Annotated in this window: 68 protein-coding genes, 2 tRNA genes and 7 pseudogenes (2 of these 77 running past the window's edge); 39 read left to right on the forward strand and 38 right to left on the reverse strand. The window is 36.2% G+C overall.

Annotated elements, in window-relative coordinates; all coding sequences use genetic code 11:
* The 11 genes from Bandiella_RS02390 to lpxD all read right to left on the reverse strand — a co-directional run.
* Positions 1-347: the 5' portion of a YqgE/AlgH family protein gene (locus tag Bandiella_RS02390; RefSeq protein WP_323733227.1), read on the reverse strand. It extends 226 nt beyond the left edge of the window; the window shows 347 of its 573 coding nt (coding positions 1-347); it begins with the start codon at positions 345-347; its stop codon lies off the left edge, out of view.
* A 17-nt stretch (positions 348-364) separates the two neighbouring features.
* On the reverse strand, positions 365-1198 hold the full coding sequence (gene hemF / locus Bandiella_RS02395; RefSeq protein WP_323733228.1) for an oxygen-dependent coproporphyrinogen oxidase: 834 nt from the start codon (positions 1196-1198) through the stop codon (positions 365-367).
* Positions 1199-1202: 4 nt separating this feature from the next.
* A complete protein-coding gene (gene trxB / locus Bandiella_RS02400; RefSeq protein WP_323733229.1) occupies positions 1203-2141 on the reverse strand; it encodes a thioredoxin-disulfide reductase in 939 nt (312 codons plus the stop codon).
* A 7-nt stretch (positions 2142-2148) separates the two neighbouring features.
* Positions 2149-2751: a peroxiredoxin gene (locus Bandiella_RS02405; protein WP_323733230.1), complete on the reverse strand. Its 603-nt coding sequence runs from the start codon at positions 2749-2751 to the stop codon at positions 2149-2151.
* A 451-nt stretch (positions 2752-3202) separates the two neighbouring features.
* Entirely contained in the window at positions 3203-4906 is a 1704-nt protein-coding gene (locus Bandiella_RS02410) for a 30S ribosomal protein S1 (RefSeq protein WP_323733231.1), read from the reverse strand.
* A gap of 19 nt (positions 4907-4925) precedes the next feature.
* Entirely contained in the window at positions 4926-5570 is a 645-nt protein-coding gene (cmk, locus tag Bandiella_RS02415; RefSeq protein ID WP_323733232.1) for a (d)CMP kinase, read from the reverse strand.
* The gene (gene ribB / locus Bandiella_RS02420) at positions 5567-6181 is read right to left on the reverse strand and encodes a 3,4-dihydroxy-2-butanone-4-phosphate synthase (protein WP_323733233.1); all 615 of its coding nucleotides are present in this window, start codon (positions 6179-6181) and stop codon (positions 5567-5569) included. Before ribB ends, cmk begins: the two co-directional genes overlap by 4 nt.
* Before the next feature lie 3 nt (positions 6182-6184).
* On the reverse strand, positions 6185-7000 hold the full coding sequence (locus Bandiella_RS02425) for an LpxI family protein (protein WP_323733234.1): 816 nt from the start codon (positions 6998-7000) through the stop codon (positions 6185-6187).
* Complete coding sequence (gene lpxA, locus Bandiella_RS02430; protein WP_323733235.1) at positions 7000-7803, reverse strand: acyl-ACP--UDP-N-acetylglucosamine O-acyltransferase; 804 nt, start codon at positions 7801-7803, stop codon at positions 7000-7002. The genes Bandiella_RS02425 and lpxA overlap by 1 nt, the downstream gene beginning before the upstream one ends.
* Before the next feature lie 23 nt (positions 7804-7826).
* Entirely contained in the window at positions 7827-8264 is a 438-nt protein-coding gene (gene fabZ, locus Bandiella_RS02435) for a 3-hydroxyacyl-ACP dehydratase FabZ (RefSeq protein ID WP_323733236.1), read from the reverse strand.
* Complete coding sequence (gene lpxD, locus Bandiella_RS02440) at positions 8264-9277, reverse strand: UDP-3-O-(3-hydroxymyristoyl)glucosamine N-acyltransferase (RefSeq protein WP_323733237.1); 1014 nt, start codon at positions 9275-9277, stop codon at positions 8264-8266. Before lpxD ends, fabZ begins: the two co-directional genes overlap by 1 nt.
* A 117-nt stretch (positions 9278-9394) precedes the next feature.
* On the opposite strand from lpxD, the gene Bandiella_RS02445 reads away from it, so the two are divergent.
* The 7 genes and pseudogenes from Bandiella_RS02445 (at position 9395) to Bandiella_RS02475 (ending at position 12635) form a co-directional block, all read left to right on the forward strand.
* Positions 9395-9871: a hypothetical protein gene (locus tag Bandiella_RS02445; RefSeq protein WP_323733238.1), complete on the forward strand. Its 477-nt coding sequence runs from the start codon at positions 9395-9397 to the stop codon at positions 9869-9871.
* 36 nt (positions 9872-9907) lie between these two features.
* The gene (locus Bandiella_RS02450; protein ID WP_323733239.1) at positions 9908-10243 is read left to right on the forward strand and encodes a hypothetical protein; all 336 of its coding nucleotides are present in this window, start codon (positions 9908-9910) and stop codon (positions 10241-10243) included.
* Positions 10244-10288: 45 nt separating this feature from the next.
* On the forward strand, positions 10289-10561 hold the full coding sequence (locus Bandiella_RS02455; protein ID WP_323733240.1) for a hypothetical protein: 273 nt from the start codon (positions 10289-10291) through the stop codon (positions 10559-10561).
* Between the two features lie 80 nt (positions 10562-10641).
* Positions 10642-10899 carry a hypothetical protein gene (locus Bandiella_RS02460; RefSeq protein WP_323733241.1) on the forward strand — a complete coding sequence of 86 codons (258 nt, stop codon included), beginning with the start codon at positions 10642-10644 and terminating at the stop codon, positions 10897-10899.
* Positions 10900-11101: 202 nt separating this feature from the next.
* Complete coding sequence (locus tag Bandiella_RS02465; protein ID WP_323733242.1) at positions 11102-11575, forward strand: IS1/IS1595 family N-terminal zinc-binding domain-containing protein; 474 nt, start codon at positions 11102-11104, stop codon at positions 11573-11575.
* Positions 11479-11841, forward strand: a complete 363-nt coding sequence (locus Bandiella_RS02470; protein WP_323733383.1) for an IS1 family transposase — start codon at positions 11479-11481, stop codon at positions 11839-11841. Before Bandiella_RS02465 ends, Bandiella_RS02470 begins: the two co-directional genes overlap by 97 nt.
* A 30-nt stretch (positions 11842-11871) precedes the next feature.
* Positions 11872-12635, forward strand: a pseudogene (locus tag Bandiella_RS02475) (IS5 family transposase).
* A 187-nt stretch (positions 12636-12822) separates the two neighbouring features.
* Here Bandiella_RS02475 and Bandiella_RS02480 read toward each other — a convergent pair.
* Positions 12823-13586 (reverse strand): annotated as a pseudogene (locus Bandiella_RS02480) (IS5 family transposase).
* Between the two features lie 305 nt (positions 13587-13891).
* Here Bandiella_RS02480 and ruvA point away from each other — a divergent pair.
* Both ruvA and Bandiella_RS02490 read left to right on the forward strand, forming a co-directional pair.
* A complete protein-coding gene (gene ruvA / locus Bandiella_RS02485; RefSeq protein WP_323733243.1) occupies positions 13892-14503 on the forward strand; it encodes a Holliday junction branch migration protein RuvA in 612 nt (203 codons plus the stop codon).
* 327 nt (positions 14504-14830) lie between these two features.
* Entirely contained in the window at positions 14831-15385 is a 555-nt protein-coding gene (locus Bandiella_RS02490; RefSeq protein WP_323733244.1) for an adenylyltransferase/cytidyltransferase family protein, read from the forward strand.
* Between the two features lie 38 nt (positions 15386-15423).
* Here the strand turns inward: Bandiella_RS02490 and Bandiella_RS02495 are convergent, their stop codons facing one another.
* The 5 genes from Bandiella_RS02495 to Bandiella_RS02515 all read right to left on the reverse strand — a co-directional run bounded on the left by Bandiella_RS02495 (position 15424) and on the right by Bandiella_RS02515 (position 18731).
* On the reverse strand, positions 15424-16167 hold the full coding sequence (locus Bandiella_RS02495) for an aldo/keto reductase (protein ID WP_323733384.1): 744 nt from the start codon (positions 16165-16167) through the stop codon (positions 15424-15426).
* Positions 16168-16191: 24 nt separating this feature from the next.
* Positions 16192-16954 (reverse strand): IS5 family transposase gene (locus tag Bandiella_RS02500; protein WP_323733245.1). Its coding sequence is split into 2 segments (ribosomal slippage): positions 16192-16588 and positions 16587-16954, totalling 765 coding nucleotides; the frame shifts between segments, so codons are not numbered across the junction.
* 30 nt (positions 16955-16984) lie between these two features.
* Entirely contained in the window at positions 16985-17596 is a 612-nt protein-coding gene (locus Bandiella_RS02505; RefSeq protein WP_323733246.1) for a TIGR04076 family protein, read from the reverse strand.
* A complete protein-coding gene (locus tag Bandiella_RS02510) occupies positions 17589-18413 on the reverse strand; it encodes an MFS transporter (protein ID WP_323733247.1) in 825 nt (274 codons plus the stop codon). Before Bandiella_RS02510 ends, Bandiella_RS02505 begins: the two co-directional genes overlap by 8 nt.
* A 9-nt stretch (positions 18414-18422) precedes the next feature.
* Positions 18423-18731, reverse strand: a complete 309-nt coding sequence (locus Bandiella_RS02515) for an IS1 family transposase (protein ID WP_323733248.1) — start codon at positions 18729-18731, stop codon at positions 18423-18425.
* Positions 18732-18777: 46 nt separating this feature from the next.
* Between Bandiella_RS02515 and Bandiella_RS02520 the strand changes: the two are divergent.
* Positions 18778-19392, forward strand: a pseudogene (locus Bandiella_RS02520) (IS5 family transposase); the annotation flags it as partial.
* Here the strand turns inward: Bandiella_RS02520 and Bandiella_RS02525 are convergent.
* The gene (locus tag Bandiella_RS02525) at positions 19279-19773 is read right to left on the reverse strand and encodes an IS1 family transposase (protein ID WP_323733385.1); all 495 of its coding nucleotides are present in this window, start codon (positions 19771-19773) and stop codon (positions 19279-19281) included. The pseudogene Bandiella_RS02520 and the gene Bandiella_RS02525 sit on opposite strands and share 114 nt — an antisense overlap.
* The gene (locus Bandiella_RS02530; protein WP_323732992.1) at positions 19677-20150 is read right to left on the reverse strand and encodes an IS1/IS1595 family N-terminal zinc-binding domain-containing protein; all 474 of its coding nucleotides are present in this window, start codon (positions 20148-20150) and stop codon (positions 19677-19679) included. The genes Bandiella_RS02525 and Bandiella_RS02530 overlap by 97 nt, the downstream gene beginning before the upstream one ends.
* A gap of 34 nt (positions 20151-20184) precedes the next feature.
* On the opposite strand from Bandiella_RS02530, the pseudogene Bandiella_RS02535 reads away from it, so the two are divergent.
* From Bandiella_RS02535 to Bandiella_RS07465, 4 genes and pseudogenes are all read left to right on the forward strand, one after another.
* A pseudogene (locus Bandiella_RS02535) lies at positions 20185-20337 on the forward strand (IS5/IS1182 family transposase); the annotation flags it as partial.
* A 248-nt stretch (positions 20338-20585) separates the two neighbouring features.
* Positions 20586-20798: a transposase-like zinc-binding domain-containing protein gene (locus Bandiella_RS02540; protein ID WP_323733023.1), complete on the forward strand. Its 213-nt coding sequence runs from the start codon at positions 20586-20588 to the stop codon at positions 20796-20798.
* 129 nt (positions 20799-20927) lie between these two features.
* Positions 20928-21059 carry a hypothetical protein gene (locus tag Bandiella_RS02545; RefSeq protein WP_323732528.1) on the forward strand — a complete coding sequence of 44 codons (132 nt, stop codon included), beginning with the start codon at positions 20928-20930 and terminating at the stop codon, positions 21057-21059.
* Positions 21008-21619, forward strand: a complete 612-nt coding sequence (locus Bandiella_RS07465) for an IS1 family transposase (protein WP_407651260.1) — start codon at positions 21008-21010, stop codon at positions 21617-21619. Before Bandiella_RS02545 ends, Bandiella_RS07465 begins: the two co-directional genes overlap by 52 nt.
* On the opposite strand, the gene Bandiella_RS07470 is transcribed toward Bandiella_RS07465, so the two are convergent.
* Genes Bandiella_RS07470 through Bandiella_RS02570 form a run of 4 tightly spaced genes read right to left on the reverse strand, consistent with a single transcriptional unit; the run spans position 21500 to position 24170 of the window.
* Positions 21500-21928 carry an RDD family protein gene (locus tag Bandiella_RS07470; RefSeq protein WP_407651261.1) on the reverse strand — a complete coding sequence of 143 codons (429 nt, stop codon included), beginning with the start codon at positions 21926-21928 and terminating at the stop codon, positions 21500-21502. The genes Bandiella_RS07465 and Bandiella_RS07470 overlap by 120 nt on opposite strands.
* Positions 21925-23202 carry a serine--tRNA ligase gene (serS, locus tag Bandiella_RS02560; RefSeq protein WP_323733249.1) on the reverse strand — a complete coding sequence of 426 codons (1278 nt, stop codon included), beginning with the start codon at positions 23200-23202 and terminating at the stop codon, positions 21925-21927. The genes Bandiella_RS07470 and serS overlap by 4 nt, the downstream gene beginning before the upstream one ends.
* Positions 23203-23209: 7 nt before the next feature.
* On the reverse strand, positions 23210-23974 hold the full coding sequence (gene tatC / locus Bandiella_RS02565) for a twin-arginine translocase subunit TatC (protein ID WP_323733250.1): 765 nt from the start codon (positions 23972-23974) through the stop codon (positions 23210-23212).
* Entirely contained in the window at positions 23943-24170 is a 228-nt protein-coding gene (locus Bandiella_RS02570; protein WP_323733251.1) for a Sec-independent protein translocase subunit TatA/TatB, read from the reverse strand. The genes tatC and Bandiella_RS02570 overlap by 32 nt, the downstream gene beginning before the upstream one ends.
* An 88-nt stretch (positions 24171-24258) precedes the next feature.
* On the opposite strand from Bandiella_RS02570, the gene Bandiella_RS02575 reads away from it, so the two are divergent.
* Both Bandiella_RS02575 and zapA read left to right on the forward strand, forming a co-directional pair.
* Entirely contained in the window at positions 24259-24606 is a 348-nt protein-coding gene (locus tag Bandiella_RS02575; protein ID WP_323733252.1) for a hypothetical protein, read from the forward strand.
* 7 nt (positions 24607-24613) lie between these two features.
* Positions 24614-24931 (forward strand): cell division protein ZapA, encoded by a 318-nt coding sequence (zapA, locus tag Bandiella_RS02580; RefSeq protein ID WP_323733253.1) that lies wholly within the window; start codon positions 24614-24616, stop codon positions 24929-24931.
* A 41-nt stretch (positions 24932-24972) separates the two neighbouring features.
* Here the strand turns inward: zapA and Bandiella_RS02585 are convergent, their stop codons facing one another.
* The 3 genes from Bandiella_RS02585 to Bandiella_RS02595 form a co-directional block, all read right to left on the reverse strand.
* Positions 24973-25914 carry a biotin--[acetyl-CoA-carboxylase] ligase gene (locus tag Bandiella_RS02585; RefSeq protein WP_323733254.1) on the reverse strand — a complete coding sequence of 314 codons (942 nt, stop codon included), beginning with the start codon at positions 25912-25914 and terminating at the stop codon, positions 24973-24975.
* Complete coding sequence (gene ispG, locus Bandiella_RS02590; protein WP_323733255.1) at positions 25911-27140, reverse strand: flavodoxin-dependent (E)-4-hydroxy-3-methylbut-2-enyl-diphosphate synthase; 1230 nt, start codon at positions 27138-27140, stop codon at positions 25911-25913. The genes Bandiella_RS02585 and ispG overlap by 4 nt, the downstream gene beginning before the upstream one ends.
* 102 nt (positions 27141-27242) lie before the next feature.
* Complete coding sequence (locus tag Bandiella_RS02595) at positions 27243-27578, reverse strand: hypothetical protein (RefSeq protein ID WP_323733256.1); 336 nt, start codon at positions 27576-27578, stop codon at positions 27243-27245.
* Between the two features lie 332 nt (positions 27579-27910).
* Between Bandiella_RS02595 and recA the strand changes: the two genes are divergently transcribed.
* The 5 genes from recA (at position 27911) to era (ending at position 34015) form a co-directional block, all read left to right on the forward strand.
* Positions 27911-28939 (forward strand): recombinase RecA, encoded by a 1029-nt coding sequence (gene recA / locus Bandiella_RS02600; RefSeq protein ID WP_323733257.1) that lies wholly within the window; start codon positions 27911-27913, stop codon positions 28937-28939.
* Positions 28932-31625, forward strand: a complete 2694-nt coding sequence (gene ppdK, locus Bandiella_RS02605; protein WP_323733258.1) for a pyruvate, phosphate dikinase — start codon at positions 28932-28934, stop codon at positions 31623-31625. Before recA ends, ppdK begins: the two co-directional genes overlap by 8 nt.
* Positions 31626-31748: 123 nt before the next feature.
* On the forward strand, positions 31749-32483 hold the full coding sequence (gene lepB / locus Bandiella_RS02610) for a signal peptidase I (protein WP_323733259.1): 735 nt from the start codon (positions 31749-31751) through the stop codon (positions 32481-32483).
* Positions 32484-32496: 13 nt separating this feature from the next.
* Positions 32497-33162, forward strand: a complete 666-nt coding sequence (gene rnc / locus Bandiella_RS02615; protein ID WP_323733260.1) for a ribonuclease III — start codon at positions 32497-32499, stop codon at positions 33160-33162.
* The gene (gene era, locus Bandiella_RS02620; protein WP_323733261.1) at positions 33155-34015 is read left to right on the forward strand and encodes a GTPase Era; all 861 of its coding nucleotides are present in this window, start codon (positions 33155-33157) and stop codon (positions 34013-34015) included. Before rnc ends, era begins: the two co-directional genes overlap by 8 nt.
* A 219-nt stretch (positions 34016-34234) precedes the next feature.
* Here the strand turns inward: era and Bandiella_RS02625 are convergent, their stop codons facing one another.
* Entirely contained in the window at positions 34235-35473 is a 1239-nt protein-coding gene (locus Bandiella_RS02625; protein ID WP_323733262.1) for a bifunctional folylpolyglutamate synthase/dihydrofolate synthase, read from the reverse strand.
* A gap of 134 nt (positions 35474-35607) precedes the next feature.
* On the opposite strand from Bandiella_RS02625, the gene kdsA reads away from it, so the two are divergent.
* The 6 genes from kdsA to Bandiella_RS02655 all read left to right on the forward strand — a co-directional run bounded on the left by kdsA (position 35608) and on the right by Bandiella_RS02655 (position 41313).
* Entirely contained in the window at positions 35608-36444 is an 837-nt protein-coding gene (gene kdsA, locus Bandiella_RS02630) for a 3-deoxy-8-phosphooctulonate synthase (RefSeq protein WP_323733263.1), read from the forward strand.
* Between the two features lie 5 nt (positions 36445-36449).
* Complete coding sequence (gene smpB / locus Bandiella_RS02635) at positions 36450-36920, forward strand: SsrA-binding protein SmpB (RefSeq protein WP_323733264.1); 471 nt, start codon at positions 36450-36452, stop codon at positions 36918-36920.
* 282 nt (positions 36921-37202) lie between these two features.
* Positions 37203-37907, forward strand: a complete 705-nt coding sequence (locus Bandiella_RS02640) for an IS6 family transposase (protein ID WP_323732571.1) — start codon at positions 37203-37205, stop codon at positions 37905-37907.
* Positions 37908-38177: 270 nt separating this feature from the next.
* Positions 38178-39743 carry a DNA polymerase III subunit gamma/tau gene (gene dnaX / locus Bandiella_RS02645; protein ID WP_323733265.1) on the forward strand — a complete coding sequence of 522 codons (1566 nt, stop codon included), beginning with the start codon at positions 38178-38180 and terminating at the stop codon, positions 39741-39743.
* A 20-nt stretch (positions 39744-39763) separates the two neighbouring features.
* Positions 39764-40075 (forward strand): YbaB/EbfC family nucleoid-associated protein, encoded by a 312-nt coding sequence (locus Bandiella_RS02650; protein ID WP_323733266.1) that lies wholly within the window; start codon positions 39764-39766, stop codon positions 40073-40075.
* Positions 40076-40326: 251 nt separating this feature from the next.
* Positions 40327-41313 (forward strand): magnesium transporter CorA family protein, encoded by a 987-nt coding sequence (locus Bandiella_RS02655; RefSeq protein WP_323733267.1) that lies wholly within the window; start codon positions 40327-40329, stop codon positions 41311-41313.
* A 320-nt stretch (positions 41314-41633) separates the two neighbouring features.
* Here the strand turns inward: Bandiella_RS02655 and Bandiella_RS02660 are convergent.
* Together Bandiella_RS02660 and Bandiella_RS02665 are read right to left on the reverse strand one after the other, a co-directional pair.
* Positions 41634-41709, reverse strand: a tRNA-Ala gene (locus Bandiella_RS02660).
* Between the two features lie 4 nt (positions 41710-41713).
* A tRNA-Gly gene (locus Bandiella_RS02665) sits at positions 41714-41788 on the reverse strand.
* 112 nt (positions 41789-41900) lie between these two features.
* On the opposite strand from Bandiella_RS02665, the gene Bandiella_RS02670 reads away from it, so the two are divergent.
* Positions 41901-42026 carry a hypothetical protein gene (locus tag Bandiella_RS02670; RefSeq protein WP_323733268.1) on the forward strand — a complete coding sequence of 42 codons (126 nt, stop codon included), beginning with the start codon at positions 41901-41903 and terminating at the stop codon, positions 42024-42026.
* Here Bandiella_RS02670 and Bandiella_RS02675 read toward each other — a convergent pair.
* Positions 42015-42719 carry an IS6 family transposase gene (locus Bandiella_RS02675; RefSeq protein WP_323732571.1) on the reverse strand — a complete coding sequence of 235 codons (705 nt, stop codon included), beginning with the start codon at positions 42717-42719 and terminating at the stop codon, positions 42015-42017. The genes Bandiella_RS02670 and Bandiella_RS02675 overlap by 12 nt on opposite strands.
* Positions 42720-42790: 71 nt before the next feature.
* On the opposite strand from Bandiella_RS02675, the gene Bandiella_RS02680 reads away from it, so the two are divergent.
* Entirely contained in the window at positions 42791-43114 is a 324-nt protein-coding gene (locus tag Bandiella_RS02680) for an IS1 family transposase (RefSeq protein WP_323733269.1), read from the forward strand.
* A gap of 30 nt (positions 43115-43144) precedes the next feature.
* Here the strand turns inward: Bandiella_RS02680 and Bandiella_RS02685 are convergent, their stop codons facing one another.
* Together Bandiella_RS02685 and nrdR are read right to left on the reverse strand one after the other, a co-directional pair.
* A complete protein-coding gene (locus Bandiella_RS02685; protein WP_323733270.1) occupies positions 43145-44257 on the reverse strand; it encodes a UDP-N-acetylglucosamine--N-acetylmuramyl-(pentapeptide) pyrophosphoryl-undecaprenol N-acetylglucosamine transferase in 1113 nt (370 codons plus the stop codon).
* Positions 44250-44714 (reverse strand): transcriptional regulator NrdR, encoded by a 465-nt coding sequence (gene nrdR, locus Bandiella_RS02690; RefSeq protein WP_323733271.1) that lies wholly within the window; start codon positions 44712-44714, stop codon positions 44250-44252. The genes Bandiella_RS02685 and nrdR overlap by 8 nt, the downstream gene beginning before the upstream one ends.
* A 211-nt stretch (positions 44715-44925) precedes the next feature.
* On the opposite strand from nrdR, the pseudogene Bandiella_RS02695 reads away from it, so the two are divergent.
* The 7 genes and pseudogenes from Bandiella_RS02695 to Bandiella_RS02725 form a co-directional block, all read left to right on the forward strand.
* Positions 44926-45093, forward strand: a pseudogene (locus Bandiella_RS02695) (transposase); the annotation flags it as partial.
* Positions 45094-45269: 176 nt separating this feature from the next.
* Positions 45270-45668: an IS1 family transposase gene (locus Bandiella_RS02700; RefSeq protein ID WP_323733272.1), complete on the forward strand. Its 399-nt coding sequence runs from the start codon at positions 45270-45272 to the stop codon at positions 45666-45668.
* A 30-nt stretch (positions 45669-45698) separates the two neighbouring features.
* Positions 45699-46126 (forward strand): annotated as a pseudogene (locus Bandiella_RS02705) (IS5 family transposase); the annotation flags it as partial.
* A 33-nt stretch (positions 46127-46159) separates the two neighbouring features.
* The gene (locus Bandiella_RS02710; protein ID WP_323732418.1) at positions 46160-46633 is read left to right on the forward strand and encodes an IS1/IS1595 family N-terminal zinc-binding domain-containing protein; all 474 of its coding nucleotides are present in this window, start codon (positions 46160-46162) and stop codon (positions 46631-46633) included.
* Positions 46537-46905: an IS1 family transposase gene (locus Bandiella_RS02715; RefSeq protein ID WP_323733386.1), complete on the forward strand. Its 369-nt coding sequence runs from the start codon at positions 46537-46539 to the stop codon at positions 46903-46905. Before Bandiella_RS02710 ends, Bandiella_RS02715 begins: the two co-directional genes overlap by 97 nt.
* 4 nt (positions 46906-46909) lie before the next feature.
* Positions 46910-47257 (forward strand): annotated as a pseudogene (locus tag Bandiella_RS02720) (transposase); the annotation flags it as partial.
* Positions 47258-47338: 81 nt separating this feature from the next.
* Entirely contained in the window at positions 47339-48043 is a 705-nt protein-coding gene (locus Bandiella_RS02725) for an IS6 family transposase (protein ID WP_323732571.1), read from the forward strand.
* Between the two features lie 64 nt (positions 48044-48107).
* Here the strand turns inward: Bandiella_RS02725 and Bandiella_RS02730 are convergent, their stop codons facing one another.
* A complete protein-coding gene (locus Bandiella_RS02730; protein WP_323733273.1) occupies positions 48108-48908 on the reverse strand; it encodes an NAD kinase in 801 nt (266 codons plus the stop codon).
* 53 nt (positions 48909-48961) lie between these two features.
* On the opposite strand from Bandiella_RS02730, the gene Bandiella_RS02735 reads away from it, so the two are divergent.
* A complete protein-coding gene (locus Bandiella_RS02735; protein WP_323733274.1) occupies positions 48962-49489 on the forward strand; it encodes a Smr/MutS family protein in 528 nt (175 codons plus the stop codon).
* A gap of 191 nt (positions 49490-49680) precedes the next feature.
* Positions 49681-50811, forward strand: coding sequence for a DsbA family protein (locus Bandiella_RS02740; RefSeq protein ID WP_323733275.1), 1131 nt, complete (start codon positions 49681-49683; stop codon positions 50809-50811).
* Between the two features lie 39 nt (positions 50812-50850).
* Here the strand turns inward: Bandiella_RS02740 and Bandiella_RS02745 are convergent, their stop codons facing one another.
* The 5 genes from Bandiella_RS02745 to Bandiella_RS02765 all read right to left on the reverse strand — a co-directional run bounded on the left by Bandiella_RS02745 (position 50851) and on the right by Bandiella_RS02765 (position 53411).
* Complete coding sequence (locus Bandiella_RS02745) at positions 50851-51510, reverse strand: 7-carboxy-7-deazaguanine synthase QueE (protein ID WP_323733276.1); 660 nt, start codon at positions 51508-51510, stop codon at positions 50851-50853.
* Positions 51511-51519: 9 nt separating this feature from the next.
* Positions 51520-51972: a dUTP diphosphatase gene (gene dut, locus Bandiella_RS02750; protein WP_407651272.1), complete on the reverse strand. Its 453-nt coding sequence runs from the start codon at positions 51970-51972 to the stop codon at positions 51520-51522.
* A 39-nt stretch (positions 51973-52011) separates the two neighbouring features.
* On the reverse strand, positions 52012-52248 hold the full coding sequence (locus Bandiella_RS02755) for a TlpA family protein disulfide reductase (RefSeq protein WP_323733278.1): 237 nt from the start codon (positions 52246-52248) through the stop codon (positions 52012-52014).
* Positions 52245-53008 (reverse strand): IS5 family transposase gene (locus Bandiella_RS02760; RefSeq protein WP_323732779.1). Its coding sequence is split into 2 segments (ribosomal slippage): positions 52245-52636 and positions 52636-53008, totalling 765 coding nucleotides; the frame shifts between segments, so codons are not numbered across the junction. Before Bandiella_RS02760 ends, Bandiella_RS02755 begins: the two co-directional genes overlap by 4 nt.
* 55 nt (positions 53009-53063) lie before the next feature.
* The gene (locus Bandiella_RS02765; protein WP_323733279.1) at positions 53064-53411 is read right to left on the reverse strand and encodes a TlpA family protein disulfide reductase; all 348 of its coding nucleotides are present in this window, start codon (positions 53409-53411) and stop codon (positions 53064-53066) included.
* 94 nt (positions 53412-53505) lie between these two features.
* Here Bandiella_RS02765 and recG point away from each other — a divergent pair, with 94 nt between their 5' ends.
* Positions 53506-55573, forward strand: the 5' portion of a protein-coding gene (gene recG / locus Bandiella_RS02770; protein WP_323733280.1) for an ATP-dependent DNA helicase RecG. It continues 71 nt past the right edge of the window; the window shows 2068 of its 2139 coding nt (coding positions 1-2068); its start codon is at positions 53506-53508; its stop codon lies off the right edge, out of view.

The raw sequence follows: 55573 nt of genomic DNA on the forward strand, positions 1-55573 counted from the left end.
TCTTTAACAAAATTTTGAATATCCGTATGCAGCGTTACAGATTGCATATCAGCAAAATTTTTCTCTTGTTCTTTGTTGATGCTAAGAGCTAGCATCCTTTCTGTATTAACTGGCCCGCCAAACACTATTGGCAACTTCTTGGTTCTTACCTTGTCCGTATCTTTGTCGAGTAATTTTAGCAATTCATGGTTGGAAACTGAGCCAATTGTGTGATTGAGTATCACACCTAAAGCACCGCTTTGATCATGCATGAATATGTATATCAATGATTTTTCAAAAAATCGATCCTCTAATTTAGGAGAGGCAACCAGTATTTTTCCTTCTAATGAATTAAATTTATTTTCCATATCTCTCTATCTATAGGTTACCAGGCGGCGTGTGGTGGCATTGACATCAGTATTGCCTCAGTGTTGCCATTTGTCATCAACCCAAACTTAGTTCCTCTATCGTAAAGCAAGTTGAATTCCACATAACGCCCTCTTTTCTGTAATTGCTTGACTCTTTCTTCCTCGTTCCATTTTTTCATAACATTTCGCTTAATAATTTCCAAGAAGCCATTCTTAAACTCTACACCAACTTGCATAGTAAATTCAAAATCTTTTTGCCAGTCATTTGTATTAAGATAGTCGTAAAAAATTCCTCCCACACCCCTGGGCTCATTTCTATGTGGTAAATAAAAATATTCATCACAATTTTTTTTAAATTTAGGGTAATAATCTGGGTCAAACTTGTCACAAGCAGCTTTAAAACGTGAATGAAATATTCTGGTGTCTTCATCATCTGGAAAAACTGGCGTTAAATCTCCACCGCCGCCAAACCACTGCTTAGTGGTAACAATCATTCTGGTGTTAAAATGTGCGGCCGGAACATGTGGCGACCTCATATGTGCAACCAAAGAAATACCACTTGCCCAAAATTGTCTATCCCCATTTTCGCATCCTGGAATTTCCTTTGCAAAGTTTTCAGAAAACTCCCCATATACGGTTGAAATATTAACCCCCACTTTCTCGAAAACCTCTCCATGCATAATAGACATTTCTCCACCGCCGCCGCCATCTTCTTTTTTCCAATCTATTTGTTTAAATTTTGACGATGTGCCATAAAGCTCTTCTATTTTTTCAAACTCTTGGCGTATTGAATTTCTTAGGTTTGCAAACCACGCGATTGCGAGTTGCTTTTGGTTTTCTAAGGTTTCCATTTTATTAAGATTCTAAAAATTTTGTGGCCTCAAGAGCTGCCATGCATCCAGTCCCAGCAGCAGTTACTGCCTGTCTGTAAATTTTATCCTGCACATCACCCGCAGCATAGATGCCCGGAATACTAGTGGCTGTACTATCTGGCGCAGTAATTATATAACCTTCTGCATCCATTTTAATTTTATCACGGAATAAATCGGTATTTGGCGCATGTCCAATTGCGATAAAAATCCCGTGCACCCTGACCTCACTGATTTTTCCGGTTTGGATATTTTTAATCCTTGCTCCCTCAACAGATAATGGGTTATCCGAACCTATAACTTCTTCCAATACGCTATCCCACATTATGCTAATTTTTGGATTTCCAAATAACCTTTCTTGTAGTATTTTTTCTGCCTTCAATTTGTCTCTACGATGAATTAAAGTAACTTTTGATGCATGATTGGTAAGATACAAAGCCTCTTCTACAGCTGTGTTACCACCACCTACCACTAGGACTTCTTTGTTTCTATAGAAAAAGCCATCACATGTTGCACATCCCGAAACACCAAAACCCATAAACTTTTTTTCTGAGTCGATACCAAGCCATTTAGCTTGCGCGCCGGTTGAAATAATTATTGTGTTTGCGATATACTTAACTCCATTTTCTCCAGTAGCAACAAATGGCGTTGTAAGATTATTTATATCAACTATCGTATCATTGAAGATTTTAGTGCCAAAATTTTCAGCCTGTTGCCTCATTTCCTCCATAAGCCATGGCCCCTGAATTGTTTTGGCGAAACCAGGATAATTTTCAACATCTGTGGTGATGGTGAGCTGCCCGCCCACTTGATATCCTGAAACTAGGACTGGTTCAAGAGAAGCTCTTGCTGCATATATAGCAGCACTATAACCTGCGGGCCCTGACCCCATAATTAAAACTTTTGTTCTGATTTCTTTTTGCATCTTTGTTTTAAATTTCGCTAGAGCTTTTGCTCAGATATTCTTTGATTCCAGAAGTGCTGGCCTTTATTGCCGTTTTCCCAGGTTTCCAATTGGCAGGACATACTTCGCCATGCTTTTGATGAAATGCCAAAGCATCAACCATTCGAATTGCTTCTTCAACGTTTCTTCCAAGTGGCAGATCGTTTACAAGCTGGTGTCTGATTACAAAATTCTCATCAATTAAAAATGTGCCCCTAAGAGCTATAGATTGGTTGATTAAAACATCGTAACTTCGTGCGATTTCTTTCGTTATATCAGAAACCAATGGGTATTTTATATGGCCAATTCCACCATTTTCCAAACTTGTATTTTTATATGCCAGGTGTGAGAAATGTGAGTCCACGCTTATTCCTATTACTTCCGTATTCCTGCTTTTGAATTCATCTATTTTTTTATCAAACGCTATTATCTCCGACGGGCACACAAAGGTGAAATCTAAAGGATAAAAAAACAAAATACCTTTTTTACCAGCTAAATATTTGCTTAACGTGAAAGTATCGTTTATTGAATTATCGCCCATTACTGTAACTGCTGTGAAATCTGGAGCTTTTTTGCCAATTAAAAAAGACATAACAATACCTCTAACTAAAAATTATATGTTCAGATTCAATATATTGTAGCCAATATAAAAATTCAAGTTAATGATGATAATATTCGTATATTTGATAGGTAAGGACATGGGGGTGAGATGTTTTGCTAACCACACGCAAGTTAGTAAAATTTAATTGATATAAGTGGTTAAAGTTTTGAAGGTTCTTTGCTGGCATTTACCATCAAATCCATAAGGTTTTCCACTAAGATTACTATTTTCTTACCGATTTCTTTCTCTTCTTAATTACCCTATTGCCTGTATTTTACTAATTTTGACGAGAGTACCTTCAAAAGAGTCATAAATATGAGCAATGAGCACACAAGAGTACTCAGAAGTTATGCAAAATGACTACACTAATTTTTTAACTTAACGGAGCACATGCAGCATACGAAATACTCTTCCCGCTCACTTTTAAAATGTTTCCTTCCTTCTATTTCCCTTTATTTTGTTGCTCTAAAGCTGCTCCTAATATATCACCTAGGCTAGCTCCGCTGTCCACAGAACCGTATTCAGCAATAGCTTTTTTCTCTTCATCTATTTCCAACGCTTTAACTGAAAGATTGAGCATTTTTTTGCTCTTGTCATAAGAAACAACCTTAGCATCAATCCTATCGTCAACTGTAAACCTTTCAGGTTTTTGTTGATCTTTATGTCTAGAGAGATCAAATCTTTTAACAAAACCCTTAACTCCCTCAGCTTCAACCACCAAACCATCTTTCGTAACTTCAAGCACTTTACATGTTATGATTTTCGATTTGACCAATTGGTCAACAACTTTTTGATGATCACCTTCTTGCAACTGCTTTATACTCACAGTAATACGCTCACGCTCCAGGTCAGAACTGAGAATAACACCCTTGATTGTATCACCAATTTTGTAATCCTTTAACGCATTTCTTGGGTTATCATCAAAGCTTATTTCAACTGCAGGCACAAGAATGTCCAGCTCACTTTCCTTATCTCCGTCGATCACATGAACAAATAAGCCAAAATCTGCAATTTTTTTAACCTTAGCCTCTACTACAGTTCCAATTGGATACTGAGTGGCAAACTGCTTCCAAGGGTTGTCCGTACATTGTTTTATGCTCAAACTAATCCTGTGTTTTTCTATGTCTATATCCAAAACAACTGTTTCAACTTCATCATTCACCTGAAGAAGCTTTGTCGGATGCGTATTTTTGGTATTCCAATCTATCTCGTTCAAATAAACCAGCCCTTCCACATCCTTTTGTAATTCGATGAACACACCATAGTCCAGAACGCTGGAAACCTTACCTTTGTGTTTTGTTCCAACAGCATATTTTTGCTCCAGACCTTTCCAAGGATTGTCAGATAATTGTTTTAACCCTAAAGACACTCTTTTTGTCTCTGCATTATATTTTGTAACAATAACTTTGATCTCTTGCCCCAAAGTTATTTTTTCAGAAGGATGTGTAATTTTGTTCCACGATATATCAGTAATGTGCAACAATCCATCAATATCACCCAAATCAACAAAAGCTCCATAAGCGGTTATATTTTTAACGGTACCATCAAAAATCATACCTTCCTTAATCCCTGCTAAAATTTCATCTTTAGCTTCTTTTCTTGACTCCTCTAGGATAGCACGCCTAGACACAACAACATTCCCTTGCTCTCTATCTATCTTTAGAACTTTAAAAGGTTGTTCGATGTCTATCAAAACAGAAATGTCTTTGACTGATCTTATATCAAGCTGACTACCTGGTAAAAAAGCCAGTATCCCTTCTATTTCCACCGCAAAACCACCTTTACTTACCTTGCCGATGATTTTTCCATTTACATTGTCGCCTTTGGCATAAATCTCTTCTAGCTTATTCCAAACTCTTTCTCTCTCTACTTTTTCCTTACTAAGTTGTGTACAACCATTTCTGCCTTCTACTCTTTCTATATAAACATCAACCTCATCACCAACCTTCACACCCTGACCAGCAAACTCATTAATAGAAATTCTTCCTTCACTTTTTAAGCCAACATCCACAAAAACTACATCTCCTAAGATCATAACAACCTTGCCTCTTACAATTGAAGACTCTTTTGGTTGATATTGTAACTTTTCTTCCAACAATTGAGCGAAGCTTTCTTTTGAGAAATTTGTTATACTTTCTATGTTCATATCTGTTTTATAAGTTCTATTAATTTGTTTGTTTTACTTTTTTGAGCACGATATCAAAAACTTCTTGCACACTTAGGTCTGTGGTATCTATTTCAAAAGAGTCATGCGCCTTCTTTAAAGGAGCAATACAACGCTCCTTATCTCGTTGATCTCTTGTTTTTAATTGCTCAAGCACTTGGGAGAATATAGCGTCTTTCTCCTTCTTTTGCAACTGATTATATCTTCTATTCGTTCTTTGTTCAAGTGAAGCGTCGAAAAAAAACTTAAAATCTGCTTTTGGGAACACCACTGTGCCAATGTCGCGCCCATCAACAACCACCCCTTTTTTGCCATTTGCAAAATTTCTTTGTACCATTAGTAGATGCTCCCTAACCTGTTTTTGTACAGCTATTTTAGAAGCAGCATCGCTTATTTCATTTGCATACAGTTCTTGTTCTCCAACATTTTTGTTAAAATCAATTGTATCAATTAACATGCATATTTTTTGTTCATCGTCAAAAGAGATGTTATGTTTTAGGCAATAATATGCCACTTTTCTGAACATTAACCCTGTATCTAAATAATCATACCCCAACTCCTTTGCAATTAACTTTGCAATGGTTCCTTTCCCTGAAGCAGCTGTACCATCAAACGCAATAATTACAGTCTTAGGAAAATTGTTCATTGCGATGGCTGAGCTTTTATGTATTGAACCAGTTTTTCCACACTGGAGATTTTTATATTATGGGTCTTGGCAAACTTAAAAAGGTCATCCCTTCTCGCCATTGTTCCATCGTCGTTGATGATTTCACAGATGACCATTACAGGTTTAAGCTTGGCAAGGTTAGCTATGTCTACAGCAGCTTCAGTGTGCCCTCTCCTTTCCAGAACCCCTTTTGGTTTTGCAACCACAGGATAAACATGTCCTGGCACTTTAAAGTCATCAACCGTGGAATTTTGTTCAACCAATTTCAAGATTGTATTGACTTTGTCTGCCGCTGACATACCAGTTGACCCACCTTTTTTGGCGTCAATTGAATAAGTAAATGCGGTTTCAAGTTCATCCACATTTCTTCTTGGATGAAGCTTCAGATCAAACTTATCCGCGGTTTTTTGATCAATCGCAACACATATCAAACCCCTGGCAAACATTATCATTAATTTTATTACTTCAACGCTTACGTACTCTGCAGGGATAATTATATCCCCTTCATTTTCTCTATCTTCATCATCTATAAGAATAAAAGGCTTGCCTAATTGAGCTTCTTTTATTATTTCCTCTATTGAATTAAACATAATTCACACTCCATAAATAAAAATTTTATTATCATCAGCAAGCTTTATGGTCTTTGCACTTGAGAGCATTATAGACTTTTTAGCTTCGACCACTATACCCTTATAGCCGTATTTTGCAATGTTTTTTATTGTATCTGGCCCAATACAAGGCAAATCCAACCTTTTATCTTGATGAGGTTTGCATAACTTTATCAAAACCCCACCTTCTTGCTCTTCCCTTAGTTCAGCGCACCTTTTTATCAAATTATTAGTACCTTCAGCAGCTTCCACCCCAAGCACCAAACCATTATTGATGATTAGTGCCTGCCCTATATCATGTCCCATTATCCCTCTTAGAATTTCCCCCCCTTTGTTTATATCCATACTGGCTTGTTCTGTAATTTCAACATTATTGATCAACCCGCTTTTTGATATCAGATTTTGGGCAATTATTTCTGGAGAGATCAAATTAAACCCCTCGTTTTCTATTGTTTTGATAATGGTTGAATAAATGCTACTATCATTAAAACCATGGCTTGCTATATGTTTTAAAATTGCCCTCCCAAATTTATCAAAGACCAATTTTGATAAATGTCTTCTATTTACTTTGCCTGCTATTACTATGTCATAAATACCTTCTTCCTTAAGATATTCAAAAATCATGCTAATTGCATAGGGGTGAAACAGATGGCATTTAACATCTGTAAAAATATCTTCATTCACTTCATCTTTCAAACCAATCACACAGCATTTAATATTTTGTGCAACACACTCATCATAAACTATTCTTGGCAGTATGCCCTGCCCTGCTATTATTGCTATACTATCGATTTTTTTCATTATTCATCAATACCATTTTGATGATTCGGCATGCAAACTGATCTCTTTTGGTTGGATTCCAAAAACATTATCACATCTTGTGATTCTTTTTCTTTAAAGCTGTTTTTAGCAAACTCTATTCTTTCATTAAAGCTTTTATCTTGATTATAAAAGATTTCCTTAAAGACATCTCTGATTGCAGAAATAGACTCTTTAGAAAAGTTATTCCTCCTCATCCCCACAACATTAATGCCTATAATCCTAGCTCTATCGCCAGCAACACTTGCAAACGGTGCAACATCATTCACAACTGCACTTACCCCGCCAATTATAGCAAATTTTCCAATCCTCACATGTTGATGAACCGCAGCAAGACCACCTATAATAACATTATCTCCTAACACAACATGTCCGCCAAGAGTTGCATTATTTGCCAATATCACGTTATTGCCAACTATACAATCATGCGCAATATGTGACCCTATCATAAACAGACAATTATCACCAACAACAGTCTCCATATTACCCAACAGCGTTCCAGTATTTATAGTGGTATACTCACGTATCACATTGTTTTTGCCAATAATAACGCGTGATTTCTCACCTTTATACTTCAAATCTTGTGGTGCACTACCAATCGATGCAAATGGGAAAATCTCTGTATTTTGTCCTATATGCGTTATACCGTCGATAACAACATGGGGATGCAGCTTTACACCCTCCCCCAGTTTAACATTCTTACCAACTATACAGTATGGACCAATCTCAACATTGGCATTGATATCAGCTCCATCTTCTATAATGGCAGTTTTATGTATTGTCATAAATAAAAATCTCCACTTAAATTTTATGCTAGCATTGCAGAAAACAGTGCATCAGCCACTCTTATACCATCTACTTTGGCTTCCCCACTCATTTTCCAGACATTTCTTCTGGCTTGCACCTGTTCCACATGAAGATACAAACTATCACCAGGTACAACAGGCTTTCTGAAATGCGCGTTTTCAATTGACATAAAGTATATAATTTTATCACCAATATCACCATCCACACTTTTAGCAGCAAAAACAGCAGCGGCCTGAGCCATAGCTTCTATAATCAAAACTCCAGGCATCACTGGTTTTTCTGGAAAATGACCGTTAAAAAAATTTTCATTAATGGTTACATTTTTTAAGGCAATTATTTTTTTAGCAGGTTCCAATTCCGTTATTTTATCCAACAACAAAAAAGGATACCTGTGTGGGATAATTTTTTTTATATCCAAAATATCTAACACATTCTTCATTAAACCTCCGATTTTTTAATTTGTTTTTTTAAAAATATATTTTGCCTATGCCAATCGTTAATCTTAATTGCGGGATATCCTGCAACCACACCACCCGCTTCTATATCATTAATTATCCCAGATTTCCCTGCAGCCATGGCTTTGTCTCCAACTTTTAAATGTCCTGCAATCCCAGTTTGCCCGCCAAGCATCACATTTTCACCAATTTTTGTACTGCCTGAAATCCCAGTCTGGGCAGCTATAATAGTGCCCCTGCCTATCTCAACATTATGTCCAATTTGCACCAGGTTGTCTATTTTACAATTATCCTTTATTACTGTATTTTCCAATGTCCCCTTATCTATACAAGTGTTAGCACCAATTTCTACGTTATTTCCTATTTCAACTATTCCAACATGCCTTATCTTTGGTCCACCTGGAATAAAGCCAAAGCCATCTTGTCCAATCCTAACACCGCTATATATATGGCATCCAGAGCCTATCATCGCGTATACAACCGTAACATTTGTGTCTATCCTTGTGTTATCACCAATCCTAACACCATCACCTATAACAGTGTTGCAGCCGATAAAAACACCATCGCCAATAATAGAATTTTTACCAATAATCACCCCTTCTAATATCACGCAATTACTTCCTACTCTTGCAGATGGCTTAACAACTGCCAATTCAGAAATATAGCTTTCACTTTTTCGTTGTGGATAAAATTTTTCTATCAAAAGCGCATATAAAAGCCGCGGGTTTTGCATGACTACTAAAGTAATATTTTTAGGAGCATACTCTTTATGTTCCTCTTTTAGGATACATACTCCGGCTTTTGTGGACCTTAAATCTTCTGTATATTTCACATTATAAAAGAAAGCGACTTCGCTTTTTTTAGCAGCAATAAGAGTTGACACACCACTTACCATTAGGCTGCTATCTCCTAAAATTTCAGCATCTATATTGATTTCTTCAATTAATTGCCCAAGTTGAAAAGGGCCTGACTTCTCATAAAAAAAGTCCTTTTGCATCGTTTGAATCACTTAAATTACTGGCATAATATCATTTATTATAACGATACTGGCAATTTGTCTATAAAAAAGCTCACCACCTTGTCCGGTAGGGAGTGTTGCCATAAGATAGATAAGATGGTTGATATTATGCACATCAGTGAAAAAGAATGGAATACATTGGCTTGTATCCCAGAAGATGAATTGGATAGAAAGGGGCTTGATATTACAGACACTCCGAGGAAAATCCCAGTCAACCATATGGTGGCGCTTAAAGATTGTTTTTTCTTGCGCCCAGCACTTAAGGACAAGGAATATTGCGATCATTGGCATGCTGATGATTGTTTGACTTTGGCAATACAGGATTATGTTTTAGAGCGCAAGGATATATTTGATAAAATAATCGCAATCTTAGAAAGACCTTGTGAATATATTCCAACCACGGAAAGCTTGGTAGAAAAAGGGGCAAAAAAATCTGATAATGGTATATGGGATAGAGCCAGGAAAAAGATGCATTGTGAAGACAAGCATAAAAAGCCATATACTATAGCTCTGCATGTAATGAATAAACATTGGGAAAGACGTTTCGCCATATTAATAAAAAGAAAGGATTAGATTATTGGGACTTTCAGTATTGGACAATTCAAAGACGTGAAGCTGACGGTTGGGGAGTTGTTCGTGAAGCACATCTACGACTCAGACAAAGGGTGGACTTTAGGGGCGAGTGTTAACTTCGCAAAAGGGGACAAAGCCGTGGGGATGAACAAATACAGGGCGGTGTTTGCAGGAAGAAGCGGCGGTGGGTATACATTCAGCACCATCGGTAAAGATGATGTTCATTGTACGGAAGATGGGAAGGTATGTGAAGTGACGAAGTCTAATCTGGATGCCAGCAAGCCTGGCAGCTTTGACTATGCGTACAACATTAAGGAGATCAGGGCGAAATTCAGCCAGATTGATGAGGGGACGAAGCAGAAAGCTGCATAGAACCTAAAGAGTGGGGACTTTATTGGTAATACGGTTGATGGCATGATGGATGCTCTTGGGGATGTGAAGGACGCGTTCAAATCCATCACCCCAGACTTCCTCTGGCCAAAGGATTCCGTAGTTGTTGAAGAACCACAAGTACCTCAGTCAGAGGAGCAACAGGAGGAAGAAGAGGAGCCGGAAGAAAAAGCTGCTGCAAAAAAGAAGCAAAGGTCAGCAGGCAAAAAATCTTCACAAAATGATAATGAAAATGATGAAGAGCTTAAGAAGACGCAAGAGGAGCCCATGCTATACCAAAAAAAGCAGCTGATGAGATAGATGCGCTGAATGACCAAGTAGATAGTAGTAATGACATATCTGGTGCTGAAAAGAGTGCGTTTAGGCTATATATGGCAGGTATGAAAGCAGATATAGCAGAGATAGTGGATGATGCTGCAGAAGGGGGGATTAGGAATGCTGCAGTGGTATATAACAAAGCCAAGGTAGAGTATCTGGCTTTTGCAGCAGAGTATCCAAATTTGACAGAGTATGGAATGTCTGTTTTGATGATTGGTGTAAAAACCATAGCAACATTTGGAACCGGGTTGTTGCCCGCAATTGCTACAGAAACAAGTGGGCACTTAAGTGCGGCGGCGATTAATGAATTGTTTGGGTAGGATATCCATAAAGGATTTGTTGCGGCAAGGCAAAAAAGTGGGGAGAAGCTGAGGGAGAAGTATCCAAACTTGTCTGTTGCCGAGAGCGAGGATTTTGCTGAAATGGGTTTGATGTGTGCAGTGCTTGCTGTAGGCGCCAAATCGATGATCAAGGATTAAAGAAAATTTGGGAGTGTTGCCATAAGATAGATAAGATGCTAAAATGAATATAGCGAGCAACAAAGAAAATAGAGATATGAATACAGAGTGTAAAAAATGCAGTAGCAGTAAATACGTTAAGAATGGTAATATTAGGGGTATGCAAAGGTATAAATGCAAAGAGTGTGGATGTAATTTTACAAGCACTAAATTAAGAGGCTGTTCGCCAGAGATGAAGGCTCTGGCAGTGTTATTGTACAGCATGGGGAAAAGTAGCTTTAGATGGCTAGGGAAATTATTTAAAGTAGCTCATACTAGCGTATATAAGTGGATAATACTGTATGCTAAAAAGATACCAAGACCAACAGTGCCGGAAGAATTGAGAGAAGTTGAAACAGATGAGATGTGGCATTTTGTAGATTCAAAAAAAACAAATTATGGATATGGAAAGCCTATAGTAGGGAGCTCAAGAGAGTTGTTGCCTGGGTGGTTGGTAAGCGTAACGTTACAACCTTTAGAAAATTGTGGAAAATCATAAGTAGAGATAATTGCACTTATTACACAGACGATTGGTCTGTTTATTCAGAGGTTATACCTCGCCATCAACATGTTGTTGGCAAACAACATACACTCTCAATTGAGTCCAATAACTCAAACACAAGGCACAGAATTGCAAGAATGACCAGAAAAACAAAGGTAGTTTCAAAATCTGAAGAAGTTGTCGATCTTACGATTAAGCTCTGGGTACATTTTGAGGATAACAATAATTTCCTAGATAGTGTCGTCATGAGATTTGTGGTATAATATGAAAGAAAAGATAAATCAGGAGTAAAAATGGATTTAGGGCTACATAGGCATGATATAACAGATAATATGTGGGATTTGATAAAGGATCATTTGCCAGGAAGGGAAGGTACGTGGGGAGGTTTGGCACATAATAACAGAAGATTCATTAACGCAGTATTTTGGATATTAAGAACAGGTTCTCCCTGGAGAGATTTGCCTTCAGAATATGGAGGATGGAAAAATACACATAAAAGATTTTGCAGATGGAGAGACAAAAGGATATGGGAGGCTTTATTGGAGATATTTGTGAAAGAACCTGATATGGAATGATTAATGATAGACGCAAGTCATAGTAAAGTGCATCCACATGCTTCAGGTGCAAAAGGCGGCAATCAAGATATGAGTCGTACAAAAGGGGGCTCAATACAAAGATTCACCTTGCCGTGGATTCACATGGTATGCCACTCAAAGTTATTGTCACAAAAGGCTCAGAAGCTGATTGCAAGCAGGCTGTTAATCTTATTGAAGAGATGAAAGCTGAGTACTTACTAGCCGACAGAGGGTACGATGCTAATTACATAATTGACCATGCCCAAGAATTGGGCATGAGAGTTGTTATTCCTCCTAAAAAGAACAGAATCACCCAGAGAAAATACAATAAAGATTTATATAAAATAAGGCATATTGTAGAAAACACCTTTCTTCATCTTAAAAGATGGAGGGGAATTGCAACCAGATATGCTAAAAATTCAGCTTCTTTCCTTGCCGCAATTCAGATTAGATGCTTATCTCTTTGGCTTAAAATCTCATGACGACATTATCTAAGTGAGCAGGGCAATTTTATATCTATCTTTGGCTAACACTCTGGAAAATTTATACAGCTCCCTCAGAACAAGTGGCAGCCCTAGAATTGCAAGACTTTGCCGAAAAATGGGATAAAAAATATCCTGTTATTTCCGATATTTGGAAAAGAAATTGGTCGGGAATTAGATAATGTCGTCATGAGATTTTAAGCCAAAGAGATAAGCATCTAATCTGAATTGCGGCAAGAAAAGAAGCTGAATTTTTAGCATATCTGGTTGCAATTCCCCTCCATCTTTTAAGATGAAGAAAGGTGTTTTCTACAATATGCCTTATTTTGTATAAATCTTTATTGTATTTTCTCTGGGTGATTCTGTTCTTTTTAGGAGGAATAACAACTCTCATGCCCAATTCTTGGGCATGGTCAATTATGTAATTAGCATCGTACCCTCTGTCGGCTAGTAAGTACTCAGCTTTCATCTCTTCAATAAGATTAACAGCCTGCTTGCAATCAGCTTCTGAGCCTTTTGTGACAATAACTTTGAGTGGCATACCATGTGAATCCACGGCAAGGTGAATCTTTGTATTGAGCCCCCTTTTGTACGACTCATATCTTGATTGCCGCCTTTTGCACCTGAAGCATGTGGATGCACTTTACTATGACTTGCGTCTATCATTAATCATTCCATATCAGGTTCTTTCACAAATATCTCCAATAAAGCCTCCCATATCCTTTTGTCTCTCCATCTGCAAAATCTTTTATGTGTATTTTTCCATCCTCCATATTCTGAAGGCAAATCTCTCCAGGGAGAACCTGTTCTTAATATCCAAAATACTGCGTTAATGAATCTTCTGTTATTATGTGCCAAACCTCCCCACGTACCTTCCCTTCCTGGCAAATGATCCTTTATCAAATCCCACATATTATCTGTTATATCATGCCTATGTAGCCCTAAATCCATTTTTACTCCTGATTTGTCTTTTCTTTCATATTATATCACAAATCTCATGACGACACTATCTAGGAAATTATTCGCCTTCCCTGATGAAATTAGAAAAGTGATCTATACGACAAACAATATTAAATCAGCAAATCGGTAAATTAGAAAAACAGATAGAATTTTCAATTGGGTATGACTTTTGGGGTTACTTCACTCTCATTTATTTATAGCCATACATTTCAGCTATATCTTTAATTTATTAGAGGTATATGGGAAGTTTTTGTGCTACAATCAACACATGTTCGGTAAGTATATAGTGGTTTTTTATGATTGGTAGACTTTCAGGGAAAGTTAGTGAGCTGGGATCTGATTATGTTGTCGTTGATGTTGGTGGAGTGGGATATATTGTATTTTGTTCCAGTAAGATAATTTGCAAGTATAATGTGAATGACGAAATTGAACTAATCACTCAAACAATTGTTAAAGAGAACGATATTAGTATTTTCGGCTTTGCAACCAACATAGATAAAGAATTTTTCAACCATCTCTTAACCATTCAAGGTGTGGGAGCAAAACTTGCCCAGACTGTGATAGGTGGTCTTACTATTGACGAAATTATAGAAGCAGTTCAAACAGAGGATGACAGTAAGTTTACTAGAATTAATGGTGTTGGACCTAAGCTTGCAGCAAGGCTTGTTAATGAGTTAAAAAGCAAAAAATTCATAAGCAAACTGCAAATGATCAAATCTAAAACTGATATAGAAAAAATAGTTGGAGTTGAGCCTATGCCTAAAATCTTGGACGCTAAATCGGTGCTTGTAAATTTAGGTTACAATAATATTAAGATAAACCACGTAATTCACGAGATCATATCAATGCACGGTGATATAGATTTAGAAGAACTAATAAAATTAGGAATTAAAAAACTTTCTGCTTAACACACACCTCAAACAAATTAAGAATTGGAAAATGTATAAGCGACATATATACTCCGATAACTTGAAAAATTGGCGTCAAAATACTTCGGACTTCGCATTTCGTCACGTACTTTTATACGCTCCTCATGCTCATCACTCGTATTCCTCGCTTTTTCCCAAGTTCTCTGTCGTCTATAAATTTCATCAACTCTTGATTTACGAGAGGTATATCTTGAAAAAAGCTAGGCCATGAGCGATGAGCATCAGGATTGTACAAGAGTACGTGATGAAATGCCTCAGTCCGATATATGACTACGCTAACTTTTTAGGTTATCAGAGTAGATATTTATGAAATACGATTATTTAGTTTTTATAGGTAGGTTTCAACCTTTTCATAATGGCCACAAGCATGTCATTAAAGAGGGGCTTAAAATTGCAAAAAAAATTATAGTGTTTTGTGGGTCTGCCAATCAACCCAAAAGCGCTAAGAATCCTTGGAGTTATAAAGAAAGACGTTATTTTATTTTAAAAAGCTTTGATGAAACAACATTGAGACGGTTGTGTGTCAAGCCATCAAACGACTATCCAAATGATAAGACATGGGTAGAAGAAGTTGAAAAGAAAGTTGGAAAAATAGTAAAAAAAGGTACCACGAATGCTAGCATCGCGTTAATTGGATGCGACAAAGATCAAAGTTCGTACTATTTAAAGTTATTTACAAAATGGAAATTAATAGAAATCCAACATTTTAAAAAAATCAACGCAACTCATATCAGAGATATATATTGCGCCATAAAAGATAATGAACAAGTAATCAGTGCAATCAAAAACTTGGTACCCAAAGAAGTTCTTATGTTTTTAATTAGACCGAAAGTTAGAGACCGGATAAAAATGGTAAGGTAAATCTAACTTTTTGGAAGTATCCTTAGCTAGGTTCAGAGTTAGTCCAGTATACTACTATTTAGATTATATCGCATTATGGATGCATGTTTTGTATCAAAATCACGTTCTAAATCATATACATCCCCTGATAAATAAGCTGTGCTATATTGTTTGATCATACCCAACTCTTCGTTCGATAACGTAAACCCCTCCAGGGAATGTAATATATTATGATGAAAACCAGCGCTAATGCCAAGAATCAATGAATCTGCTTCAGTATATCGCAACATATAAAGCGTTATCAGTTCTATCGTGGATAATTGATATTTATCAGCAATCCTAACGATAACTGAAAGTAATTGTTGAAATTTTTCCCATCCACCAAATTCATCAATAATTAATTGATATTTAACCAAGGATCTGTTTTCTAAGGTGTTAGGTTGATCTTTCCCAAGCCATTTTTTAGTCAAAAAACCACCAGCCAGCGTGCCATAACAAAAAACCTTGATTTTATGGGTTTTAGCGTATTTTATCAGACCATTCTCTGGTCTTTTATCTAAAAGAGAATATTGTACTTGAATTGATTCTATCTCTATGCGGCCTTCTTCCACAATCCTGCTTAAGTGTTGCGTGTTAAAGTTGGTTAAACCAATTTTTTGAATCAATCCCTGCTGTTTGAGTGCTTGTAAAATTTTTAGAGCTTCTAAGTAGTCACCAACATTATAGTCCCACCAATGAAACTGGACTAAATCTAATGAATCCACCTGTAACCGTTCACAAGAACGTTTAATAATATTTATAATTTGTGCTTCATCTAGATAATGTCGTCATGAGATTTTAAGCCAAAGAGATAAGCATCTAATCTGAATTGCGGCAAGGAAAGAAGCTGAATTTTTAGCATATCTGGTTGCAATTCCCCTCCATCTTTTAAGATGAAGAAAGGTGTTTTCTACAATATGCCTTATTTTGTATAAATCTTTATCGTATTTTCTCTGGGTGATTCTGTTCTTTTTAGGAGGAATAACAACTCTCATGCCCAATTCTTGGGCATGGTCAATTATGTAATTAGCATCGTACCCTCTGTCGGCTAGTAAGTACTCAGCTTTCATCTCTTCAATAAGATTAACAGCCTGCTTGCAATCAGCTTCTGAGCCTTTTGTGATAATAACTTTGAGTGGCATACCATGTGAATCCACGGCAAGGTGAATCTTTGTATTGAGCCCCCTTTGTACGACTCATATCTTGATTGCCGCCTTTTGCACCTGAAGCATGTGGATGCACTTTACTATGACTTGCGTCTATCATTAACCATTCCATATCAGGTTCTTTCACAAATATCTCCAATAAAGCCTCCCATATCCTTTTGTCTCTCCATCTGCAAAATCTTTTATGTGTATTTTTCCATCCTCCATATTCTGAAGGCAAATCTCTCCAGGGAGAACCTGTTCTTAATATCCAAAATACTGCGTTAATGAATCTTCTGTTATTATGTGCCAAACCTCCCCACGTACCCTCCCTTCCTGGCAAATGATCCTTTATCAAATCCCACATATTATCTGTTATATCATGCCTATGTAGCCCTAAATCCATTTTTACTCCTGATTTATCTTTTCTTTCATATTATACCACAAATCTCATGACGACACTATCTAAGTTTGCCAAGCTATTTAAATCCGGGACAAATTTAGTATGTATACGAATCTCATGTCCATTTTCTTTTGCCAATTTTTTAAAATTTCCCATACGTTCTTCAACGCCAGTATAAATATCGGCACAATCAAAAGTATTAAGCCCTGCATTTACATACCTTAGCAACAAATTGTCATCATATTTTTTAGGGTTTTTTCCATGTTCTAATGATAACTGCCAACATCCATTAATAATCTTAGGCACTTTGTGAACAAGTTCTACTTTTGTGACTTCATGATGCATAAAAGTACGTTTCTTTGGTAACCTAACTATTTTGAACAACCCTCCACAATGTGGGTCTGGACACGCAACATAATGATCTGTGCTCATCCAATCATATTCCTCTGTTTCACGTTGTTTAGCTGGTAATATTGGTATCAATGCTGCTAAGCTATATATCGGAAACGTTATTCCCTCTGGAAAAATTATATTCTCTCCAGAAAGAATAAAGTAACTTCCTTTTGGATGATTGCAAACCATAGGCTTGCCTTTTTGCTGATGTACTTCGATCTTAAGATCATATAATTGAAAAGATTTAACCATTATCACGTATACCAATAGTAGAAACAAACCCTAAAGTTGCAAACACTGCAATTAAACCAGTTGTTCCATATATGCTAAAATTATTATAGAAAAAATCATTGAGTATTGGCATAAATGCAGCAGTAATAGATACTCCTATGCCATAGCTAAATGATACATGCGTATTACGTACATTGATTGTAAAAAAACTACATATCATTTTCGGTGTGGGCATACAGAATATAATATGAGTTAATGTGACCAGCAGCTGTGCAATCATAAAGATTTTTATATTTTCACTATGATAGCCGAAAATTAGTGCCGGAATACCTATGCAAATTGTAGCTATGGAGCCAGTACGCATTATTCTAACGATAGGTATAGAATAACGATCACTTATGATACCTACAATAGGTAGGAATATTACCCACACAAGATGTAATACTAAATTAATAAAAAATACTGTTTGCATATCAATCGCGAACTTTTGTATTATAATTTTATTACAGTAGATCATAATGGTGAAGAATATAAATATCAAACATGAACTCGCAGCTATTACATTTAAATAACTGCATACCGTAGAATTACTACTATTATATTTACTAAAAATCATGTTTTTCGATTCTTTCTGCACATAAGTTTCTGTCAACATTGCGCGTCCCTTAAGTGAAAGCAATCCTATAAGCCCGGCAAGCATAAATATATGTTGAAATTTGTTACTACTTAAATAGGCGCAAATACAAGCAACTGCTCCTCCAAAATGAGTTGCTGCAATAAGTAATGATCCATAGAATAAGCGTCTGTTTTGACCTACTATTTCAAAAATATAAGTCATTGCAGAGTGTTAGCCAAAGATAGATATAAAATTGCCCTGCTCACTTAGGAAATTATTGTTATCCTCAAAATGTAGCCAGAGCTTAATCGTAAGATCGACAACTTCTTCAGATTTTGAAACTACCTTTGTTTTTCTGGTCATTCTTGCAATTCTGTGCCTTGTGTTTGAGTTATTGGACTCAATTGAGAGTGTATGTTGTTTGCCAACAACATGTTGATGGCGAGGTATAACCTCTGAATAAACAGACCAATCGTCTGTGTAATAAGTGCAATTATCTCTACTTATGATTTTCCACAATTTTCTAGATAGTGTCGTCATGAGATTTGTGGTATAATATGAAAGAAAAGATAAATCAGGAGTAAAAATGGATTTAGGGCTACATAGGCATGATATAACAGATAATATGTGGGATTTGATAAAGGATCATTTGCCAGGAAGGGAAGGTACGTGGGGAGGTTTGGCACATAATAACAGAAGATTCATTAACGCAGTATTTTGGATATTAAGAACAGGTTCTCCCTGGAGAGATTTGCCTTCAGAATATGGAGGATGGAAAAATACACATAAAAGATTTTGCAGATGGAGAGACAAAAGGATATGGGAGGCTTTATTGGAGATATTTGTGAAAGAACCTGATATGGAATGGTTAATGATAGACGCAAGTCATAGTAAAGTGCATCCACATGCTTCAGGTGCAAAAGGCGGCAATCAAGATATGAGTCGTACAAAAGGGGGGCTCAATACAAAGATTCACCTTGCCGTGGATTCACATGGTATGCCACTCAAAGTTATTGTCACAAAAGGCTCAGAAGCTGATTGCAAGCAGGCTGTTAATCTTATTGAAGAGATGAAAGCTGAGTACTTACTAGCCGACAGAGGGTACGATGCTAATTACATAATTGACCATGCCCAAGAATTGGGCATGAGCGTTGTTATTCCTCCTAAAAAGAACAGAATCACCCAGAGAAAATACAATAAAGATTTCAGAGTGTTGCCATAAGATAGATATAAAATTGCCCTGCTCACTTAGGAAATTATTGTTATCCTCAAAATGTACCCAGAGCTTAATCGTAAGATCGACAACTTCTTCAGATTTTGAAACTACCTTTGTTTTTCTGGTCATTCTTGCAATTCTGTGCCTTGTGTTTGAGTTATTGGACTCAATTGAGAGTGTATGTTGTTTGCCAACAACATGTTGATGGCGAGGTATAACCTCTGAATAAACAGACCAATCGTCTGTGTAATAAGTGCAATTATCTCTACTTATGATTTTCCACAATTTTCTAAAGGTTGTAACGTTACGCTTACCAACCACCCAGGCAACAACTCTCTTGAGCTCCCTACTATAGGCTTTCCATATCCATAATTTGTTTTTTTTGAATCTACAAAATGCCACATCTCATCTATTTCAACTTCTCTCAATTCTTCCGGCACTGTTGGTCTTGGTATCTTTTTAGCATACAGTATTATCCACTTATATACGCTAGTATGAGCTACTTTAAATAATTTCCCTAGCCATCTAAAGCTACTTTTTCCCATGCTGTACAATAACACTGCCAGAGCCTTCATCTCTGGCGAACAGCCTCTTAATTTAGTGTTTGTAAAATTACATCCACACTCTTTGCATTTATACCTTTGCATACCCCTAATATTACCATTCTTAACGTATTTACTGCTACTGCATTTTTTACACTCTGTATTCATATCTCTATTTTCTTTGTTGCTCGCTATATTCATTTTAGCATCTTATCTATCTTATGGCAACACTCCCAAAGATTTATATAAAATAAGGCATATTGTAGAAAACACCTTTCTTCATCTTAAAAGATGGAGGGGAATTGCAACCAGATATGCTAAAAATTCAGCTTCTTTCCTTGCCGCAATTCAGATTAGATGTTTATCTCTTTGGCTTAAAATCTCATGACGACATTATCTAGTATATATTTACAAAGTCCTGTGAAGAATAATGTGTGAGCTCTTTAAGTCGATAAAAAGCAAATCTTAGGAAGTAGAGTATGGGAGCGTTGAAAGATAAAATAAGGATAAATGTGATGGTTTGATTTAAGGAAGTTTGGACCATGGTCTAAAAAAATTAACAAAAAACTGGTTTCCCCAAGAATTCAAAAGATTTCTTTGAGGGGAGTGTTGCCATAAGATAGATAAGATGCTAAAATGAATATAGCGAGCAACAAAGAAAATAGAAATATGAATACAGAGTGTAAAAAATGCAGTAGCAGTAAATACGTTAAGAATGGTAACATTAGGGGTATGCAAAGGTATAAATGCAAAGAGTGTGGATGTAATTTTACAAGCACTAAATTAAGAGGCTGTTCGCCAGAGATGAAGGCTCTGGCAGTGTTATTGTACAGCATGGGAAAAAAGTAGCTTTAGATGGCTAGGGAAATTATTTAAAGTAGCTCATACTAGCGTATATAAGTGGATAATACTGTATGCTAAAAAGATACCAAGACCAACAGTGCCGGAAGAATTGAGAGAAGTTGAAATAGATGAGATGTGGCATTTTGTAGATTCAAAAAAACAAATTATGGATATGGAAAGCCTATAGTAGGGAGCTCAAGAGAGTTGTTGCCTGGGTGGTTGGTAAGCGTAACGTTACAACCTTTAGAAAATTGTGGAAAATCATAAGTAGAGATAATTGCACTTATTACACAGACGATTGGTCTGTTTATTCAGAGGTTATACCTCGCCATCAACATGTTGTTGGCAAACAACATACACTCTCAATTGAGTCCAATAACTCAAACACAAGGCACAGAATTGCAAGAATGACCAGAAAAACAAAGGTAGTTTCAAAATCTGAAGAAGTTGTCGATCTTACGATTAAGCTCTGGGTACATTTTGAGGATAACAATAATTTCCTAAGTGAGCAGGGCAATTTTATATCTATCTTATGGCAACACTCTGGTGTTTGTAAAATTACATCCACACTCTTTGCATTTATACCTTTGCATACCCCTAATATTACCATTCTTAACGTATTTACTGCTACTGCATTTTTTACACTCTGTATTCATATTTCTATTTTCTTTGTTGCTCGCTATATTCATTTTAGCATCTTATCTATCTTATGGCAACACTCCCTTAAGAAAATGTCCAAGCATTCTTTTTACCGCTTGTTTCGTGGTGATGGCTTGGTATGTATCAGCATCAACTATCTTGCAACGCATTATCAATTTTCCAACTGATGCCCCCATCTTAACCCAAAAGGACATGAAATATGTTAGCACACAAACAAGTAGTATAAATTGAATGATCAAATTTTTTGTACTACCAGCCACTTTAAACATAGTGCTGATAAACATCCAAAAGTCTATGTTTTTAGCTTGGCTAAGGCTTTGTGTTGCCTCAACCACGGGGGTATTTTCAGGTCCAAAAAAAAGAATAGTCAGCAGATTTGATATTGGGAAAAGTATAATTGTGATGAGTATCACATCAATACCAAATGCAATGATTTTTCTCTCAAAAGTAGCATATATATAGTTAATTTTGGTCATTTATAATTACATATAGTTGTTTGGTTTTGCATATATGGTTGTAGCTTGGTTGGGATGTTGACGCTGCCGTCCTCGTTCTGATAGTTTTCTAAGATAGCAACGATTGTTCTGCCCACAGCAAGCCCTGATCCATTTAATGTGTGAATAAAATGATTTTTCCCATCCATAACAGACTTGTAACGCGCCTTCATTCTTCTTGCCTGAAATTCTCCGCAATTAGAGCAACTTGAGATTTCTCTATATCTCTTTTCATACGGCAACCAAACTTCAATATCGTAGGTTTTTTGAGCACAAAACCCAATATCTTGCGAACATAGTAACATCGTTTTATATGGAAGCTCTAGCCTTTGCAATACTGTTTCAGCAGCATTCGTCATCCTGTCCAACTCATCTTTAGAGTTTTGAGGTAACACTAGGCTTACTAATTCCACTTTAGAAAACTGGTGTTGCCTGATCATCCCCCTCGTATCCCTCCCAGCGCTACCTGCCTCTGAACGGAAACATTGTGTATATCCAACATACCTAAGCGGCAATTCGTGTTCTGCCAATATCTCGTTGGAGACCATGCATACCAATGGCACTTCAGAAGTTGGAATCAACCTATATCCATTCGTTGTTTTAAAGGAATCTTCTTCGAATTTTGGCAATTGTCCGGCTTTGAGCATTGTTTCCTCAAGGACTAATGCTGGTGGAGCAATCTCATCGTAGTCAAATTCTTTTGTATGAATATCAATCATAAAATTGGCAAGCGCTCTTTCCAGTCTGACTAAATCTTTCTTCAATATAACAAACCTAGAGCCAGAAATTTTGGCTGCTGTTTGAAAATCCATAAGTTTCAGCCCCTCACCAATCTCATAATGTGAGCGTACATCAAATGTAAATTGCTTTGGTTGTCCGACAGAGCGTACCATTTTATTATCACTTTCACCCTCTCCATAATGCACATCTTCTTCCAAAACATTAGGAAGTGTTAACAAAAAATGTTCCAGTTTAGCTATTGCCTCATGTTTTTGTTGTTCAAGCACATGAATTTTGTGTTTTATTTCATATCCCTGCTCTTTCAGACTTGCATATTCCAAATCTGTTTGAGTTAAGCTAGACATTGTCTTAGCAATTTCATTTCTTTTATGTTGTAAATCTTGAAGTTTTTTGGTACTTTCCCTCGCTATTTCATCGATGAATAGAATCTCATCAGCGCATGGATGAATACCTCTATCTTTCATGCTTTTATCAAACACTTTCTTATTCTCTCGGATAAACTTTATGTCGTGCATATCTTACTTACTTTGGATTTACTTTTTTACAGCATAATATAGAAATTTCGTACAGCAACATCAAAGGAAGCGCAAGTATTATTTGGCTCAACACATCCGGTGGAGTTAATATTGCAGCTAATATAAAGATTAACACAATGGAATATCTTCTAAATTTTACCAACTGAGAAATAGTGATTATTTTCAGTTTTGTAAGCATTACCAACACAATTGGCAGCTGAAAAGCAATACCAAAACTTATGAATAACTCTATTACCAAATCCAAGTACTCGCTTATTTTTGCTTCCAACTTAATTGGGGTGCCGCTTAAATAATTTAAATTTTGAAAACTGGCAAAAAATCTCCAGGTAATTGGCATAACAACAAAATATACAAGAAACGCACCCATCATAAACAAAATTGGCGAAAAAATTAAATATGGGGCAACAATCACTTTCTCTTGTTTATATAACCCTGGGGCAACAAATTTGTAAAACTGAAAGAAAAAGAATGGTAACGTGAGAAAGATTGCAAAAATAAAAGAGATTTTTAATTCGGTAATAAAACCTTCTGTCAATTTTGTATATATAAAATGGAATTCTCCAGTTCCAATAAGGATAACCAAAGGCTTCGATAAAACAGCAAAAATATCCCAGGCAAATTGAAAGGTGACCACGGTGCTAACCATAAAGAAAATCACTATCTTTATAACTCGAGATTTTAGCTCCCAAAGATGCTCTTCAATGCTAAATTTCTTGAGGCTATGACTTTTTTCTTCTTTTTTTCTTTGCATTTTTTTGAAGAGAATTGTGTTTTTGTTCCCCAATTTCTTCTAAATCTAGGAGATTTTCCTGTAAAAGCTTTTGTGGATTTACACGATTGTTAAGGTTTTTTAGTTTAGCAAGAAGATTCAACATGTCCTTTGGCTTTAATACCAACATGGCAACAAGGAAAACAACAAGCAGTTCCATCAAAGATATGTCAAACATTTTGGATAAAATCTCTTGATAAGTTTGCTTAGGTATCGTATTTTAAGGAAAAACGTACCAACCAGAGATTACTACATAGTAACGCTTTATGCAAGAGAGTAAATCCATAGATACAAAACTATCCTTAGCGATACAAGAACTGCAGGAAGCTGCATCAAAAAAAATTGAGAATGCCAAGTATTTACAGAAACAAGTTACCGCACTAAGCATAGAAAACATCAAACTCAAGGATACCATCGCGATTTTAATGCAAAAACTTGAGGCTAGTTCCACCTCATTACCTTCTTCTCTTAAAGAAAGTAAAAAACTTGAAGTTTCTGGTGAATTACCGTTTCAGAATGTTGAGGAAGATCAACTATTAAGCAAAGGTAGCAGTGAGCATATTGATATATCTATAAGCCAGCTAAAAAAGTTAATAGGCAAAAATCCAAAATAAATTAATCATGCAAGAAGTTGAACTGAAAATAGGTAATATAGCTCTTAGGCTCTCTTATGAAGATCCAAAGAAATTGCTGGATTTAACAAACCAACTAAATAAAAGGGTTGAAACCCTAAAGCAAAACAATAATCTTTCTGATGCCAAAGCTATTTTTATTACAGCAATTTATCTTTTAGATGAAATTGAATCAATTAATAAGGAATTGCAAAAGTTAAAGGTAAATTTCTACGATAAATTTGAAAGTGAAAAGGAAAAGCTGGTTAAAAACTATGAGGCGATTATAGGGAAGATACAAGACGTTACAAGCCAATTAGAAAAGTAATTCTTGTTGCGTCTGGTTATATTGGTTTATGTTTTAATTCACTAGAGGGATATATCCCCGGAAGATATTGCAACTAGGCCATTACGATCTGTTTGCAGCAATAATTGCCCTATTGTATTTACCCCCTGATAAAGACCAGATATTGTGTTACCAGAATTTTCTATAGAAACCACTTTAGCAGTTAGATAGTCCAACTTATTCCATTCCTCAATAAAATGGCCAAAACCATACATCTCAAATTGCTTAATATATTTTATTAAATTGTCGATCAACAAGCTGCAAACCTTATTTCTATCAAAATGTTTTGAGGTTATTTTTTTCAGCGATGTCCAATTATTACTAATCACAGACTCCACCATGTTAACATTTATGCCAATACCTATTATAACTCTATACCCACCTACACTATTACCTATGGTCTCTATTATAACTCCTGAAATTTTATCATCTTTGAAGTAAACATCGTTTGGCCATTTGATCTTAAAATTTTGAGCTAAGCTTAGATCTTGCAATATTGCCAATATGCTAAGGCTTACCACCATGCTAAGGCCACTTAATCTTGATATATCTCCATTCATACAATATGCAATGGAAAGGTAAACATTTTGCGCAAAAGGTGAATACCAACTTCTTTTTAGCCTTCCTCTCCCATGAGATTGATGCTCTGCGATACAAACATAATATTCATAGCCATGCGTTGGGTCAACGGTTTTTAGATAATCATTCGTTGAACCGATTGACTCAAAAACCTCAACTTTTATCCCCGTTTTTTCAATTTTGCCCTTGTTTATAAGAATGATATCTTGATTAACTTGATAACCACGTTTTTTATTTGAGGTTATATCAACCCCATAATTGCGTAGTTTTTTGATGATTTTCAAAACAACACTTCTTGACACGCCAAGCTTTGCTGCTAATTCCATACCCGTCTTTCTCCCTTCAGACTGAAGCAAATGTAATAATTTATAAAGCAAATCGTTCATTCTAAGTCCAGATTCCTGCTGACATATTGATTTATGATGTCGATAAATTCACCTGTAATATTTTCCCCCCTCAATGTATGGGTTTTTTTAGCATCTGTGTATACAACAGCAACAGGGTTTTCGCCATCACCTGGTAAACTTATGCCAATATTGGCATGTTTACTTTCACCTGGTCCATTAACGATGCATCCCATCACAGCAATTTTTATGCCCCCTATTTTACTACACCTCCTTTTCCATATAGGCATGTTTTTATCAATATGACTTTGAATATCCTCAGCTAACTGCTGGAAATAATGGCTTGATGTTCTACCACATCCAGGACATGCAGAAATTTGTGGCGCAAAATCTCGCATTCCAAGTGACTGCAATACTTCTTGACATAATTTTACCTCTGTCACCCTTGATTCACCAACTTTTGGCGTAAGTGATGCTCTTATGGTATCGCCTATTCCTTCTTGTAATAATATGGAAAGTGCAGCTGTGGTTGCAGCAATACCCTTTATTCCAATCCCAGCCTCAGTTAGCCCCAGATGCAACGGATGCGTTGTTCTCTCGGATAGCTTTCTGTATACCGCTATCAAATCCTGAACTTTACTAAGTTTTGCAGACAAAATGAGTTTATCAGACGCAAGACCGATCTTTTTTGCTTTTTTTGCACTATCTATAGCTGAAAAGATCACGGCTTCTCTCATTATAAAATCTGCGGATTTTGGTTCTGGTTGTTTTGCGTTTTCATCCATCAAAAAGGCAACTAATTCCTGATCTAAACTTCCCCAGTTAACCCCTATCCTCACGGGCTTATCATATTTGATTGCCAATTCTATTATTTGCTCAAAATTTTTGTCTCGCTTGGCTTTAAAGCCAACATTCCCTGGGTTAATTCGATACTTATCTAAAGCTCTAGCGCATTCTGGCACCTCAAGCAATAATGTATGGCCATTGTAATGAAAACAACCAACTAACGGCACATTAACCCCATTATTCTTTAAATTTTCAACAATTTTAGGTACAGCTTTAGCTGCATCTGCGTCATTCACTGTGATCCTAACAATCTCCGAACCAGCATTATACAACTCAGTTATTTGATTGACAGTTGCACTTATATCTTTTGTTGGCGTATTAGTCATGGATTGTATAATAATTGGATTGTTACCGCCTATCATAACATCGCCAACTTTCACTATTTGTGTGTTTTTCCTAGCCACTCTTTGCAGCTCAACCATGATGCGCTTAAATAGATGCTTCTTTATATAGCGCCGATTGTAACAGATAAAGAAACGATGTCAAAACCATCTTTCACAGAAAAAACGTTAGGCAAATTAAAATTATATAACTCTACCAACTTTGGAAACATCCCTTTTGTCGTTACGCCATTTACAACAGTTGGCAAGAGCTTTTTTTACCTTCGACAGGACTTCTTTGTATTCTAAATCTGCTAAACAGCAAACCCTTTTAAAATCTTCATTACTTTTTTCATCTAACAACCACTTTAGCGCATCTATTTTCTGTTTTTTTGAATTGCTGGACGCATCCATCAAAGCTTGCGTTATAACCGCCCCCCATAAACTTCTAAACGCTGTCGTCTCCTTTTTACATAAATTATACGATGGGACATTAAATTCTACACTATGTTTTGCTCTTGTGTTATGGAAAATTTTCATATTTATATTCCTTATATAGGTTATTTGCAGGCTATAAAAGCAATGCTAATAAAAAATATACTACACGCTTTGAATTGCGCAAGTACAAAATAATAAAATATTTTCCAATATCAACCTGGGATTATAATTCCATCTAAGATGCTTTTATCCACATCTTATAGGCGAAAATTTTTGCGCAATAAATACTCCTTTTATACTTGTCGCTAATGCTCCTAGCTCTCTTTGCAATACCTATCGCCTATAAATTAATCGTTGGGATAAAAGTAGTTGCAACTATTTATACTTTCTCTATAATCTTCCGAATTGGGTAACAACACAAAAATTTCATATTCATGGATAAGGAAAAAGCGTTAACAGCTGCGTTAAGCCAAATTGAAAAAGCATACGGCAAAGGTGCGGTAATGAAACTGGGAGAGACCGATGTTCAAGACATAGAGGTGATACCATCGGGTTCTTTAGGACTTGACATAGCTCTTGGAGTAGGTGGATACCCCAAAGGCAGAGTGATTGAAATATTCGGCCCTGAAAGCTCTGGAAAAACAACGCTCACACTGCACGCCATAGCAGAATGCCAAAAAAATGGGGGTACCTGTGCTTTTATAGACGTGGAACATGCTTTTGATAGAGGATATGCGAAAAAACTGGGAGTTCAAGTTGACAAACTAATATTGTCACAACCAGATTTCGGTGAACAAGCGCTTGAAATAGCCGATACTTTAATTCGTTCTGGAGCAGTGGATTTGATAATAGTGGACAGTGTTGCAGCATTGGTCCCTAAGGCAGAGATAGAAGGGGAGATGGGCGACAGTCACATGGGCCTTCAAGCAAGGTTGATGAGCCAGGCTCTACGTAAATTGACTGCGAATGTTTCCAAGACCAATACTGTACTGATTTTTATTAACCAGATACGCATGAAGATTGGAGTTATGTTTGGTAATCCTGAGACAACAACCGGTGGAAATGCCTTAAAATTTTATGCATCAGTCAGGCTTGAGATAAGAAGGATTGGCTCCATAAAAGATAAAGAAGAAGTAACTGGTAACCATACTAGGATTAAAATAGTTAAAAACAAAGTATCCCCTCCTTTCAAAGTGATTGACGTTGACATCATGTATGGTGAGGGAGTTTCCAAAGAAGGTGAGTTGGTCGATTTAGGATCAGCTTTGGATGTGATTAATAAGTCCGGAGCTTGGTATTCTTATAATGACAAGAAAATTGGACAAGGCAAGGAAAATGTAAAAACCTTCTTAAGAGAAAATCCTGAAATTTCTGAAGAAATAAAAACGAAAATACTACAAATGAAGGATATAAATCCGAAAAAACTAGATGAGATTTCTATAGAAGTAGCAGACAATGAATAAACAAAATTTCGCCAAAAAGTATGTGTATAATTTTGGCGCAGTAACAGAAGGTGACGACAGTGTAAGGCATGTATTAGGCAATAAAGGGGCGGGGCTTGCCCAAATGTGCAAAATCCAAATTCCGGTCCCGCCTGGTTTTACAATATCCACAGAGGCTTGTAATGAATATGCCCAAAACTCAAATAGCCTACCAAATCATGTAAAATCCCAGGTCAAATCCGCTCTTGAGTTATTAGAAACTGAAACACGTCTTAAGCTAGGCGATGCTAACACTCCGCTACTCGTTTCGGTTAGATCAGGAGCACAAATATCAATGCCAGGAATGATGGAAACAATCCTTAATCTTGGACTTAATGACATAACAGTAGAAGGGCTAGCTAGGAGCACCAACAACCCAAAATTTGCATATGACTGCTACAGAAGATACATAGAGATGTACAGCCATGTGGTGTTAAAAATAGACAAAATAAAATTTGAAAACACCTTCCACAACAGAAAAAACTTGCTTGACATCAAAGAAGACTGTGATTTATCCGTTGATGATATCAAAATGGTTATCTCCGAATATAAAGACATAGTAAAAGTTGCTTCAGGAAAAAGCTTCCCGCAGGACATAGAAGAGCAGCTATGGATGGCAATCGCGGCTGTGTTTCAATCCTGGAACACTCCACGTGCCGTTAAGTACAGAGAAATATACGGCATCACTGATAATTTGGGTACGGCGGTTAATGTCCAGACTATGGTCTTTGGCAATAAAGGCAACAACAGCGCCACAGGTGTAACATTCACCAGAAATCCATCAACCGGAGAAAAGGAAATATTTGGGGAATTTCTTATAAATGCACAAGGTGAAGACATAGTGTCTGGCGTAAAAACACCAAACCCAATAAATATAAGTTCAAAAGAACCAGACCTAAACAACGTTCCTTCCATGGAAGAATTGATGCCTCAAGCTTATGGGGAACTAAAAAATATATTGCAAAAACTGGAACGTCATTACAATGATATGCAGGACGTAGAATTCACCGTGGAAGAAGGTAAATGTTGGATTTTGCAAACAAGATCAGGGAAACGTACGGCAACTGCAGCTATTAGGATTGCAATAGACATGCTAAATGAGGGAATCTTGAATAAAAACCAGGTTCTAAATTCTATAGAACCAAATCTCGTTGAAAAGATATTACATCCTAATTTAGATCCAAAAGCGTTAAAAACTTTACTAACCAAAGGTTTACCAGCTTCGCCAGGAGCTGCCTCTGGTAAAATAGCTTTGTCATCCGAACGTGCAGAGACCATGGCACGCAACGACAATGTAATTTTGGTGAGAAACGAGACCAGCCCCGAAGATATAGGTGGTATAGACGCATCTTCTGGTGTTTTGACCGGAAGAGGAGGTATGACTTCTCACGCCGCAGTTGTTGCAAGGGGCATGGGGAAACCATGCATCACAGGAGCATCTGAGATTTTGGTCAACACTAAAACTAACACTTTGAAAATCAATGATGCAGTCCTATCAGAAGGTGACTACATAACAATCAATGGAGCAACTGGCGAAGTGTTTTTAGGTTCGGTCGCAACAATTCAACCAAAATTGGATGGATATTTTAAAGACTTGGTTACAATTGCAGAATCGGTCGCCCTCCTTAAGGTGATGGCTAATGCAGAAACCATAAAAGATGCACAAACTGCAAAATCATTCGGTGCTGAAGGAATAGGGCTTTGCAGAACAGAACATATGTTTTTCCAGACTGATAGGATCAACATTTTTAGAAAGATGATCTTATCCAACAATAAAAGCAGTCGTATCAGCATATTAAATGAGCTTCTTCCATTTCAACAGGACGATTTCTATCAACTGTTTAAAATAATGGATGGGTTGCCAGTCACTATCAGACTTTTAGACCCACCGTTGCACGAATTTTTACCAGATGGAGAACAGGAGCTGTTGCATATCAGCAAATCAATGTCCATAAGTTTGCAAAATGTACAGGACAGTGCAAATATGCTGAAAGAGGTTAATCCAATGTTGGGGCATAGAGGCTGCAGACTTGCAATTACCTACCCCGAGATATATCAAATGCAGGTTAAAGCCATTTTAAAAGCAGCATACGATGTTAAACATGAGGGAATCAATGTGATACCAGAAATTATGGTACCACTTGTTATGAATGGTATTGAGTTTTTAAAAATGAAAAAGCTTATCATTGATACAGCGGAAGAGCTTGAAAAAGAGTTAGGTGTAAAAATAGACTATAAAATTGGCAGTATGATAGAGCTTCCCGCTGCAGCAATAAATGCTGGAGAAATAGCAAAAGAAGCAGACTTTATCAGTTTTGGCACAAACGATTTGACCCAAACTGTTTTGGGAATATCCAGAGATGACGCTGGTAAATTCCTTCGAGAATATATGGATAAAGATATTTTCAAAAAAGATCCATTTTCATCGATTGATCAAAAAACTGTGGGAAAACTTCTAACTATGGCTGTTTTGGAAAGCAGAAAGTCTAATCCTAAAATAAAAATAGGGATTTGCGGTGAACACGCAGGAGACCCAAATTCAATAGAGTTTTTCGACAGCATAAAAGTGGATTATGTTTCGTGTTCCCCTTTCAGAATTCCCGTTGCAAAAGTTGCTGTTGGAAAATACGGTTCTGTCGCATCTGTGAAAATTCAGTGCAAAAAGTGAAAAGTGAAAATTTCAAAGTGCGGAAAATCGGGAGTTAAAAATTCTTAATTTTTACTTTTTATTTCAAAAATTAACAGATGCGACAGAACCGAAAATACTGCCTCAAGAACAACACATAAGCATATGAAAACTTTTTTTACATACAAAAAATTAAAGGAGTTGTTTAATTCCCTTATTTTCGCATTTGTATTTGCATTTTTATTCCAGACCTTCCTATACCAGCCATTTAAGATTCCCTCTCGTTCTATGGAGCCAAATTTAATGATTGGAGATTACTTATTTGTTGAAAAATTTGCATATGGTTATAGCAACAGCTCTCTTTCTTTCTGGTTGAACCGTTTTGATATTTTTCCTCAAACTTTTTTTTATAACAAGCCTAAAAGAGGTGATGTGATTGTCTTTTTATTACCAAGGGATCACTCACTCCATTATATAAAAAGGTTGATTGGTTTGCCCGGAGATGAAATTCAGGTGAAGAAGGGACAGCTATATATAAATGGTGTTCCCACAGCAATAGAACGCATAGACACACAAAAAACTGCAGATACTGATGGCAGAGATATATTTCAAGAAACTTTACCAAACAACATAAGTTATAAGGTATATATTGCACGAAATAGTGATAAGTCAACAATGCCCAATGATACACCTATTTACAAAGTACCTCAGGACCATTATTTCTTTATGGGAGACAACAGGGATAACTCAATTGATAGCAGATATCTAAACGACGTTGGATTTGTCCCCGTTGGTAATGTCCTCGGGAAGGCTAAATTTGTATATTGGTCTTCTGATTTTTCAATTTGGGATATGGTTACAAAGTTTAAAACAGACAGAGCTTTTAAACTGATTAATTAGTTTTTGCATGAAATTGGAGGATTATAAATTTAAGGACCAAACGCTGTTAAACTTAGCTTTAACTCATTCCAGTGCAGCAAATAAGCAAAAAGAAAATGGTGCAAGTAATGAAAGGCTTGAGTTCTTAGGAGATAGTATTTTAAATGCTATACTTGCGGAAACTGTATATAATAAATTCAAAGATTATTCAGAAGGCGAGCTTTCTATTATTCTTGCAAATTTAGTCAATGCGAAAACTTTGACTAAAATTGCAATAGAACTTGATCTTGCACAGCAAATTGTTTTGGATAATGGTGAAGAAAGGTGTGGAGGTAGAGCAAACCCTAAAACTCTTGAAAATGTATTAGAAGCAGTAATTGCTGCAATATATCTGGACAGCAACTTTGACACCGTGAAAGACGTAGTGAACCAGTGGTGGTCTAAATTTTTCTTAGAGCCAAAAAAGCTTTTTCAGAAAGACTATAAAACAAAATTGCAGGAATATGTGCAAAAAAAATATAAAGTTTTGCCATCTTATAAAACCAATTCTGTGTCCGGCGCTGCTCACAACCCTACTTTTACAGTATGTGTAGCCCTAAAGGGTTATCCCAGAATAACAGCCCAAGGAAGAACAAAAAAAGAAGCAGAACAAGAAGCTGCTTATAAAATGCTAGAATATATAAAGTTACAATATGAATAAAAAAACTGGATACGTATGTTTTTTAGGGGCTCCTAACTCAGGTAAGTCAACTTTATTTAATGCTCTTTTGAATCAAAAAATATCAATAGTAACCCATAAAGTACATACTACAAGGGATAACATCCAAGGCATCATCACGGAAGACAATACACAGCTAATCGTTATAGACACTCCAGGATTTTTAAAATCGCCAAAATTCAAGTTGGAAAAAGCCATTGCAAAAAAAGCTTTGCAAGAAGTTAATAACGTGGATTTTATTTGCATTTTAATAGACGCAGCAAAAAAGAACTGCCTTGAAAATCCGCTCCTTGATCGCAGTTATTTCCAACCAAAACAAGACCCTATACTCATCCTAAACAAAATAGACTTAATTAGGGAAAAGGAGAAACTATTATTGCTTGCAGAAGAGGCAAAAAACAAAGGTTTTAATCATATATTCATGATTTCTGCTTTAAACAACAAAGGGGTAAAAGCACTAAAGAGTTACTTAATTGACAATTGCCCTGTTGGGGAATGGCATTACGATGAGGACGCAATTACCAATAGAAACATGGAGCAGTTGGCAGAAGACATAACGATGGAACAGTTATACAAACTCTTAAACGAGGAAATCCCTTATTCTCTTAAAGTTGAAACAGAATCCTGGGAAGAAAAGGAAAATGAAATTACAATACACCAAGTAATCACCGTCCTAAAAGATAATCAGAAAAAAATCATTTTGGGCAGTAAAGGGGAGCAAATCAAAAAAATTGGAATTTTAGCAAAAGCTTCTATATACAGATTAACAAACAAAGCAGTCAGTTTATATTTGTTTGTAAAAGTGCGTGAAAACTGGATGGACCACATAAATTAAACGTTAATAAAATTTAATGCTATCCAACTGTATATTTTTAATTTAGCGGAGTATACTCCGATAACTTGAAAAATTGGCCTCAAAATACTTCGGATTTCGCATAACGTTTAGGTACATATGTACGCGCCTCATGCTCATCGCTTGTATTCCTAGCTCTTTTCCAAGTTCTCTTTCGTCTATAAATTTGCCAACCCTTGATTTACTAGAGGTATATATTAGTTAGTTGCGCATTAGGTTCAATACGTCACCCATCAAGTATAAAGAGCCGCATATCAAAATTCTAACCGCCCTGCCCTTTGATAATTCACCACACTTTTGCATTGCCTCAGTTAATGAATCGCATTCTGTTGCTTTGATACCTAATTTTTTAGCTGCCATTTCGATTTTTTTGGGACTTTCGGAATAAGGTTCCCATTCTATAGGTACTGCAAATACATGCTCAACTTTATCTTCAAAGCACATTAAAAAACCAATTATATCCCGATCTTTGCTCCTGCCATTGATTAAAAAAGTTGGCATTGGTGGTAGAGTGCTCAAAGTAGCAGCAATCATCTGAGCACCTGCAACATTATGAGCTCCATCAAGCCATATTTCAGAGTTCTTAGGTAATAATGAAATAAAAGCCCCGCTTTTGATCTCCTGCATTCTTGCAGGCCAATATGCCTTTAATAAACCTGTTTTTATATCATCATTGCTGATAGCAAACTGACCGCTGATACTTTTTACTGCAGCAATTGCAGTGGAAGCATTAACTATCTGGTGTATTCCTTTAAGACTTGGCATCGGAAAATTAAACTCTTCCCCTTTTAATAACTCTAAAAATAAAAATCCATCGTTTATTTTTGCAAAATTCCAATCTCTTTGCCAAGCATAGCTTATAGTTTTTTTCTTCTCACATTTTTGAATAAGAAAATCTAATACCTCGCTTTCCTGCCAACTGATAACACACGTTGAGTTATTTTTTATTATGCCTGCTTTTTCATTGGCTATCTCTAATAATGATTCACCAAGAAATTCCATGTGGTCATAAGATATTGGAGTTATTATACTTAATAATACATTTTCCATAACATTGGTTGCATCAAGTCTCCCGCCAAGACCTGTCTCAACCAACATAACATCTGCTTTGATTCTTGAAAAAGCCAAAAATGCCGCAGCAGTTGTGGCCTCAAAAAAAGTGAGATTCAGATCATCTCCAACCACCCTGCATTCTTCCATAATTCCAAATAACTGCCCATCAGATATTTTCTCATTTGCAAGGATTATCCTCTCGTTAAACCTTATAAGATGTGGGGACGTGTATTGATGCACTTTATATCCTGCTGCAGTAAATATCGCCTTTAAAAATGCGATTGTAGAACCTTTGCCATTTGTGCCCGCCACATGGATTATGGGTGGTAATTTTTTGTGGGGATTTTCAAGCCTTCTAAGTATTTCATACATTCTATCTAATTTCAAATCGACCAAAATTTTGCCAAAAGGTTTTGGCCAGTGCGGCATATATACCATATATAGATAGTCAAAATAGATTGAGATAATAATCAATTTAGCATACAATCTGCTCTATATAAATTTCTTAATAAAAAAGTTTTGTGAAAAAATTCAAACATATCACAGTTGGGGATATTAAAATTTCCAATGATCTGCCAGTTGTACTCATTGCAGGCCCATGCCAGATAGAGTCTCGAGAACATACACTGCATATGGCAGCAACTATCAAAGAAATAGCACAAAAACACAATATGAAGTTTGTTTTCAAGAGCTCATTTGATAAAGCAAATAGAACGTCAATCAATGGCAAAAGAGGAGTTGGGCTAGAGGCATCCATCCCAATATTTCAAGAAGTGAAAGAAAAAATAAAGTGCCCAATACTAACAGATGTTCACTCACAAGAACAATGCGCAAAAATCGCAGAAGTGGCAGACATATTACAGATCCCCGCATTTTTGTGTAGGCAAACAGATTTGTTGTCTGCTGCAGCAAAAACTGGCAAGGTCGTGAATGTTAAGAAGGGACAGTTTTTGGCCCCCTGGGATGTGAAGAATATCGTAAAAAAGCTAGAGTCTACTGCGAATGAACAAATTATGTTGACAGAGCGTGGAGTATCATTCGGATATAACACATTGGTTAACGATATGCGTGGCTTGGAAATAATGAAGGAAACAGGTTATCCCGTTGTGTTTGATGCAACCCATTCGGTCCAACAACCAGGCGGGCAAGGATTGCAAAGCGGTGGGCAAAGAGAGTTCATCAAACCACTTGCAAGAGCGGCAACAGCAATTGGGATCGCCGCTTTGTTCATAGAAACTCATCAAGACCCAAATAACGCACCAAGTGATGGACCTTGCATGCTCCCGCTTAGCGAATTAAACCAATTACTTAAAGAGGTGCGTGAATTTGATCTGATAGCCAAAAAATTTATTAGCTAACTAAAATGCGAAATGTTGATAAGGAAATTAGAATGATTGCCCAAAACAAACGTGCGTATCACGACTATTTTATAGAAGAAGAGATAGAGGCAGGCATTGTTTTAAAAGGTACTGAAGTAAAGTCATTAAGATGCTCTAAAGCCAGCATAGCTGAATCCTATGCAGATAATATAGGAGAGGAGATATTTTTGTTAGGTGCGACAATTCAGGAATATAGCAAGGCAAGGATTTTCAATCACTATCCAAAAAGGCAACGCAAGCTGTTATTGCATAAAAGAGAACTAAAAAGATTGATCGGATTAATAAAACGCAGGGGCTATACATTAATTCCATTGACTTTATATTTTAATAAGAGAAACATAGCAAAGGTATCACTAGGACTTGCAAAGGGAAAGAAAAACTACGATAAACGAGAAGCGATCAAGCAAAAAGATTGGGATAGAACAAAATCAAGGATGATGAAAACCTATCAATAATTTTTGATATAAAAAACAAGAATAGCGCCCCCTTTATCACGACGAATACCTCAAGTCAAATCAAGAATTGAAAAATGTATAGACGGCAGATAACTTCAAAAGAGGATGTTATAAGGAGTGTGTAAGAATAATCAACAAAATGCTTATCCAAAATATTTTGAGACCAATTTTGAAGTTAGCGAATTATATGCCATTGAATTATGCGAAAAAATTGGGTTCTGTCGCATCTGTTGAAACACATAAGAATTTTTGATATTCTGAAAGAAATAGTTGCTGGTAATAATGTTTAAAGTAGACCCAAAATTAATGAAGTATTTTAAGAACCATGAATATGGCGCAGAAATCATTATGGTATCGCTGTATATGAAAGGAAGATATTCTTTAAGTTACAGAGAGATAGAAGAGATAGGCGGGTTGAGAGGACTCAACATAGATCACGCCACTCTACAAAGATGGGTAGTAAAGTTTATGCCAATACTTGAAGGAAGATTCAGAAAAAGAAAAAAGCCAGTCAACGGCAGCTGGAGAATGGACGAGACATATATCAAGGTTAAAGGTAAATGGGTCTATTTGTATAGAGCAGTTGATAAATACGGGGATACCATAGATTTTATGCTAAGAGCAAAAAGAGATAAAAGGGCAGCTAAAGCGTTTTTCAGGAAAGCAATTAAATCTAGTGGCCAGCCTATAAAGGTTAATATAGATAAAAGTGGCTCTAATACTTCTGCTTTGAATTCGATCAATAAGCCATTATCTAAAGAAGACCAAATAGAAATTAGGCATAACAAATATCTAAACAATAGGATAGAAGGCGATCACAGATTTGTAAAGAAACGAACTAGACCGATGCTTGGTTTCAAATCCTTTAGAAGTGCCGCCAGGACTATTGCAGGAATAGAGCTCTTGCACATGATTAAAAAAGGACAACTTGCTGACAATGACAATTATAATTCTGACTTTGATAAATTTCTTTCACTAACTGCTTAATGGAAAAATATACAAATAATTTGAAAGTTTTTGCATCATATTACAGATGCGACAGAGCCTTCATCTAAGCTTGTCCCTATTTGCAAATGTTTGCCGTAAATTACTATTTCCATACACACCACCATTGATTTTATTATTTCGGATACCCATACGTCAATGCTAGCTAATTAAAATTATGATATCAATGTTTTTATTTTATTTGGGTAATTTTTTATGGTATCTTGATCAACGTTTATGTGATTAAAGTTTATGAATTAAATGCAGGACCAGTTGTTTGGAGATAGTGGAGAAAAAAAATTAGAGTATAGGGTATTAGCAAGAAAATATAGACCCAGAGTCTTTAAAGACCTAATTGCACAAGAACATGTTGTGCGGATAATAGAAAATTCCATTAAAAACAATAAAATTCACCATGCTTACGTACTTACTGGCATCAGGGGGGTTGGCAAAACAACATTTGCAAGGATTTTAGCCAAGGCATTGAACTGCGCTGGTCAAGGTGATGTGAATCCTGTGATTGAGCCTTGCTTACAATGCTCTAATTGTATGGCTATTGAAGAAAGTAGACACCAAGACGTCATAGAAATAGATGCGGCCAGTAATACTGGTGTTGGTGATATACGAGAGATTATAGAAAATGCAAAATACAGACCAATTATAGCAAGATATAAGGTATATATAATCGATGAGGTTCACATGCTTTCAAATAGCGCGTTCAATGCATTATTGAAGACATTGGAAGAGCCTCCAGAACACGTTAAGTTTGTTTTGGCTACCACTGAAATAAAAAAGATACCACTCACTGTTATATCCAGGTGTCAGAGATTGGATTTGTACAGGTTCACGCTCACCTATTTGGCAGAACATCTAGTTAAGACGGCAAAAAAAGAAGGGTATACTTTGGCGGATGGTGCTGCCAAATTATTGGCAAAAGCAGCACAAGGTTCTGCAAGAGACGGTTTGTCTTTATTGGATCAAGCAATGCTTGTTTCTGAAGGGGTAAACATAGAGCTAAGTTCAGTAACTAATATGTTGGGGATGGTTAGCCTTGAGTATATTTATGACATTTTTAATGCAATCATCGATGGAGATGTGAAAAAACCCCTGGGAATTGTAAAAAACTTATATGAAAAAGGTGCTGAGCCAAGCATGATACTGCAGGAGCTTATTGAGATTACACATAAGGCATCTTTATGCAAAATAGGTGATATGAAAGAGTTGATATTATCTGACTATGAGCTTGCTAACTGTAAAAATTTATCTGAGAGGCTATCCGTAGTTACGTTATCAAGGCTGTGGCAGATGTTTAATAAGTCCCTGGTTGAGATGAAATCAAGTCATAATGAGTTTTACACCCTTGAGATGACCATTATTAGAATTGTTTATGCCAACCTCTTAATCTCGCCTGAAGATATTTTAAAAGACCTTGGAAAAAACAGCGATTATCAACCACAAGAAGAAGTAAAAAAAAAACGTGATTTTCAAACAATAGATGATTTGTTCGCCATACTTGAGGAGAAAATGGAAATGATGTTGTGCCACACAATAAAACACGATCTTTTTATCGTGGAATTTAAAATGGGGTATATGAAGATTGATGCAAGTAATAGCTTACAATATAATAAACAAGAGCTGTTAAAGAAATTAAAGGCTGCAACTGGAATTGACTGGGTTATAGAAAGTAATAATCTTGAACCTGGTATAAATTATGGGCAAGAGGAAGATAAGAGAATTAAAGCAAAAAAAGACCATATAAAAAACAATTCATTGGTGAAAGAAATACTTAAAAGCTTTCCAGAAACTGAAATTAGTGATATTAGACTAACAAACGAATAGCAACAAATACCTGGTATTTTATGAATATACAGCAAATGATGAAACAAGCCCAATCAATGCAAAAAAAGATGCAGGAACTGCAAAAAACTATGGAAGAAACAAATTTTACTGGAACTTCCGGTGGTGGAATGGTAACAATTACAGCCACCGGCAAAGGCGAAATTAAGAAAGTGCAAATTGATAAAAGTCTACTTGTTCCAGACGAGGTGGAAGTGCTTGAGGATTTGATTGTCGCAGCTTTTAATAACGCAAAACACAATTCTGATCAATATAGTAATGACGCCATCAACAAACTTGGTATCTCACCAAATTTACTAAAGGGGATGATTTAGTTGGGGAGATAACTTACAAAATAGCAACCTCACCACTCAAGGTTAAAGGAATGTTGAGTAAACTATGTCAAAGAATAAAATTTATATGGTCATAAAGATAAGATCACAGAAAAGTCAAAATTAATTTGCAAATTCAGGCAAACTAAATTGACGCTCCGCCTATCTAAAAGAACCTTTGACATAAAACACTATTAATAATATAAGCTTAATGGTTCTGTGGTACCATCAGTAATGAATTAAAATAAATTGGTATGATTGTAGTATTATTTCAAAATAAATTTAAAGAGAATGAAAAGAGGGAGATAAGGTTAAATGATCCTTTACCCGAGAATACTATATGGATTGACCTCATAGAACATCAGCCTGAAGAAGAAAAGTACATTGAAAGAATATTAAATATTGAAGCACCTACTGAAGAAGAAATGGGTAAATTTGAGGTCATCAGCCCGTTTTATATGGAAAACGGAGTGCATTATATGACCGTGACAGTTTTGGATAAGGCAAGTGAAGATTATCCAGATAGTATCGCTGTAACTTTTATTTTGACGGACAAGCATTTGATCACTGCCAGGTATGACAAACCAAAATCATTCGATTATTTAAACTCCTGGATTTTAAGGAATAAGACGAAGTCATTTCAGCCAGAGTATGTGTTGACCACCACAGTCGACTTTATGGTCAGTTGCTGTGCTGATATTTTGGAAGAAGTTGGGAACGAGACTGACGCTTTGTTAAAAGTTGTGTTTGAAAAGCCTATCGATAGAAAGAAAAACTCGTCTGAATTTTACAACGACATAATCAGAAGAATCGGTTATGCTGGTAACATCATATCCAAAAATCGTGAAAGTTTGGTTAGTCTGAATCGAATGATAATATATTTTAGCCAGATCGATGACGCAAAATATATGAATAAAAAAGATTCAAGGTTAAGAATAAAACACCTTTCTAGGGAAATTGGTTCGTTAAGTGAATATGCTAATTTTCTTTCTCAAAGGACCAGTTTTCTGCTGGATGCAACACTTGGTATGATATCGGTTGAGCAAAACATCATAATCAAGGCATTTACAGTTGCTGCAGCAGTATTTATGCCCCCAACACTAATTGCAAGTGTATATGGAATGAACTTTAAATATATGCCTGAACTTAATTTTGCTTTTGGTTATCCATTATCCTTACTTTTTATACTTATCTCTGCGTTAATTCCATATTTTTATTTTAAGAGAAAAGGATGGCTGTAACAGATAAAATACAGCTCTAGTGAATCAAAATGGGGAAATGCCTAGACAACAGATAACTTCGAAAAGAACTAGAAGTTACATACCGCATTAACTTGAAGAGTTGGCGTTGTCATACTTCAGACTTCGCATAAGGCCTCTGTATACTCCGATAACTTGAAAAATTGGCGTCGTCATACTTCGGATTTCGCATAACGTTTAGGTACATATGTATGCGCCTCATGCTCATCGCTTGTATTCCTAGCTCTTTTCCAAGTTATCGGAGTATATAAAGGCGCTTGAAATTTAAAAGATTTTCTACTGGAAAAAGCTTGTTTAAGAAATGGTGGAGGCAAACGGATTCGAACCGATGACCCTCTGCTTGCAAAGCAGATGCTCTACCAACTGAGCTATGCCCCCGCATTGGAGCGGGCGAAGGGAGTCGAACCCTCGACCCCAACCTTGGCAAGGTTGTGCTCTACCACTGAGCTACGCCCGCCCTTACCTGTGTAAACCCCAATATACTTAATTATTGATTAAATGCAACTTTATTATTACACCAATAGTATAATAAATTGGGAGTGTTGCCATAAGATAGATAAGATGCTAAAATGAATATAGCGAGCAACAAAGAAAATAGAGATATGAATACAGAGTGTAAAAAATGGCTCTGTCGCATCTGTAATATGATGCAAAAACTTTCAAATTATTTGTATATTTTTCCATTAAGCAGTTAGTGAAAGAAATTTATCAAAGTCAGAATTATAATTGTCATTGTCAGCAAGTTGTCCTTTTTTAATCATGTGCAAGAGCTCTATTCCTGCAATAGTCCTGGCGGCACTTCTAAAGGATTTGAAACCAAGCATCGGTCTAGTTCGTTTCTTTACAAATCTGTGATCGCCTTCTATCCTATTGTTTAGATATTTGTTATGCCTAATTTCTATTTGGTCTTCTTTAGATAATGGCTTATTGATCGAATTCAAAGCAGAAGTATTAGAGCCACTTTTATCTATATTAACCTTTATAGGCTGGCCACTAGATTTAATTGCTTTCCTGAAAAACGCTTTAGCTGCCCTTTTATCTCTTTTTGCTCTTAGCATAAAATCTATGGTATCCCCGTATTTATCAACTGCTCTATACAAATAGACCCATTTACCTTTAACCTTGATATATGTCTCGTCCATTCTCCAGCTGCCGTTGACTGGCTTTTTTCTTTTTCTGAATCTTCCTTCAAGTATTGGCATAAACTTTACTACCCATCTTTGTAGAGTGGCGTGATCTATGTTGAGTCCTCTCAACCCGCCTATCTCTTCTATCTCTCTGTAACTTAAAGAATATCTTCCTTTCATATACAGCGATACCATAATGATTTCTGCGCCATATTCATGGTTCTTAAAATACTTCATTAATTTTGGGTCTACTTTAAACATTATTACCAGCAACTATTTCTTTCAGAATATCAAAAATTCTTATGTGTTTCAACAGATGCGACAGAACCTGGGTGGTTGGTAAGCGTAACGTTACAACCTTTAGAAAATTGTGGAAAATCATAAGTAGAGATAATTGCACTTATTACACAGACGATTGGTCTGTTTATTCAGAGGTTATACCTCGCCATCAACATGTTGTTGGCAAACAACATACACTCTCAATTGAGTCCAATAACTCAAACACAAGGCACAGAATTGCAAGAATGACCAGAAAAACAAAGGTAGTTTCAAAATCTGAAGAAGTTGTCGATCTTACGATTAAGCTCTGGGTACATTTTGAGGATAACAATAATTTCCTAAGTGAGCAGGGCAATTTTATATCTATCTTTGGCTAACACTCTGATATGCTCTATTACTTTATAACCTCAATTCTGGATTAGAGTTGAGGTTATAAAGTTGGTAATCATATCTGCGGCATTGATATGAATACTAGTATATTTCGCATTATATGATGTTTCTATATTCTTTATTTTTTGTTGATCATTTAAAAAATCTTTTAAACAATTACTAAGCCAATCAATACTAAAACCATTTTCTTCTTTGAATATAATTTTCGAATTATCGGATAAAAATTTGGCATTATGGTATTGATGATTATCTTTCGCTTTTGCAAATGGAACTACAATTGCTGCCTTTTGAAAGGACATTAATTCTGCTATGGAAGATGCACCTGCTCTTATAATTAACAAATCATGCTGTTGATATAATTCCGCAATATTTTTGAAAAAAGAGGCTACTTGATATCCACAAAGGGTTTTTTTATAGGTATTAATAGTGCCATCAATTAAATTATTTCTTGTTTGTTGGGTGATTTGAATTTTCTTTTGAAGAGACTGATCTAAATTAAGTATCGCTTGTGGTATAACATCGCTAAATATTCTTGCACCTTGGCTTCCACCAATTACTAAAATCTTGAATAATTTTTTATTTTTCTCTGGTTTCTTAGAATTGATCAAAGTAATTATTTTACTCCGAAGTGGCAAACCTGCTAACACAACTTTTTTTATATATTTACTACTAATTTGTTTGGTGTTTGGAAAAGATATCAGTAAATTTTTGGCAAATGGTAAAAAAAGTTTGTTGATTTGCCCCAGAGAAGAATTTTGCTCATGCAATATCAAGGGAATACGAAAAATCACTGCGCTTAGCGCAGCTGGCAAAGTTGGGTATCCCCCAAAAGACATAATCAATTTGGGACGATTTAACAAAAAGGTGATTGAAATTTTGACAGTGCTAAAAAACAAAAGCAAAATGTTGATCAGCTTATTTATAATACCTGATCTAGGAGCAATAGACGTAATAATAAAAGTCTTCGTTTTTAGGAACGCTCCCTCTAAAAGTGATAAAACTCTTTTGTCACATACAAGCTGTATATCATATCCATTTTGCTTTAGTTTTTCTGCAATGGCTTCAGCAGGGAACAAATGGCCTCCTGTACCCCCTGCAGCCAAAACAATCAACCCCTTTCCTTTACTCATCGTTTTTACTATGTCCCAAAGTTTGTATCAACTCCTTAAAATCTCGTACCTCTTTGAAATCCATGTATACTGATGCATACCTGACATATGCCACTTGATCTATTTCTATTAATTCTTTCATAACCAACTCTCCAATGATTTTTGAGGTTATTTCTCCTTCTCCATATTTTTGAATTTTTTTAATTATATTAGATACAATGTTTTCTAGGTCGTTATGATTAAGGCGTCTTTTTCTTGTGGCTATTTCAAGAGAGCGTAATAGTTTTTGTGCATCCAATGGTCTTTTTTCACCACTTCTTTTTATCACTTTGATCTCCCTTACTTCCACTGCTTCATAGGTTGTAAATCTGGCGCCACAATTGTTGCAGAACCTTCTGCGTTTTATGTTTATATTGTCATCAGATGGTCTAGAATCCTTTACTTGCGTATCTAAAAAATCGCAAAACGGGCATTTCATACTTTAATCAAAAAACTAATAATTGGCTGAATTTTAGCATACATCAATGAATTAACTAGTCAAATAATGGATTTTTTATTATAATGGTGGAGTGATTTTATTAGGTGTGTTAGATAGTGTCGTCATGAGATTTGTGGTATAATATGAAAGAAAAGATAAATCAGGAGTAAAAATCGATTTAGGGCTACATAGGCATGATATAACAGATAATATGTGGGATTTGATAAAGGATCATTTGCCAGGAAGGGAAGGTACGTGGGGAGGTTTGGCACATAATAACAGAAGATTCATTAACGCAGTATTTTGGATATTAAGAACAGGTTCTCCCTGGAGAGATTTGCCTTCAGAATATGGAGGATGGAAAAATAGGTTCTGTCGCATCTGTTGAAACACATAAGAATTTTTGATATTCTGAAAGGGGAGTGTTGCCATAAGATAGATAAGATGCTAAAATGAATATAGCGAGCAACAAAGAAAATAGAAATATGAATACAGTAAAAAGATACCAAGACCAACAGTGCCGGAAGAATTGAGAGAAGTTGAAATAGATGAGATGTGGCATTTTGTAGATTCAAAAAAAACAAATTATGGATATGGAAAGCCTATAGTAGGGAGCTCAAGAGAGTTGTTGCCTGGGTGGTTGGTAAGCGTAACGTTACAACCTTTAGAAAATTGTGGAAAATCATAAGTAGAGATAATTGCACTTATTACACAGACGATTGGTCTGTTTATTCAGAGGTTATACCTCGCCATCAACATGTTGTTGGCAAACAACATACACTCTCAATTGAGTCCAATAACTCAAACACAAGGCACAGAATTGCAAGAATGACCAGAAAAACAAAGGTAGTTTCAAAATCTGAAGAAGTTGTCGATCTTACGATTAAGCTCTGGCTACATTTTGAGGATAACAATAATTTCCTAGATAGTGTCGTCATGAGATTTGTGGTATAATATGAAAGAAAAGATAAATCAGGAGTAAAAATGGATTTAGGGCTACATAGGCATGATATAACAGATAATATGTGGGATTTGATAAAGGATCATTTGCCAGGAAGGGAAGGTACGTGGGGAGGTTTGGCACATAATAACAGAAGATTCATTAACGCAGTATTTTGGATATTAAGAACAGGTTCTCCCTGGAGAGATTTGCCTTCAGAATATGGAGGATGGAAAAATACACATAAAAGATTTTGCAGATGGAGAGACAAAAGGATATGGGAGGCTTTATTGGAGATATTTGTGAAAGAACCTGATATGGAATGGTTAATGATAGACGCAAGTCATAGTAAAGTGCATCCACATGCTTCAGGTGCAAAAGGCGGCAATCAAGATATGAGTCGTACAAAAGGGGGCTCAATACAAAGATTCACCTTGCCGTGGATTCACATGGTATGCCACTCAAAGTTATGGGAGTGTTGCCATAAGATAGATAAGATGCTAAAATGAATATAGCGAGCAACAAAGAAAATAGAAATATGAATACAGAGTGTAAAAAATGCAGTAGCAGTAAATACGTTAAGAATGGTAACATTAGGGGTATGCAAAGGTATAAATGCAAAGAGTGTGGATGTAATTTTACAAGCACTAAATTAAGAGGCTGTTCGCCAGAGATGAAGGCTCTGGCAGTGTTATTGTACAGCATGGGAAAAAGTAGCTTTAGATGGCTAGGGAAATTATTTAAAGTAGCTCATACTAGCGTATATAAGTGGATAATACTGTATGCTAAAAAGATACCAAGACCAACAGTGCCGGAAGAATTGAGAGAAGTTGAAATAGATGAGATGTGGCATTTTGTAGATTCAAAAAAAACAAATTATGGATATGGAAAGCCTATAGTAGGGAGCTCAAGAGAGTTGTTGCCTGGGTGGTTGGTAAGCGTAACGTTACAACCTTTAGAAAATTGTGGAAAATCATAAGTAGAGATAATTGCAGTTATTACACAGACGATTGGTCTGTTTATTCAGAGGTTATACCTCGCCATCAACATGTTGTTGGCAAACAACATACACTCTCAATTGAGTCCAATAACTCAAACACAAGGCACAGAATTGCAAGAATGACCAGAAAAACAAAGGTAGTTTCAAAATCTGAAGAAGTTGTCGATCTTACGATTAAGCTCTGGCTACATTTTGAGGATAACAATAATTTCCTAAGTGAGCAGGGCAATTTTATATCTATCTTTGGCTAACACTCTGAAAGTTATTATCACAAAAGGCTCAGAAGCTGATTGCAAGCAGGCTGTTAATCTTATTGAAGAGATGAAAGCTGAGTACTTACTAGCCGACAGAGGGTACGATGTTAATTACATAATTGACCATGCCCAAGAATTGGGCATGAGAGTTGTTATTCCTCCTAAAAAGAACAGAATCACCCAGAGAAAATACGATAAAGATTTATACAAAATAAGGCATATTGTAGAAAACACCTTTCTTCATCTTAAAAGATGGAGGGGAATTGCAACCAGATATGCTAAAAATTCAGCTTCTTTCCTTGCCGCAATTCAGATTAGATGTTTATCTCTTTGGCTTAAAATCTCATGACGACATTATCTAAGTGAGCAGGGCAATTTTATATCTATCTTTGGCTAACACTCTGTCTGAAAGAAATAGTTGCTGGTAATAATGTTTAAAGTAGACCCAAAATTAATGAAGTATTTTAAGAACCATGAATATGGCGCAGAAATCATTATGGTATCGCTGTATATGAAAGGAAGATATTCTTTAAGTTACAGAGAGATAGAAGAGATAGGCGGGTTGAGAGGACTCAACATAGATCACGCCACTCTACAAAGATGGGTAGTAAAGTTTATGCCAATACTTGAAGGAAGATTCAGAAAAAGAAAAAAGCCAGTCAACGGCAGCTGGAGAATGGACGAGACATATATCAAGGTTAAAGGTAAATGGGTCTATTTGTATAGAGCAGTTGATAAATACGGGGATACCATAGATTTTATGCTAAGAGCAAAAAGAGATAAAAGGGCAGCTAAAGCGTTTTTCAGGAAAGCAATTAAATCTAGTGGCCAGCCTATAAAGGTTAATATAGATAAAAGTGGCTCTAATACTTCTGCTTTGAATTCGATCAATAAGCCATTATCTAAAGAAGACCAAATAGAAATTAGGCATAACAAATATCTAAACAATAGGATAGAAGGCGATCACAGATTTGTAAAGAAACGAACTAGACCGATGCTTGGTTTCAAATCCTTTAGAAGTGCCGCCAGGACTATTGCAGGAATAGAGCTCTTGCACATGATTAAAAAAGGACAACTTGCTGACAATGACAATTATAATTCTGACTTTGATAAATTTCTTTCACTAACTGCTTAATGGAAAAATATACAAATAATTTGAAAGTTTTTGCATCATATTACAGATGCGACAGAGCCAATTCTTATGCAGTGCTATCATAGTAAAACTGCTCTTTAAAAACCCGTTCATTCAAACTGTTATTCTTATCAAAAAGCAGTTGTTTTTCTAGGCTAAAATCAAGATATATCTCAACGGACTTAATGTCTCTAACCTCCTTTGAATCTGCAACAGCACTAACAGGTCTTTTTGCCCATTCTAAAATTTCAAGTTGAACTCTGCTTTTTCGTAAAATCAGTGCCCCATCCCACCTTCTAGGCCTAAATGGGCTGATTGGCATAAGAGATAAAAGATTGGAATTCAATGGTATAATGGGCCCATGCGCTGCAAAATTATACGCCGTACTTCCAGCTGGGGTTGACAATAAAATTCCATCTGCATGTAACGCATTCATCCTTAACACGCCGTCAATTGTGATTTTGATTTTTGCTATTTGATTTGTTTCCCGTAAAAGCGAAACTTCATTGAATGCATGAGCTTCCACGGTTTCGTTGTGATTTGTTGTGGCGATCATTTTTAACGGATACAATTTCACAATTTGAGCTGTGCCGACCTTTTCTATCAAATTATTTGGATCATATTTATTTAACAAAAACCCTAAAGAACCTCTGTTCATGCCGTATATTGGTGTTTTAGTGTGTTTTGACATATGCAATGCCCTTAACATTTCTCCATCTCCACCGAGTGTTATTATAGCACTAACCATTTGTAAGTTGGCATCTGATAATTCCACGAGATTATAGGTTTTTGATAATTTCTCAAAAGCGTCAACAGCATTTTTTGATTCCTTATTATATAGGCACCCTATTTGCAAATTGTTTATCATTAAGATTGTGTTATTATAACTTGCTTACACAATACTCTATATACACAAAAATAATGAGTAAGAAAGGTTATATTTTCGCAAAAGAGGATGTAGATATTTGGAGTGAAGCTATAAAAGATGTCAAAAGGTTAAAAGAAAGGACGTTAGCAGTTAGCAATATAAAAGCTGATATTACAATCAATAATAGGCGGAATACAATACCTCAAGTTCCTGTGCTAAAAGGGCAACAAAATTATGTGTTAAAACTTGGAGATGCAACAAAAATTAACCACAGCATGCTAAGGACCATTAGCAAAGGTAATTATAAAATCGACAGTTCAATAGATTTGCATGGTCATACCAAAGAGCTGGCTTATCATCAATTGATGACCTTTTTAGAAGATGGATGTGCGAGAAAATATAGGCTATTACTAGTCATTACGGGTAAAGGAAATAGTTCCCCTCAAAATTACTCCGTATTGAAAAATAGCATCATGGATTGGTTGACGATGTCCCGCTTTAACGAATATATTCTCTGCATTAGCTATGCTCACTATAAACACGGTGGGGACGGAGCATTTTATATAGTTTTAAAAAGATAGAATATCACTAATATTCCTGGCTCTTTTCGAAATTATCCATCGTCGATACATTTTCCAATTCTTAATTTGACTTGAGATATTTATAGATGTTGAAACACGGTAAAGTTCTAAAATTTTTGATTATTGTATTTGCTTTACAGGAAATTTGGTGCAATAATCTATGATCAATATAAACTACATATTTTTTACGCATGAAAACCAAAAACATTGCTATAGTATTGCTAACATTACTTGTGGTATTTGCTGGTTACCTTTACTACAAAAAATCCAAACAGGATGAAGTAAAGGTGGGAGCTGAGTTGTCGCAAGGTAATGTTGTTGGAGCAACTGCTACGGAATCTGGTGCTGAACCAAGCTCAGGTACTCCAGAAACAGCCAATACAGATGCGCCAGCAACTCCTGCTGAGTCTGATAGTTCTGCTGAACCAAGTTCGGGCGCTCCAGAAGCAACAAACACAGATGCGCCAGCAACTCCTGCTGCATCTGACAGTTCTGCTGAACCAAGCTCAGGTGCTCCAGAAGCAACAAACGCAGATACGCCAGCAACTCCTGCTGTATCTGATAGTTCTGCTGAGTCAAGCAATACTGAATCATCAGCTAATACAGGTGCAGCGCCAGCTGCGCCTGTATCTGAGACTGATGCATCGAATGTAAATACAGTTACAAAAAATGAAGTTGTTAATATTGTTAGAGATGAACTAAAAAATCATCCGGAAATTATTGTTGAGGCATTAAAAGATCACGCTAATGCTCAGCAGAAAGAGGAACAGAGATTGATGTCAAAAGCCGTGAAAGATAATAATGATGCGTTAGTTAATAACGATAGCGATCCCAAGTACGGGAACTCATCTGCGAAAGGGATTATAGTTCATTATTACGATTATAATTGCTCCTATTGCAAAAAAATGTCTGAAGTAATCAAAAAGTTAATTGATGAAAAACATAATGTATACATTGTGTTCAAGGAGCTTCCAGTTTTAGGAGATTCTTCTGTCAAAGCTAGTAAGGCTGCTTTGGCTGTTAATAAAATTGCTCCTAAGCAATATCTTGACTTCCATTTTGCTTTAATGGAGAGTAGAGACAATGGAAATATAGATCAAAAAATTGATAAAATAGCTAAATCTTTAAAAATAAATATAGTTCAATTGCATAAAGCGATGGAAAATAAAGAGTTAGATGAAATATTAGAAAATAATATAAAATTGGCAACAACAATCGGCATTAGAGGCGTGCCTGATATAATTATCAACGGTGACCTATACCCGGGAGCTATTAGCTATGAAGAGGCGCTAAAAGCTTTGGGAGAAGATAATAAAAACTAGTATATATACTCTGCCAATTTCAAAAAAACGTGGAGTAATTCAGTCTATTTTTAGTATCTTATGAAGTTGTAAAGATAATATTGCGCAGTGTTTTTTAGCAACCTGTTGCGCTAAGAGAAGGTTGTTTTGGTTTAAAAATTCGTCGTATTCATCCATGGGTTGAACATATACAGGAATGTTATATCTGCTCTGCCCTACTTCTGAAATATCACAATATTCTTTATTTTGTTTTGAAATAAGGAATTTTAAAGCCACTGTTTGTTCTAAAATATCTTTTCTGATACTATGGTATTTGCCGTTGGATGCCTTTGGAGAACATACCAGCTTTACCGCCTTTGGAATTTCGGTGTGGATTGTACCATTTGTTTCTACCTGGACCGTAAAATTGCGAAACAATAGATTGTCACACAACAATTTAATTTTTTGGCGCATTGGTTCCCCACCTGTGATGACGACTAAGTTTGCTCCATCCCTAATTGACATAACCACCTTTACAATTTCTTCAACGCTAAGAAGCTTGTAGCTATCAAACTCAGTATCACAGAAATCGCATGCAAGGTTACACCCGCTTAGTCTAATGAAAACTGCTTGATGACCAACATAAGGACCTTCTCCTTGTATTGTCAGAAATATCGATGTTACTTTTAGTTCGCCCCCATCTCCTTTTTCTGGGGCTAGCTTAGGGTTTTTGCCAAACATACAGATTGTTTAAATTGAGTTATACCCTGTTGATCCAAATCCTGCATTTCCCCTTGTGGTACTTTCTGGAAGAGTATCAGTAACATGCCAATTGATTGAAAAATATTGTGAGATAACCATCTGTGCTATTCGCATACCTTTTTCGATCACAAAATCTTCATGTCCTAAGTTAATTATTGGCACTTTGATTTCACCTCTGTAGTCCGAATCAATTGTGCCAGGAGCATTTATGACGGTGATACCATGCTTGATAGCAAGACCAGAACGTGGCCTAACTTGGGCCTCAAACCCTGTTGGCACTGCAATTGCTATACCTGTTGGAACCAAAACTCTTGCCATAGGTTTTAATAATATATCTTCCTCTATTGCAGCAACCAAATCTACCCCTGCGCTATATTGCGTTGCATGCTGTGGTGGAGACAGGTCTTTTAGACTGCTTAATTTTATAATGCTGATTTTAATTTCGTTCATATTTAATTTATATTAAAGTTTTAATTCTTACTACCTGTCCTTAATCTCCAGTATATATTCAAGAATAGAAGGGTCTTGCCAATTATATACCTCGCCTATTTTGGCGAAAGCCTCACCCTGTTTGTTGATGAAAACTGTGGTGGGTGGAGAGTTAACATTAAAATAATCCATCAATTTACGATTAGGATCATGATATATGGTTAAATTTTCAATCCCCAACTCGCTATAAAGCCTTTTTATTTTTTCAAGCTTAGATAATGTCGTCATGAGATTTTAAGCCAAAGAGATAAACATCTAATCTGAATTGCGGCAAGGAAAGAAGCTGAATTTTTAGCATATCTGGTTGCAATTCCCCTCCATCTTTTAAGATGAAGAAAGGTGTTTTCTACAATATGCCTTATTTTATATAAATCTTTATTGTATTTTCTCTGGGTGATTCTGTTCTTTTTAGGAGGAATAACAACTCTCATGCCCAATTCTTGGGCATGGTCAATTATGTAATTAACATCGTACCCTCTGTCGGCTAGTAAGTACTCAGCTTTCATCTCTTCAATAAGATTAACAGCCTGCTTGCAATCAGCTTCTGAGCCTTTTGTGATAATAACTTTGAGTGGCATACCATGTGAATCCACGGCAAGGTGAATCTTTGTATTGAGCCCCCTTTTGTACGACTCATATCTTGATTGCCGCCTTTTGCACCTGAAGCATGTGGATGCACTTTACTATGACTTGCGTCTATCATTAACCATTCCATATCAGGTTCTTTCACAAATATCTCCAATAAAGCCTCCCATATCCTTTTGTCTCTCCATCTGCAAAATCTTTTATGTGTATTTTTCCATCCTCCATATTCTGAAGGCAAATCTCTCCAGGGAGAACCTGTTCTTAATATCCAAAATACTGCGTTAATGAATCTTCTGTTATTATGTGCCAAACCTCCCCACGTACCTTCCCTTCCTGGCAAATGATCCTTTATCAAATCCCACATATTATCTGTTATATCATGCCTATGTAGCCCTAAATCCATTTTTACTCCTGATTTATCTTTTCTTTCATATTATACCACAAATCTCATGACGACACTATCTAATGGAACCGTCAGATATTGCTATTATCGCAACATCATCAACTTTATCTCTGTTTAATTCTTGCTGTAATTTGTCTAGTGATTTTAGTTCATTCGTGCATTCAATGCACCAGTTTGACCAAAAATTTAAAATAACAAACTTGTCTTTGAAATCTTTAAAACGTATCTCCTTAGAATTTTCATCAAGAAACTTGATGTTGGCCACCTTTTTAGGAACGGCATAGTAGTTGCTCTCTATAGCACTTATATACTCTTGCTGCATGCTATACATATCAGTTGAATTGGCAATTGTAATTGGGGCAAGAAGCAACAATACATTGACAAGTAAGACTAAACTATTCATTTTATATAATCATCTGGTAACATCCTTCTGTGGATTATAATGTTAAATTATAAAAAGTATATTATCTTTTTGCTCGTGATTCTTTTAAGCGGCTGTGGAGTTAAAGGAAAACTATATAGAGCTGATTCTAATAACGCACAAAAATCAGAAGAACAGTAAAGTGGAACAAGCTTTTATTACGTATTTGAATAGGAATCTCAATGAGTTGATGAAGGTTGGTGATGGCCGTGTGAAATTATTCGCAAAGATAGGTATACGAACATTCAAAGACCTGTTGTTTCACTTGCCGTATGATTACGTAAACAGGAGTTATTCTCCGTTAATTCATGAAATGCAGAAAGATGATCTGGTAACACTTGAGCTTACAGTTACAGAGGTGAGCTTCAACAACAGCATTCGCTCAAAAGCGCCAAGTAAAATTTTTTGTGAGAATGAAAGTGGCTTTGTAACACTAATATACTTTAATAAAATCCCCCCATATATTAAACAAAACTTTTTGATTAACAGTAAAATTATAGTAAGCGGCAAGATAGACATCCAGAGCGAGGGGTTTGTGATAATTCATCCAGATATCGTGGTTAAATCCAATGAACGGTATAAAATCCCTGTTATAGAGCCAATTTACCTGAAAGTTGAGGGTCTAACATCAAAGTTAATATGGAGTTTAGCGCAAAAGATATTGCCTTTGATTCCAACCATCAACGAATGGCTACCACAAGAACTGATTGCAAAAAAAGGTTGGAAAAGCTTTGTTGAATCGCTGAAAATTTTGCATAAGCCATCAAATCTCAATATCAACAATTTAAAAATAGCTAGAGATAGGCTGGCATTTGATGAGGTTTTGGCACATCAAATTTGCCTTAAGCTTCTCAGGAAAAAATTGCAGCAAGGTGCAAAAAATACTGTGCAGTTCTCTGGTCAATTAGTGAACGATTTATTAAAGAATTTGGGATTTCAATTGACCAAAGAACAACAAATGGCTGTCAAAGCAATAGAACAAGACCAGCTTTCGGATAAAAAAATGTTACGGCTTTTGATGGGGGATGTAGGATGTGGTAAAACTTTGGTTGCGTTGTGCGCAGCACTCAATGCTATTGAGAGCAAAAAACAAGTCGCGTTTATGGTGCCAACTGAAATACTTGCTAATCAACATTATAAGAACATCACAAGATATGTAGAGAAGTTGGGCATCAATTTGTGCCTATTGCTTGGCAATACCAAAGCGGAGGAAAGACGTCAGATATTGGAAAAACTACAAAATGGAGAGATTGATACAATAATTGGGACACATGCTTTGTTTCAAGATAAAGTAACATTTGCAAACCTTGGATTGGTGATTATAGACGAGCAGCATAGGTTTGGGGTGAAGCAGAGAATGTCTCTATTGCAAAAAGGGGAAAATGCAGATTTGTTGATGTTATCCGCCACGCCAATTCCAAGAACAATCAGCATGTTAAGCTATGGGGATATGGATGTTAGTATTATTAAAAATAAGCCCGTTTCTAATAAGGCAATTGTTACAACAATTCTGTCTAAATCTAAGATTGCTGCTTTGCTTGATAGAATTAAAGCGATAATCCAAAAGGGAGAGAGAGTTTACTGGGTATGTCCATTGATCGAGGAATCAGAAAAATTACAATTATCGTATGTTGAAAATAGCTTTGCCGTTTTGATTCAATCATTAGGGGATAATGTTGCAATGCTACATGGTAAAATGAAACCAGAGGAACGCGAAAAAGTGATGCAAGAATTTAAAGAGGGAAAAAAAACGGTTATCGTTGCAACCACTGTAATTGAAGTGGGGATTGACGTGCCAGAAGCAACAATAATGGTAATTGAAAACGCAGAGCGATTTGGTTTATCCCAGCTGCATCAATTAAGGGGTAGAGTTGGAAGGGGAAGTGCAGCATCATACTGCGTATTGCTTCATGGCCACAAGGTAAGTTTGGTTTCTAAAAAGCGGCTTAATATTTTAAAGAATTTTAGCGATGGTTTTAGAATTGCAGAAAAAGACCTTGAAATTAGAGGAAGTGGTGATTATCTAGGTTTTAGACAAAGTGGAGAGTCTGGGTTTAAGTTTTTCGATCCCCTAAAAAATGGTCAAATGGTGGATTTTGCAGATAATTATGCCAGCTCCATTGTAACAAAATACCCAAATCCAA

It is taken from the genome of Candidatus Bandiella woodruffii, assembly GCF_034359465.1.
Taxonomy (GTDB): domain Bacteria; phylum Pseudomonadota; class Alphaproteobacteria; order Rickettsiales; family Midichloriaceae; genus NDG2.

What these genes read in the sequence shown, in the direction of transcription:
- Bandiella_RS02410 (WP_323733231.1), bottom strand. Translation starts at nt 4,906, where the DNA reads ATGAACATAGAAAGTATAACAAATTTCTCAAAAGAAAGCTTCGCTCAA.
- Bandiella_RS02465 (WP_323733242.1), top strand. Translation starts at nt 11,102, where the DNA reads ATGAATATAGCGAGCAACAAAGAAAATAGAGATATGAATACAGAGTGT.
- Bandiella_RS02570 (WP_323733251.1), bottom strand. Translation starts at nt 24,170, where the DNA reads ATGTTTGACATATCTTTGATGGAACTGCTTGTTGTTTTCCTTGTTGCC.
- Bandiella_RS02670 (WP_323733268.1), top strand. Translation starts at nt 41,901, where the DNA reads ATGAATATAGCGAGCAACAAAGAAAATAGAGATATGAATACAGAGTGT.
- Bandiella_RS02585 (WP_323733254.1), bottom strand. Translation starts at nt 25,914, where the DNA reads ATGAACGATTTGCTTTATAAATTATTACATTTGCTTCAGTCTGAAGGG.
- Bandiella_RS02460 (WP_323733241.1), top strand. Translation starts at nt 10,642, where the DNA reads ATGAAAGCAGATATAGCAGAGATAGTGGATGATGCTGCAGAAGGGGGG.
- lpxA (WP_323733235.1), bottom strand. Translation starts at nt 7,803, where the DNA reads ATGACAATACATAAAACTGCCATTATAGAAGATGGAGCTGATATCAAT.
- Bandiella_RS02710 (WP_323732418.1), top strand. Translation starts at nt 46,160, where the DNA reads ATGAATATAGCGAGCAACAAAGAAAATAGAAATATGAATACAGAGTGT.
- hemF (WP_323733228.1), bottom strand. Translation starts at nt 1,198, where the DNA reads ATGGAAACCTTAGAAAACCAAAAGCAACTCGCAATCGCGTGGTTTGCA.
- Bandiella_RS02725 (WP_323732571.1), top strand. Translation starts at nt 47,339, where the DNA reads ATGTTTAAAGTAGACCCAAAATTAATGAAGTATTTTAAGAACCATGAA.
- Bandiella_RS02575 (WP_323733252.1), top strand. Translation starts at nt 24,259, where the DNA reads ATGCAAGAGAGTAAATCCATAGATACAAAACTATCCTTAGCGATACAA.
- lepB (WP_323733259.1), top strand. Translation starts at nt 31,749, where the DNA reads ATGAAAACTTTTTTTACATACAAAAAATTAAAGGAGTTGTTTAATTCC.
- Bandiella_RS02655 (WP_323733267.1), top strand. Translation starts at nt 40,327, where the DNA reads ATGATTGTAGTATTATTTCAAAATAAATTTAAAGAGAATGAAAAGAGG.
- lpxD (WP_323733237.1), bottom strand. Translation starts at nt 9,277, where the DNA reads ATGCAAAAGGACTTTTTTTATGAGAAGTCAGGCCCTTTTCAACTTGGG.
- Bandiella_RS02730 (WP_323733273.1), bottom strand. Translation starts at nt 48,908, where the DNA reads ATGATAAACAATTTGCAAATAGGGTGCCTATATAATAAGGAATCAAAA.
- nrdR (WP_323733271.1), bottom strand. Translation starts at nt 44,714, where the DNA reads ATGAAATGCCCGTTTTGCGATTTTTTAGATACGCAAGTAAAGGATTCT.
- Bandiella_RS02675 (WP_323732571.1), bottom strand. Translation starts at nt 42,719, where the DNA reads ATGTTTAAAGTAGACCCAAAATTAATGAAGTATTTTAAGAACCATGAA.
- serS (WP_323733249.1), bottom strand. Translation starts at nt 23,202, where the DNA reads ATGCACGACATAAAGTTTATCCGAGAGAATAAGAAAGTGTTTGATAAA.
- Bandiella_RS02740 (WP_323733275.1), top strand. Translation starts at nt 49,681, where the DNA reads ATGAAAACCAAAAACATTGCTATAGTATTGCTAACATTACTTGTGGTA.
- smpB (WP_323733264.1), top strand. Translation starts at nt 36,450, where the DNA reads ATGCGAAATGTTGATAAGGAAATTAGAATGATTGCCCAAAACAAACGT.
- zapA (WP_323733253.1), top strand. Translation starts at nt 24,614, where the DNA reads ATGCAAGAAGTTGAACTGAAAATAGGTAATATAGCTCTTAGGCTCTCT.
- Bandiella_RS02515 (WP_323733248.1), bottom strand. Translation starts at nt 18,731, where the DNA reads ATGACGACACTATCTAGAAAATTGTGGAAAATCATAAGTAGAGATAAT.
- Bandiella_RS02765 (WP_323733279.1), bottom strand. Translation starts at nt 53,411, where the DNA reads ATGAATAGTTTAGTCTTACTTGTCAATGTATTGTTGCTTCTTGCCCCA.
- Bandiella_RS02490 (WP_323733244.1), top strand. Translation starts at nt 14,831, where the DNA reads ATGAAATACGATTATTTAGTTTTTATAGGTAGGTTTCAACCTTTTCAT.
- recA (WP_323733257.1), top strand. Translation starts at nt 27,911, where the DNA reads ATGGATAAGGAAAAAGCGTTAACAGCTGCGTTAAGCCAAATTGAAAAA.
- Bandiella_RS02735 (WP_323733274.1), top strand. Translation starts at nt 48,962, where the DNA reads ATGAGTAAGAAAGGTTATATTTTCGCAAAAGAGGATGTAGATATTTGG.
- Bandiella_RS02540 (WP_323733023.1), top strand. Translation starts at nt 20,586, where the DNA reads ATGAATATAGCGAGCAACAAAGAAAATAGAAATATGAATACAGAGTGT.
- Bandiella_RS02755 (WP_323733278.1), bottom strand. Translation starts at nt 52,248, where the DNA reads ATGACGACATTATCTAAGCTTGAAAAAATAAAAAGGCTTTATAGCGAG.
- Bandiella_RS02510 (WP_323733247.1), bottom strand. Translation starts at nt 18,413, where the DNA reads ATGACTTATATTTTTGAAATAGTAGGTCAAAACAGACGCTTATTCTAT.
- trxB (WP_323733229.1), bottom strand. Translation starts at nt 2,141, where the DNA reads ATGCAAAAAGAAATCAGAACAAAAGTTTTAATTATGGGGTCAGGGCCC.
- Bandiella_RS02505 (WP_323733246.1), bottom strand. Translation starts at nt 17,596, where the DNA reads ATGGTTAAATCTTTTCAATTATATGATCTTAAGATCGAAGTACATCAG.
- ribB (WP_323733233.1), bottom strand. Translation starts at nt 6,181, where the DNA reads ATGTTTAATTCAATAGAGGAAATAATAAAAGAAGCTCAATTAGGCAAG.
- cmk (WP_323733232.1), bottom strand. Translation starts at nt 5,570, where the DNA reads ATGAACAATTTTCCTAAGACTGTAATTATTGCGTTTGATGGTACAGCT.
- Bandiella_RS02650 (WP_323733266.1), top strand. Translation starts at nt 39,764, where the DNA reads ATGAATATACAGCAAATGATGAAACAAGCCCAATCAATGCAAAAAAAG.
- Bandiella_RS02425 (WP_323733234.1), bottom strand. Translation starts at nt 7,000, where the DNA reads ATGAAAAAAATCGATAGTATAGCAATAATAGCAGGGCAGGGCATACTG.
- era (WP_323733261.1), top strand. Translation starts at nt 33,155, where the DNA reads ATGAATAAAAAAACTGGATACGTATGTTTTTTAGGGGCTCCTAACTCA.
- ruvA (WP_323733243.1), top strand. Translation starts at nt 13,892, where the DNA reads ATGATTGGTAGACTTTCAGGGAAAGTTAGTGAGCTGGGATCTGATTAT.
- Bandiella_RS02595 (WP_323733256.1), bottom strand. Translation starts at nt 27,578, where the DNA reads ATGAAAATTTTCCATAACACAAGAGCAAAACATAGTGTAGAATTTAAT.
- Bandiella_RS02530 (WP_323732992.1), bottom strand. Translation starts at nt 20,150, where the DNA reads ATGAATATAGCGAGCAACAAAGAAAATAGAGATATGAATACAGAGTGT.
- ppdK (WP_323733258.1), top strand. Translation starts at nt 28,932, where the DNA reads ATGAATAAACAAAATTTCGCCAAAAAGTATGTGTATAATTTTGGCGCA.
- Bandiella_RS07470 (WP_407651261.1), bottom strand. Translation starts at nt 21,928, where the DNA reads ATGACCAAAATTAACTATATATATGCTACTTTTGAGAGAAAAATCATT.
- Bandiella_RS02640 (WP_323732571.1), top strand. Translation starts at nt 37,203, where the DNA reads ATGTTTAAAGTAGACCCAAAATTAATGAAGTATTTTAAGAACCATGAA.
- Bandiella_RS02455 (WP_323733240.1), top strand. Translation starts at nt 10,289, where the DNA reads ATGGATGCTCTTGGGGATGTGAAGGACGCGTTCAAATCCATCACCCCA.
- Bandiella_RS02405 (WP_323733230.1), bottom strand. Translation starts at nt 2,751, where the DNA reads ATGTCTTTTTTAATTGGCAAAAAAGCTCCAGATTTCACAGCAGTTACA.
- tatC (WP_323733250.1), bottom strand. Translation starts at nt 23,974, where the DNA reads ATGCAAAGAAAAAAAGAAGAAAAAAGTCATAGCCTCAAGAAATTTAGC.
- Bandiella_RS02445 (WP_323733238.1), top strand. Translation starts at nt 9,395, where the DNA reads ATGGTTGATATTATGCACATCAGTGAAAAAGAATGGAATACATTGGCT.
- fabZ (WP_323733236.1), bottom strand. Translation starts at nt 8,264, where the DNA reads ATGAAGAATGTGTTAGATATTTTGGATATAAAAAAAATTATCCCACAC.
- Bandiella_RS02685 (WP_323733270.1), bottom strand. Translation starts at nt 44,257, where the DNA reads ATGAGTAAAGGAAAGGGGTTGATTGTTTTGGCTGCAGGGGGTACAGGA.
- ispG (WP_323733255.1), bottom strand. Translation starts at nt 27,140, where the DNA reads ATGGTTGAGCTGCAAAGAGTGGCTAGGAAAAACACACAAATAGTGAAA.
- Bandiella_RS02745 (WP_323733276.1), bottom strand. Translation starts at nt 51,510, where the DNA reads ATGTTTGGCAAAAACCCTAAGCTAGCCCCAGAAAAAGGAGATGGGGGC.